The organism is Paraburkholderia caffeinitolerans (assembly GCF_902859945.1).
Classification (GTDB): domain Bacteria; phylum Pseudomonadota; class Gammaproteobacteria; order Burkholderiales; family Burkholderiaceae; genus Paraburkholderia; species Paraburkholderia caffeinitolerans.
Genome location: NZ_CADIKL010000038.1, coordinates 1 through 57,325, shown reverse-complemented (window position 1 = coordinate 57,325; position 57,325 = coordinate 1). Strand labels below are relative to the sequence as shown.

Annotated in this window: 50 protein-coding genes and 1 pseudogene (1 of these 51 cut by a window edge); 27 read left to right on the top strand and 24 right to left on the bottom strand. The window is 61.6% G+C overall.

Features of this window, described 5'->3' with window-relative positions:
- The 7 genes from HV773_RS28295 to HV773_RS28265 all read left to right on the top strand — a co-directional run.
- Nucleotides 1-161: the 3' end of a histidine phosphatase family protein gene (locus HV773_RS28295; RefSeq protein WP_175197464.1), read on the top strand. 466 nt of this gene lie to the left of the window's left edge; only the last 161 of its 627 coding nucleotides appear in the window; its start codon lies beyond the left edge, outside the window; the stop codon is at nucleotides 159-161.
- Nucleotides 162-550: 389 nt separating this feature from the next.
- Nucleotides 551-1,705 (top strand): ABC transporter ATP-binding protein, encoded by a 1,155-nt coding sequence (locus tag HV773_RS28290; RefSeq protein ID WP_175197463.1) that lies wholly within the window; start codon nucleotides 551-553, stop codon nucleotides 1,703-1,705.
- Nucleotides 1,702-2,658, top strand: a complete 957-nt coding sequence (locus HV773_RS28285) for an ABC transporter permease subunit (protein ID WP_175197462.1) — start codon at nucleotides 1,702-1,704, stop codon at nucleotides 2,656-2,658. The genes HV773_RS28290 and HV773_RS28285 overlap by 4 nt, the downstream gene beginning before the upstream one ends.
- Entirely contained in the window at nucleotides 2,655-3,563 is a 909-nt protein-coding gene (locus tag HV773_RS28280; RefSeq protein WP_175197461.1) for an ABC transporter permease subunit, read from the top strand. The genes HV773_RS28285 and HV773_RS28280 overlap by 4 nt, the downstream gene beginning before the upstream one ends.
- Nucleotides 3,564-3,617: 54 nt before the next feature.
- Nucleotides 3,618-5,210 (top strand): DUF3138 family protein, encoded by a 1,593-nt coding sequence (locus tag HV773_RS28275; RefSeq protein ID WP_175197460.1) that lies wholly within the window; start codon nucleotides 3,618-3,620, stop codon nucleotides 5,208-5,210.
- Between the two features lie 222 nt (nucleotides 5,211-5,432).
- A complete protein-coding gene (locus HV773_RS28270) occupies nucleotides 5,433-6,185 on the top strand; it encodes a helix-turn-helix domain-containing protein (protein WP_175197459.1) in 753 nt (250 codons plus the stop codon).
- A 170-nt stretch (nucleotides 6,186-6,355) separates the two neighbouring features.
- Nucleotides 6,356-7,129, top strand: a complete 774-nt coding sequence (locus HV773_RS28265; RefSeq protein WP_175197458.1) for an SDR family NAD(P)-dependent oxidoreductase — start codon at nucleotides 6,356-6,358, stop codon at nucleotides 7,127-7,129.
- A 26-nt stretch (nucleotides 7,130-7,155) separates the two neighbouring features.
- Here the strand turns inward: HV773_RS28265 and HV773_RS28260 are convergent, their stop codons facing one another.
- From HV773_RS28260 to HV773_RS28245, 4 genes are all read right to left on the bottom strand, one after another.
- Nucleotides 7,156-7,332, bottom strand: a complete 177-nt coding sequence (locus tag HV773_RS28260; RefSeq protein WP_175197457.1) for a hypothetical protein — start codon at nucleotides 7,330-7,332, stop codon at nucleotides 7,156-7,158.
- Complete coding sequence (locus tag HV773_RS28255) at nucleotides 7,325-8,299, bottom strand: alpha/beta fold hydrolase (protein WP_246282440.1); 975 nt, start codon at nucleotides 8,297-8,299, stop codon at nucleotides 7,325-7,327. The genes HV773_RS28260 and HV773_RS28255 overlap by 8 nt, the downstream gene beginning before the upstream one ends.
- Nucleotides 8,296-9,708, bottom strand: coding sequence for an NAD(P)/FAD-dependent oxidoreductase (locus HV773_RS28250; protein WP_175197456.1), 1,413 nt, complete (start codon nucleotides 9,706-9,708; stop codon nucleotides 8,296-8,298). Before HV773_RS28250 ends, HV773_RS28255 begins: the two co-directional genes overlap by 4 nt.
- A gap of 431 nt (nucleotides 9,709-10,139) precedes the next feature.
- Nucleotides 10,140-10,664: an outer membrane beta-barrel protein gene (locus tag HV773_RS28245; RefSeq protein WP_175197455.1), complete on the bottom strand. Its 525-nt coding sequence runs from the start codon at nucleotides 10,662-10,664 to the stop codon at nucleotides 10,140-10,142.
- Between the two features lie 330 nt (nucleotides 10,665-10,994).
- Between HV773_RS28245 and HV773_RS28240 the strand changes: the two genes are divergently transcribed.
- Nucleotides 10,995-11,165 (top strand): hypothetical protein, encoded by a 171-nt coding sequence (locus HV773_RS28240; protein ID WP_175197454.1) that lies wholly within the window; start codon nucleotides 10,995-10,997, stop codon nucleotides 11,163-11,165.
- A 51-nt stretch (nucleotides 11,166-11,216) separates the two neighbouring features.
- Here HV773_RS28240 and HV773_RS28235 read toward each other — a convergent pair whose 3' ends face one another.
- From HV773_RS28235 to HV773_RS28220, 4 genes are all read right to left on the bottom strand, one after another.
- A complete protein-coding gene (locus HV773_RS28235; protein ID WP_377730681.1) occupies nucleotides 11,217-12,263 on the bottom strand; it encodes a methyltransferase in 1,047 nt (348 codons plus the stop codon).
- A gap of 234 nt (nucleotides 12,264-12,497) precedes the next feature.
- The gene (phaC, locus tag HV773_RS28230) at nucleotides 12,498-14,117 is read right to left on the bottom strand and encodes a class I poly(R)-hydroxyalkanoic acid synthase (RefSeq protein ID WP_246282446.1); all 1,620 of its coding nucleotides are present in this window, start codon (nucleotides 14,115-14,117) and stop codon (nucleotides 12,498-12,500) included.
- Between the two features lie 91 nt (nucleotides 14,118-14,208).
- A complete protein-coding gene (locus HV773_RS28225; RefSeq protein ID WP_175197452.1) occupies nucleotides 14,209-14,673 on the bottom strand; it encodes a MaoC family dehydratase in 465 nt (154 codons plus the stop codon).
- Between the two features lie 162 nt (nucleotides 14,674-14,835).
- Entirely contained in the window at nucleotides 14,836-15,222 is a 387-nt protein-coding gene (locus HV773_RS28220) for a hypothetical protein (protein ID WP_175197451.1), read from the bottom strand.
- 264 nt (nucleotides 15,223-15,486) lie between these two features.
- Here HV773_RS28220 and HV773_RS28215 point away from each other — a divergent pair, with 264 nt between their 5' ends.
- Nucleotides 15,487-15,918: an H-NS family nucleoid-associated regulatory protein gene (locus tag HV773_RS28215; RefSeq protein WP_175197450.1), complete on the top strand. Its 432-nt coding sequence runs from the start codon at nucleotides 15,487-15,489 to the stop codon at nucleotides 15,916-15,918.
- Nucleotides 15,919-16,056: 138 nt separating this feature from the next.
- On the opposite strand, the gene HV773_RS28210 is transcribed toward HV773_RS28215, so the two are convergent.
- On the bottom strand, nucleotides 16,057-16,503 hold the full coding sequence (locus tag HV773_RS28210; protein ID WP_175197449.1) for a MarR family winged helix-turn-helix transcriptional regulator: 447 nt from the start codon (nucleotides 16,501-16,503) through the stop codon (nucleotides 16,057-16,059).
- Between the two features lie 205 nt (nucleotides 16,504-16,708).
- Complete coding sequence (locus tag HV773_RS28205; RefSeq protein ID WP_175197448.1) at nucleotides 16,709-17,710, bottom strand: AraC family transcriptional regulator; 1,002 nt, start codon at nucleotides 17,708-17,710, stop codon at nucleotides 16,709-16,711.
- A gap of 310 nt (nucleotides 17,711-18,020) precedes the next feature.
- Between HV773_RS28205 and HV773_RS28200 the strand changes: the two genes are divergently transcribed.
- From HV773_RS28200 to HV773_RS28180, 5 genes are all read left to right on the top strand, one after another.
- Nucleotides 18,021-19,343, top strand: a complete 1,323-nt coding sequence (locus tag HV773_RS28200) for an MFS transporter (protein ID WP_175197447.1) — start codon at nucleotides 18,021-18,023, stop codon at nucleotides 19,341-19,343.
- Nucleotides 19,344-19,443: 100 nt separating this feature from the next.
- The gene (locus HV773_RS28195; protein WP_175197446.1) at nucleotides 19,444-20,424 is read left to right on the top strand and encodes a quinone oxidoreductase family protein; all 981 of its coding nucleotides are present in this window, start codon (nucleotides 19,444-19,446) and stop codon (nucleotides 20,422-20,424) included.
- Between the two features lie 10 nt (nucleotides 20,425-20,434).
- Nucleotides 20,435-21,283: a TauD/TfdA dioxygenase family protein gene (locus HV773_RS28190; RefSeq protein ID WP_175197445.1), complete on the top strand. Its 849-nt coding sequence runs from the start codon at nucleotides 20,435-20,437 to the stop codon at nucleotides 21,281-21,283.
- A gap of 21 nt (nucleotides 21,284-21,304) precedes the next feature.
- A complete protein-coding gene (locus HV773_RS28185) occupies nucleotides 21,305-21,865 on the top strand; it encodes an RBBP9/YdeN family alpha/beta hydrolase (protein ID WP_377730676.1) in 561 nt (186 codons plus the stop codon).
- A 309-nt stretch (nucleotides 21,866-22,174) separates the two neighbouring features.
- Complete coding sequence (locus HV773_RS28180) at nucleotides 22,175-22,540, top strand: BON domain-containing protein (RefSeq protein ID WP_175197444.1); 366 nt, start codon at nucleotides 22,175-22,177, stop codon at nucleotides 22,538-22,540.
- 175 nt (nucleotides 22,541-22,715) lie between these two features.
- Here the strand turns inward: HV773_RS28180 and HV773_RS28175 are convergent, their stop codons facing one another.
- Entirely contained in the window at nucleotides 22,716-23,921 is a 1,206-nt protein-coding gene (locus tag HV773_RS28175) for a porin (RefSeq protein ID WP_175197443.1), read from the bottom strand.
- A gap of 424 nt (nucleotides 23,922-24,345) precedes the next feature.
- Nucleotides 24,346-27,045 carry a winged helix-turn-helix domain-containing protein gene (locus HV773_RS28170; protein WP_175197442.1) on the bottom strand — a complete coding sequence of 900 codons (2,700 nt, stop codon included), beginning with the start codon at nucleotides 27,043-27,045 and terminating at the stop codon, nucleotides 24,346-24,348.
- Nucleotides 27,046-27,224: 179 nt separating this feature from the next.
- Here HV773_RS28170 and HV773_RS28165 point away from each other — a divergent pair, with 179 nt between their 5' ends.
- From HV773_RS28165 to HV773_RS28155, 3 genes are read left to right on the top strand one after another with little or no spacing between them, the layout of a single operon-like run.
- Nucleotides 27,225-28,196, top strand: coding sequence for a universal stress protein (locus HV773_RS28165; protein WP_175197441.1), 972 nt, complete (start codon nucleotides 27,225-27,227; stop codon nucleotides 28,194-28,196).
- A complete protein-coding gene (locus tag HV773_RS28160) occupies nucleotides 28,197-29,420 on the top strand; it encodes a multidrug effflux MFS transporter (protein ID WP_246282438.1) in 1,224 nt (407 codons plus the stop codon).
- Between the two features lie 48 nt (nucleotides 29,421-29,468).
- On the top strand, nucleotides 29,469-29,990 hold the full coding sequence (locus HV773_RS28155; protein ID WP_175197440.1) for a BspC domain-containing protein: 522 nt from the start codon (nucleotides 29,469-29,471) through the stop codon (nucleotides 29,988-29,990).
- Nucleotides 29,991-30,069: 79 nt separating this feature from the next.
- Here HV773_RS28155 and HV773_RS28150 read toward each other — a convergent pair whose 3' ends face one another.
- The 4 genes from HV773_RS28150 to HV773_RS28135 form a co-directional block, all read right to left on the bottom strand.
- Nucleotides 30,070-31,164: a polyamine ABC transporter substrate-binding protein gene (locus tag HV773_RS28150; RefSeq protein ID WP_175197480.1), complete on the bottom strand. Its 1,095-nt coding sequence runs from the start codon at nucleotides 31,162-31,164 to the stop codon at nucleotides 30,070-30,072.
- 166 nt (nucleotides 31,165-31,330) lie between these two features.
- Nucleotides 31,331-32,521, bottom strand: a complete 1,191-nt coding sequence (locus HV773_RS28145; RefSeq protein WP_175197439.1) for a serine hydrolase domain-containing protein — start codon at nucleotides 32,519-32,521, stop codon at nucleotides 31,331-31,333.
- A gap of 100 nt (nucleotides 32,522-32,621) precedes the next feature.
- Nucleotides 32,622-34,343 (bottom strand): amidohydrolase, encoded by a 1,722-nt coding sequence (locus HV773_RS28140; RefSeq protein WP_175197438.1) that lies wholly within the window; start codon nucleotides 34,341-34,343, stop codon nucleotides 32,622-32,624.
- Nucleotides 34,344-34,502: 159 nt separating this feature from the next.
- Nucleotides 34,503-35,411, bottom strand: coding sequence for a helix-turn-helix transcriptional regulator (locus HV773_RS28135; protein ID WP_175197437.1), 909 nt, complete (start codon nucleotides 35,409-35,411; stop codon nucleotides 34,503-34,505).
- A 180-nt stretch (nucleotides 35,412-35,591) separates the two neighbouring features.
- On the opposite strand from HV773_RS28135, the gene HV773_RS28130 reads away from it, so the two are divergent.
- The 3 genes and pseudogenes from HV773_RS28130 to HV773_RS28120 all read left to right on the top strand — a co-directional run bounded on the left by HV773_RS28130 (nucleotide 35,592) and on the right by HV773_RS28120 (nucleotide 37,646).
- Entirely contained in the window at nucleotides 35,592-35,939 is a 348-nt protein-coding gene (locus tag HV773_RS28130; RefSeq protein WP_175197436.1) for a cupin domain-containing protein, read from the top strand.
- A 98-nt stretch (nucleotides 35,940-36,037) separates the two neighbouring features.
- Nucleotides 36,038-36,399, top strand: a pseudogene (locus HV773_RS28125) (NAD(P)/FAD-dependent oxidoreductase); the annotation flags it as partial.
- 32 nt (nucleotides 36,400-36,431) lie between these two features.
- Entirely contained in the window at nucleotides 36,432-37,646 is a 1,215-nt protein-coding gene (locus tag HV773_RS28120; protein ID WP_175197435.1) for an MFS transporter, read from the top strand.
- Between the two features lie 42 nt (nucleotides 37,647-37,688).
- On the opposite strand, the gene HV773_RS28115 is transcribed toward HV773_RS28120, so the two are convergent.
- Complete coding sequence (locus HV773_RS28115; protein ID WP_175197434.1) at nucleotides 37,689-41,435, bottom strand: patatin-like phospholipase family protein; 3,747 nt, start codon at nucleotides 41,433-41,435, stop codon at nucleotides 37,689-37,691.
- Nucleotides 41,432-41,635, bottom strand: coding sequence for a hypothetical protein (locus HV773_RS28110; RefSeq protein ID WP_175197433.1), 204 nt, complete (start codon nucleotides 41,633-41,635; stop codon nucleotides 41,432-41,434). Before HV773_RS28110 ends, HV773_RS28115 begins: the two co-directional genes overlap by 4 nt.
- A gap of 220 nt (nucleotides 41,636-41,855) precedes the next feature.
- On the opposite strand from HV773_RS28110, the gene HV773_RS28105 reads away from it, so the two are divergent.
- Entirely contained in the window at nucleotides 41,856-43,196 is a 1,341-nt protein-coding gene (locus HV773_RS28105) for an alkaline phosphatase family protein (protein WP_175197432.1), read from the top strand.
- A 4-nt stretch (nucleotides 43,197-43,200) separates the two neighbouring features.
- On the opposite strand, the gene HV773_RS28100 is transcribed toward HV773_RS28105, so the two are convergent.
- The 3 genes from HV773_RS28100 to HV773_RS28090 all read right to left on the bottom strand — a co-directional run bounded on the left by HV773_RS28100 (nucleotide 43,201) and on the right by HV773_RS28090 (nucleotide 45,555).
- Nucleotides 43,201-43,869, bottom strand: a complete 669-nt coding sequence (locus tag HV773_RS28100) for a hypothetical protein (protein ID WP_175197431.1) — start codon at nucleotides 43,867-43,869, stop codon at nucleotides 43,201-43,203.
- 8 nt (nucleotides 43,870-43,877) lie between these two features.
- Nucleotides 43,878-44,393 (bottom strand): glycoside hydrolase family 108 protein, encoded by a 516-nt coding sequence (locus HV773_RS28095; RefSeq protein WP_175197430.1) that lies wholly within the window; start codon nucleotides 44,391-44,393, stop codon nucleotides 43,878-43,880.
- A gap of 253 nt (nucleotides 44,394-44,646) precedes the next feature.
- On the bottom strand, nucleotides 44,647-45,555 hold the full coding sequence (locus HV773_RS28090) for a LysR family transcriptional regulator (protein WP_175197429.1): 909 nt from the start codon (nucleotides 45,553-45,555) through the stop codon (nucleotides 44,647-44,649).
- 84 nt (nucleotides 45,556-45,639) lie between these two features.
- Between HV773_RS28090 and HV773_RS28085 the strand changes: the two genes are divergently transcribed.
- Nucleotides 45,640-46,446 (top strand): NAD(P)H-dependent oxidoreductase, encoded by an 807-nt coding sequence (locus HV773_RS28085; protein WP_175197428.1) that lies wholly within the window; start codon nucleotides 45,640-45,642, stop codon nucleotides 46,444-46,446.
- 28 nt (nucleotides 46,447-46,474) lie between these two features.
- On the opposite strand, the gene HV773_RS28080 is transcribed toward HV773_RS28085, so the two are convergent.
- Nucleotides 46,475-46,906: a hypothetical protein gene (locus HV773_RS28080; RefSeq protein WP_246282436.1), complete on the bottom strand. Its 432-nt coding sequence runs from the start codon at nucleotides 46,904-46,906 to the stop codon at nucleotides 46,475-46,477.
- Between the two features lie 490 nt (nucleotides 46,907-47,396).
- Between HV773_RS28080 and HV773_RS28075 the strand changes: the two genes are divergently transcribed.
- A complete protein-coding gene (locus HV773_RS28075) occupies nucleotides 47,397-48,791 on the top strand; it encodes an MFS transporter (RefSeq protein WP_175197427.1) in 1,395 nt (464 codons plus the stop codon).
- A gap of 423 nt (nucleotides 48,792-49,214) precedes the next feature.
- Here HV773_RS28075 and HV773_RS28070 read toward each other — a convergent pair whose 3' ends face one another.
- Nucleotides 49,215-50,069: a hypothetical protein gene (locus HV773_RS28070; RefSeq protein WP_175197426.1), complete on the bottom strand. Its 855-nt coding sequence runs from the start codon at nucleotides 50,067-50,069 to the stop codon at nucleotides 49,215-49,217.
- A 432-nt stretch (nucleotides 50,070-50,501) separates the two neighbouring features.
- On the opposite strand from HV773_RS28070, the gene HV773_RS28065 reads away from it, so the two are divergent.
- Entirely contained in the window at nucleotides 50,502-50,864 is a 363-nt protein-coding gene (locus tag HV773_RS28065) for a hypothetical protein (RefSeq protein WP_175197425.1), read from the top strand.
- A gap of 488 nt (nucleotides 50,865-51,352) precedes the next feature.
- On the opposite strand, the gene HV773_RS28060 is transcribed toward HV773_RS28065, so the two are convergent.
- Entirely contained in the window at nucleotides 51,353-52,798 is a 1,446-nt protein-coding gene (locus HV773_RS28060) for an IS1182 family transposase (RefSeq protein ID WP_175197478.1), read from the bottom strand.
- 660 nt (nucleotides 52,799-53,458) lie between these two features.
- Between HV773_RS28060 and HV773_RS28055 the strand changes: the two genes are divergently transcribed.
- From HV773_RS28055 to HV773_RS28045, 3 genes are all read left to right on the top strand, one after another.
- Entirely contained in the window at nucleotides 53,459-53,803 is a 345-nt protein-coding gene (locus HV773_RS28055) for an effector-associated constant component EACC1 (protein ID WP_175197424.1), read from the top strand.
- A gap of 4 nt (nucleotides 53,804-53,807) precedes the next feature.
- Complete coding sequence (locus HV773_RS28050) at nucleotides 53,808-55,619, top strand: caspase family protein (protein WP_175197423.1); 1,812 nt, start codon at nucleotides 53,808-53,810, stop codon at nucleotides 55,617-55,619.
- Nucleotides 55,620-56,199: 580 nt separating this feature from the next.
- Complete coding sequence (locus HV773_RS28045; RefSeq protein ID WP_175197422.1) at nucleotides 56,200-56,667, top strand: protein kinase; 468 nt, start codon at nucleotides 56,200-56,202, stop codon at nucleotides 56,665-56,667.
- Nucleotides 56,668-57,325: the final 658 nt, after the last annotated feature.

Genomic DNA, 57,325 nt, shown 5'->3' with positions numbered 1-57,325 from the left:
ATGCGCATTTCCTGCGCGTGCTCGCCGGATGCTGGATCGGCAATTCGGCGGCGCTGGGCGCGCATCTCTACCTGGACACGGCCACCCTCAGCGTGCTTGGCTTCGACCGCGAGAACCGCGCGATCCGGCGCTGGAATTCGCAGCCTGAAGGGTGCGCGTAAGGTACGCAGTCGCGGTTTTTCCTCTCCTTGCCCCTGCCCCCCTCAAGGGGGGGCATACCGTCGCAAATCGAACAGTTAACGTTGTCGCCGGATTGAACCGGCGGCCGTTGCATTGATTGAACTCGACGTAAACATCACTCGTTAGTAATTCAAAGCAAATGTTCGCCGTGTGAAATTTTTCATGCTGGCCGGACGAGGCCATTCGAAAAACACAAGGAGACACGCGCGCCGGGAAGGGCGCGCACGACCGCGCCCGCGCCGGGCTTTCGCACTTTCGCACCGCGCGCGGCAATCGATTCTTCCGAACACGACGTGACGCCGGTGAGCCGCCTTGCGCGACTCGCCTGGGCGCTGTCACGCCTGCATTTTGCAATACGGGTAACAGGAACATGAAAGCCTCACCTTCAACACGCGCGGCCGGGCCTGCGCATGCCGCTGCGCCGGCGCGCTCCGGCAACGAGCGCTTCGTGCGCATCGAGAACGTCGTCAAGAAGTTTGGTGACAGCGTCGCCGTCAACGACGTGAGCCTCGACATCGCCAAGAACGAACTTTTCGCACTGCTCGGCAGTTCGGGTTGCGGCAAGTCCACGCTGCTGCGCATGCTGGCCGGCTTCGAGACGGCCACCTCGGGGCGCATCTATGTCGACGGCGAAGATCTCGCGACGCTGCCGCCGTATCGGCGGCCCGTCAACATGATGTTCCAGTCGTATGCGCTGTTCCCGCACATGAGCGTGGAGGCGAACGTGGCCTTCGGCCTCAAGCAGGAAGGCGTGCCGAAGCACGAGATCAAGGAGCGCGTGGCTGAGGCGCTCGAACTCGTGCAGATGGGCCGTTACGCGAAGCGCAAGCCGCATCAGCTTTCGGGCGGGCAGCAGCAGCGCGTCGCGCTCGCGCGCTCGCTCGTCAAGCGGCCGAAGCTGCTGTTGCTCGATGAGCCGATGTCGGCGCTCGACAAGAAGATTCGCCAGAAGACCCAGCTCGAACTCGTCAACATCATCGAGAAGGTGGACGTGACCTGCGTGATGGTCACGCACGACCAGGAAGAGGCGATGACGATGGCGAGCCGGCTCGCCGTCATGAGCGAGGGGCGCATCGTGCAGGTCGGCAGCCCCGGCGAAGTGTACGAGTACCCGAACAGCCGCTTCTCGGCGGAATTCATCGGCTCGACGAATCTGTTCGAGGGCGTCGTGGTGCAGGACGAGCCCGATCACATCTTCGTCGAGAGCGAAGCGCTCGAAAACCGGCTCTACGTGAGCCACGGCGTGACCGGGCCGCTCGGCATGCCGGTGGGCATTTCGGTGCGCCCGGAGCACGTGAGCGTTTCGCACGCGAGGCCCGCCGTGCCCTACAACTGGGCGCGCGGCGTGGTGACCGACGTGGCCTATATGGGCAGCTATTCGCTCTATCACGTGCGGCTGCCGGGCGGCAAGACGGTGGTGTCGAATTTGTCGAGCACGTATCTGATGCAGGCGGGCACGCCGGCATGGAACGATGAGGTGTATGTGTCGTGGTCGCCGGCCAGCGGCGTGGTGGTGACGCAATGAACGACATTGCTACCCGCTCCGCCGCTTCCGGCAACGCACCCGGCGCGCTTCGCCGCCTGGCTTCCAGGTTCGTGCCTTCGGGTCGCACGGCCGTGATCGGCGCGCCGTTTCTGTGGCTCGTGGTCTTCTTCGCGCTGCCGTTCGTGCTGGTGTTCAAGATCAGCTTCGCCGACCAGATGATGGGCGTGCCGCCCTACACGAACCTGATCGCGATGAAGGACGGCGTCGTGCATCTGGCGCTGCAGCTTGGTCATTACGCGTTCCTGTTTCAGGATGACCTGTACTTCTCGACGTACCTGAGCTCGCTGAAGATCGCCGCCGCTTCGACGCTGCTCTGCCTGTTGCTCGGCTATCCCATCGCCTACTACATCGCGCGCTCGAATCCCGCCACGCGCAACTTGCTGATGATGGGCGTGATGCTGCCGTTCTGGACGTCGTTCCTGATTCGCGTCTACGCATGGATCGGCATTCTCAAGGACGACGGCCTGCTCAATCACGCGCTCATGGCCATGGGTTTGATTCACACGCCGCTGCGCCTTTATCACAGCGACGCGGGCGTCTATATCGGCATGGTTTATTCGTATCTGCCCTTCATGGTGATGCCGCTCTACGCGCACCTCGTGAAGATGGATCTCACGCTGCTCGAAGCCGCTTACGACCTCGGCGCGTCGCCGTGGGTCGCGTTCACGCGCGTGACGCTGCCGCTCTCGAAGAACGGGATTATCGCGGGCAGCATGCTGGTGTTCATTCCCGCCGTGGGCGAGTACGTGATTCCCGAACTGCTCGGCGGCGCGGACACGCTCATGATTGGCCGCGTCATGTGGGACGAGTTCTTCAACGACATGGACTGGCCGATGGCCTCGGCGGTCACCGTCGCGATGGTCGTGCTGTTGCTCGTGCCGATGGCAGTCTTTCAGTACTACCAGGTCAAGGAAATGGAGGGCAGCAAGTGATCAAGCCCAATCGCACGCTTTCCACAGGCGTTCTCTCGCTGGGATTCCTGTTTCTCTATATCCCGATCATCAGCCTCGTGGTGTACTCGTTCAACGAGTCCAAACTCGTGACCGTGTGGGCGGGTTTCTCGTTCAAATGGTACACGGCGGTCTTCAACGACGCCGAACTGCTGCACGCCGCGTGGCTCTCACTGAAGATCGCGCTGATGACGGCATTCGCCTCCGTGGCGATCGGCACGTGGGCCGGCTACGTGCTCGCGCGCATGGGCCGCTTTCGCGGCTTCACGTTCTTCACGGCCATGATCAACGCGCCGCTCGTGATTCCCGAAGTCATCATGGGGATTTCGATGCTGCTGCTATTCGTGGCGATGGAGCAGGTGTTCGGCTGGCCGCGCGGCCGCGGTCTCGTGACGATCTGGATCGGCCACGTGATGCTATGTGTGTCCTACGTGGCGATCATCGTGCAGTCGCGCGTGAAGGAACTCAACAAGTCGCTCGAAGAAGCCGCACTCGATCTGGGCGCCACGCCGTTCAAGGTGTTCTTCGTGATCACGCTGCCGCTCATCGCCCAGGCGCTCGTCTCGGGCTGGCTGCTGTCGTTCACGGTGTCGATCGACGACCTGATTCTCTCGGCGTTTCTCTCCGGGCCCGGCTCGACCACCTTGCCGCTCGTCGTCTACTCGCGCGTGCGCCTGGGCCTCAATCCCGAGATGAACGCGCTGGCGACGATCTTCATCTGCCTCGTCACCACCGGTGTGGTGGGCGTGAACTTCTGGCTCCAGGCGCGCGAACGCCGGCGTCTTGCCGACATTCAGCAAGCCTTCGCCTCGGCGGACATGGCCGGTGCCGCCTCGAAAGGCGCGGGGAACATCGCGCAAAAGGCGCTCGACACCGCCAGTGTCTGAAGCATTCCATTGAAAACATCCGCTTCACATTAGAACCATTAAGGAGAACAAAGGATGAGAAAGAAGCTTGTCTGCCTCATGGTGGCCAGCGCGCTGCCGGGTATCGCCATGGCGGACACCACGAGCGACCAGATCAAGGCGTTGCAGGCGCAGCTTCATGCGCTGCAAAGCGAGGTGAAGGCATTGCGCGAGCAGCAGGGCGGGGCAAAGCCAACGGCCAAGGGCACAGCGGCGACTGCAACGACAGCGGCGGTAGCCACCGCTCCGGCGGAGGTGGACGTGAGTTCGCCCGACTACGGCAAGGCACAGGCCCATCTGACCAACGACGAAGTCGATCAGATGAAACAGCAACTCAGCAATCAGCAACTGAAGGTTGACTCGCTCACCGAAGCGGCCACCACGGGCCCGATCGCGGGCCTTTCGGTGTCCGGCTATCTCGACCCGTCCTATATCTACAATCGAGGCCTTGGGACGTCTTCGTTCCTGTTCGCGAACCACGAGAACACTTACCAGTATTTCAATAGTTCGTTCGGCGACGTGTATCTCGACATCAAGAAGACCTTCGGCGTGGGCCCGCTGGCACCTTCGGCGGAAATCTCGCTGATGCCCAACCGCGGCAACGGCATCACGCAGTTGATGAACGAGCACGGCAGCAGCACCTCGAACATCGTGAACACGGCATTCTTCACGGTGCCGCTTTCGATGACGACGTCCGTTTCCGCTGGCTTGATGTCGAGCTTCGGCGGCTACGATCTGCAGTTGTCGAACCAGATGTTGACGCTCACGCACGGGCTGCTTTACGACTTCTCCGATCCTGGCAGCTACGTTGGCGTCGCGATGAACTACATGGGCGAGGGCAGCAAGTGGGCCTGGAAGTTCATGCTCGGCAACGAGCAGTTCCGTACCTCCGGCGCACAGATGCAGACCGGCACCAATGCGCTGGGCGATCCGATCACCACGAGCAACCGCGTGCCGACCTTCACGGCGCGTGTGGACTATCTCTGGTCGAGCGCGCTCGACATCGGCGGTTCGTTCAACGTCGGCCGGCAGACGCTGGTGCAGGGCATGGACGCGAGCGGCAACACCTTGCCTGGCGTCTACGGTGTGGGCGGCCAGGCGTCCAGCCCGTTCGGCACGTTCTTCTTCGGAGAAGCGGACCTCAGCTATACGACCGCGGATATCCAGTACAACGCGGAAGTCGATTACGGCCAGCAGCAGCACGCCGCGTATAACGGCGGGCAGGCGCAATGGTATGGTCTTTCGCTGCTCGCGAACCGCAAGTTCCGCTTGCCTTACGTTGGCCGCATGGGCGTGACCGCGCGCTACGACGTGCTCGCCAACCAGAAGAACGGCGGCGGGGCGAGCAGCATCGTGCTCAACGGCAACGGCATGGATCCGTATAACGGCTTCGGCATTGGCGCGAGCTGTCTCGCGGCTTCGAAGGCGAACGGCGGCTATGGCTTCGAATGCAAGGGCGCGGTGCGTCAGGACGTGGCGCTCGATCTGCTGTTCTATCCGACGCAGCAACTCACGGTCAAGGTCGAGTATCGCCACGACTGGTCGACGCAGGATACCTTCCTGCGTAGTGATGGCTCGTATAGCAAGTCTAACGACCTGTTCGGTACGCAGCTTATCTACTCGTTCTGATTCACGGGGCTGCTGCCCGCCCGGGGATCCGGCGGGCAGTGGCGCGATTCATCATTCTTGCCGGGCCTGGTGCCCGGCATTTTTCATTTCTGGGCGGGCTTTTTGTTGCTCTTCGCACGGGAGCACGTGGGAGAATTGCCGGACCCGTTCGCAGGGCCGATCCATCGTTATCCGGCACGGCTTTGCGATTACCCGACTGTGTCACAGGAAGGACGCCCGAGAATGCATCCGAACAACCCCGACGGAGCCACCGATCGAGCGCTACTGCTCGCGGAGCTCAAGAGCGTATTGAAGGACCGCAACATCCGCTATTGCGATATCGCCGAGCGGCTCAAGGTGAGCGAGACGACCGTCAAGCGCAATTTGACCGGGCAAGGCCTGAGCGTCGAGATGCTCGAGTCGGTATGTTCTATCGCGGGCATCCGGCTCATCGAGCTCGCCGAGTTGGCCGCACGCCGAAGCGATACGAAGGCTCGCGCGGTGAGCATCGAGCAGGAACAGGGACTGGCCGATGCTCCTTTTACCGCATTCATCTTCCTGCTGCTGCGCTATGACTGGACACCACAGGAGATTCAACAGGAGTTCGACCTCGACGAGCCAGGCCTCATCCTTCATTTGCGGCGACTCGAAAAACTCCGCTTGCTCGATTTGTTTCCTGGCAATCGTGTGCGCGTCCTGACGGTACGGCATCCGGAATGGATTCCGGGCGGTCCCTTGCGACGCGCCGTGGACGACACGATGCGCCGGCATTTTGAAACGATGGATTTTCACGACCCGCAATCGGTCTGGGAACTCGAAACCGTCAAGCTGTCACGCGGATCGATAGACCAGTTGCGCCAAATGATTGCGTCGCTTTCGCATCGGATGCGGGAACTCGCGACCGACGACCGCTCCCTGCCCGCCGGGCAGACGGCTTGGTACAGCATGCTTTGCACTGCGCGCCCGACAGATCCACGGATCTTCTGGACCCGGTGAGACGGGCGCGTGGCGCCCCCCGAATACGTCGTACCGCAACGTGCCACCGAAAAGGATCACTTGGCGATACTTTTTGATCGCCATGCGCAGAACGTTCCGCGCCGATTCCCTTGTTGATACCTTGACCTCGACGACAACCCGTCGATATTCCGAGGACTGGAGGGACAAGGATGAACAAGAACGGATTTCCGAATGGCGCCGCCCTGATTTTTGGTGGAAGCGGTGGTCTTGGACAAGGTGTGGCCGTTGAATTCGCCCGTGCGGGCGTACCGGTCGCCGTTGGCTATCGCAGCAAGGCCGACGTGGCAGAACGAGTCGCGGGTCAGATTCGCGATACGGGCGTCAAGGCCAGCACCCACCAGGCCGACGTGACTGATGCCGCCCAGGTCAAGGCGGTGCTTGACGCGGCCGTGGAGGCGCATGGCCGGGTGCACACCGTGGTCTGGGCTGCAGGCCCTTTCGTGAACCAGCGATTCATCAGCGAGATGACGCCTGAGGACTGGCGTCGTGCCATCGAAGTCGAGGTCATCGGGTTCTTCAATGCGGTCAAGTCAGCCCTGCCGCACTTTCGTGACTCCGGCGGCGGCTCCTTCGTCACGCTCGGCTCGGGCGGCCATCATCGCTGGCCCGATCGCGATGGCTTGTCTGTCGCGCCGAAAGCGGCCAATGAATCGCTGGTCAAGGGTATCGCTCGCGAGGAAGGCCGCTACAACGTCCGCGCGAACTCGATTTTGGTCGGCGTGATCGAGGCCGGCATGTTCCCGCAACTTCTGGCACAGGGCCAATTCGACCAGAAGTGGATCGATGAGACGATGCGCATGCTCGCGCTCAAGCGCTGGGGCAAGCCCGAGGACATCGGCCGCGCGGCAGTGTTTCTCGCGTCCGATAACGCGGCCTACGTCACTGGGCAGCAACTGAGCGTAACCGGCGGATACGACCTGTAGGGCGCCGTTGAAGCCTTCAATGGCACCTACAGAACCTTCATTGAACCGGTGTTCTCGGTCACGAAGCGACGATCGTAACTACTAACCTTAGTCGCTTCGGCGGCAGGCTGCAGAGCAACATAGCGACAAAGAAAGCCTGTCTCGCAAGCATCGGCAGGTATGCCGTCGCTTTGCAAGTTTTCATCATTGCGCAGGTCACCCATCGAGTTCGCTCAGGAAGGAGAGTAGCAACCGGTTCACTTCCCCAGCGCGCTCGCGCTGTAGCCAATGGCCCGCACCTTCGAGCACGTGAGCACCGCGCAACCCCGGCAGCACTTGCGGCAACCCAGCGACGCGCTGCTGCATGCCTGGAAACCTGAGCACATCGTCGCGCGCGCCGCCGATGAAGAGTGATGGCTGACGAATCGGACAACCATACCAGGGGGCGAGCAGTTCCGCGCTCCCGCGGATCGCGCGGTACCAATTCAATCCACCCCGGAAGCCAGTGCGTCGGAACTCCCCGACGACATAATCGAGGTCGTCCTGAAGCAGCCAGGCCGGCAATACGTCGGGGTCGACGGTGGTATCGAGGAGACCGGCGCCCGGCGCGAGGATGCCGGCGACCATGCGGCCCGGGCCGTCGCCCGACATGCTGAACGTCAAGCGGCGCAGGGTCGCTGCGACATCGGCCTGAAGCTCCTCCTCAGCCACACCCTCATGCTGGAAGTACTGCATGTAGAAGGTCGTCACGCCCTGCCGCTCGAGTGCTGTCAGCAAGTCGGTCTTCGCGGGTGGGACATAGGGTACGCTCAGGCCGACGACGGCACGGAACACATCGGGCCGCAGCAGCGCACTGTTCCAGGCTGCGGGCGCTCCCCAGTCGTGGCCGACGATCACAGCCGTTCCCGCGCCGAGTACCCGGACCAGTTCCACCATGTCGCCAGCGTGGTGCAGCATCGTGTACTGCGCTGGGTCGGCAGGTGCGTCGGTGCCGCCGTAGCCGCGCATGTCCGGCGCTGCAGCGCGGTAGCCCGCGTCCGCGACCGCAGCCATCTGTGCACGCCAGGATATCCACGACTCCGGAAATCCGTGGCAAAACACCACGAGCGGCCCATCGCCCTGCAGCGCGACACGCATGCGGATGGCGCCGACCTGCAGCGTCTCGAGCTGCACCTCGCGGGGGGCGCTCACGCTGCCTCCGCTGTTGCCAGCAATTGCGGAATGCGCTGCGCCGCGTCCATAGCCTTGGCGCCGACGGCCTTGAGAAGGTCCTGCACGGCAGCGTCCATCGCCACGCCTTTGAGCACCACCACCTGCCCGTTGAGCCGGCACTGCCTGAGCCAGGCGCTCAGGTCGGGATTCTGCTGCCAGTGGGCTGCATTGGTGAGCGTCGGCAGCCACATGCGCAGGTAGTCGATCGGCAGTTCGGGCGAGGGCACGGGCGTGCACATTGCGTTCTGTTCCTGCAGATTCGCCAGGTGCGCTTCAACCCAGGCGATCACGCTGCCCGAAAAGACCGGCTGACACCAGCGCACCATCAGGAGGTTGATCGCTTCATCCTGGAACACCGGCACGTCTGGCACCGGTTGAATCGCGCTGGCCGTGCAGTCGATATACAGCGTGTCGGGATCGGCGGTGAGTTCACCCTTCTCCAGTACGATGCGCGACGGCTCGATTGCGCGCACGCGGCCCAGCCGCGCGATCTCACCGACCTTGCGCAATTGGGCCATCTCGCCGCGCGAAACGAGTGCGCAGCGGTAGGTCGTAGGTTCGATCGCAGGGTCGATCCGCATCAGCGCGCCGCCCGCTTCGAGTCGCCGGAACAGGTCGGGGACATCACGTGCGTCGCGGATCGCATCGAATTGCACCACGCCGTTCTCGAGATAGCGCCGCCAGCCATTCGGGCCGGGCTGCATGTTGGCACGGTCCATCACCCAGGCGTCACGCGGCATGATCCAGCGGATACGTTCGTGCGGGACACCGTTCTCGATCAGCCAGATGCACGCATCCATGCCAGTCTTGCCGGAGCCGACGACGGTATAGCACGAGTAAGGCCGCGTAACCTTCGGCAGCTCGTTGCAGGGAATGCATCGCACACCCTCGGCCACGCTGTATTTGGGCGGGTGAGTGGAGGGCACCTCTGTCTTCGCATGCGTGGCATTCACCCATTTGCGCCGCGCGCGCACCTCGTGCTCGGCGCCGGTCAGCAGCGAGCGGAAGCGGTGCGTGCGGCCGTCACTCGCGAAGTGATCGCATTTCGGAAACCACTGCACGCGGCCAGAAGGAATGAAGCGCTGTTTCATCACCTGCTCGAAATGCGCGAGCACCTCGGCTCCCGAGGCGAGACCCAGCATGCCTTCATTGAAGCCTGTCGCTTCATGCGACCAGTCGCTCAGTTCGCGCGACGCCACGCCATACCAGGCGGACGGTTGATGCAGCCGCACATACGGATAGGAGTCGTTCCAATGGCCGCCGGGACGGTGGTGGCGATCCACCATCACGACTTGCGCATCGGGCGACTCGGTGAGCAACGTGTCGACGAATGCCATGGCGGTGGCGCCCGTTCCTGTCACGAAGTAGTCGGACTCGATCGATGCCATGTCACCCTCCTTAATGGGAGACTTTGAAGCCGTGTCGTAACGAACCCGGTGCGTTACACGGTCACCGCGTTTCTACGGTGATCGATTGGATCGAGCATCAGCGGTGCAGGGGCGAGCACGCAGTCGGCCGGCGCTGACTGTAGATGGCTTCGAGCGGAGCATTGGGCGACGAAGTTTTCGCGAGCGGGCGAGGTCATGGGGGAATTGTGCCTCTGCCAGGCGCGGCGACAACCCGCGACGCCAGGCGGTATTCGGAACAATATCCCACACGACGATATGTGAAGTGCGAGAAGCGACAAGCTATTCTTGAAAAGAAGTGTAGGCGAGCGCACACAACGAATGGCTGTATGCAAACAGATCGCGCATCGCCACGGCTGACGCGCGTCCTCGAGTGCAACGTGTGGCCGGAAGTTCAGCGCACCGCGTGCACGTCACCTGAAGTAGATGTTCAGGCCGGCGGAGATGAAACAATCTCCGAGATTCGGTGCGCCCCCCGTGCTTCCATGCCATTGATAGCGGGCATCCATTCGAAAATCGATGTACTTATTCAGACTGGTGGTGAAGCCAACCCCCCCTCTGAGCAGCAGATCCTGATTCCTGCCGTCATTTGGAAGCGGCCCCTCATGCACGCCGCCGATGCCCAGCGTGACGTAAGGGGAAAAGGATTTATTGCGCTTCAGGAAATACAGCGCGTCGAGTACGATGCTGGCCTGGTTATCTTCCGCCCCAAAGTCAACGTATTGCCCCGCCAGTTCAATATTCCAGTTCTCGTTCAATACCTTGCCCAATGCCGCTCCTCCCGCGACGCCTGTAGACTTGGCCCGGTTGCTATCGTTTATGGTGAAGCTGAACGTAGGTGCGATATACCAGTCATTGTCGATGGCATCCTTCGCAAAAGCGGGGTACGCAGTTGCGACCGACACGAAAGTCGCAATGGCTAGGTGCATGATTTTCAAAACCTGTTCTCCGGAAGATTGCGTGCTGCGTAATGGTCTCGGCCGTCCGCCATGCCTGAACGTTGCGGTAACAACCTCATTCGCCATCGGCCACGCATCATCGTCCGTTGATTGCTCTTTCGAGTCTGTTGGCTGAACCACTTACATATATGGCTTTCCGAAGCCTTGGCTGGACCACGGCAGCGCGAGACGCCATCCCCGCAATTCGAAGGTAGATGGGGCGTTGTCCACGCCCCAAAGGCACGTTGCGACTGACGCCTGCGGATACGTTAGGCAGACTCGTCGTGATGCCATCGATGCATGATTATTTGTTGGCGTGGTCTGAACTGAATGTCGAAGTCAACTTCTCAGGCCGAATCGTTGATTGGGTCGACGAAGGGTTTTACCGAGCCATCCGTGTTGGTGGCGCAGGGCGGAACCGTTATTGCGCAGATTGTTCGCTCTGATCTTCAGGCTGAAGAGGAGCTTATCGACGCGCTGAACGCCGACGAAAAGGGTTAGTGGCGAGCGCGAGTAACAATGCTGCGCTTTTCGTGACGTGTGCGCCTGATGTCACGACCGAATGCCGATCACCATCGACTCCGCGCCGGCGAGTGGTTCGACACGTACCTGCGTGAAGCCGGCTTCCTTCATCCATTCACAACACTGCGCGCCGGTATAGTCAAAGCCACCAGGTGTTTCGATCAGCATGTTCAGACTCATCAGAAGGCCCAATGCATTCTGCCTGCGTTCATCGTCGATTACTGCGTCGTAGACGATCAGGCATCCGCCGGGAGTCAGCGCCGCGTAACACTTCGCGATGAGGTTGCGTTTCTGCTCGAGGTCCCAGTCGTGGAGGATATGCCCCATCACGAGCACGTCTGCCGTCGGACAGGGATCCCTGAAAAAGTCGCCCGCGTAGAAACGCAGCCGCTCCTTCAGTCCGTTCGATGCCACGTACTCGTCGAATACCGGGCCCACGACCGGCAGGTCGAAACCGCCGCCTGTCAGGTGCGGATGAGCGAGTGCGATCTGCACAGGCAGCGTGCCTTGTGCGGTGCCGATGTCGATGAACGTGCGGTACTCGTGCCATGGAAACTTCTGCGCCATCGCTCTTGCAGCGCCCAGGCTGACTCCACTCATCGCCTTGAGAAAGCCGCGTAGAGACTGCTCGTCGCGATAGATCGCGTCGAACGGGTTGCCGCCTTGCTTTGCCTCGTTTTGCGGTTGCCCAGTGCGAAGCGCCTCGGTCAGCGAACCCCAGAAAGGGTAAAGCCGCGAGTTGGCCATTTCGAGCAAACCGCCTACATAGCTGGACTTCGATTTGTCCAGAAACAGCGCGGCCTCCGGCGTGTTCCGATAGATTCCGTCTTCACGTTCCAACACGGCCAACGCGACGAGCGCATCGAAAAAATCCAGGGCGCCCCTCGGATGGAGCCCAAGTGCGTCGGCCAGGTGTACCGCATCCAGAGGACCGCTTGCGAGGTTCGTGAACACCTCGAGTTCGACCGCGGAAAGCAAGGTCTTGGACGCCCAGAAGCCCATGCCCAACGCGAGCAGCCGCTCGGGGGTCGGCTCGCTCCGCTGCGAGTTGTCAGGGGTAGACGATTTCGGGTCCATACGTGGGGTGTCTGCCATCATTGCTCCCGAAACAGACTCGCGATGTAGCGATAGATGGCATGGTAGGCGTGGAGATTTCATTCAAATGTGCGCTAGCGCACAGAACGAATTGAGGGGCGGCGCAATTGCAGCGGAGGACACGCAGTACTCGCAACGCTTCCTGGCGTGCGCTATCAACAGACAACAAACGATTCGACCTCGATCGAATTCCTCCGCGCGCTCGCGCCACCTTGCTCAGTCTGCTCGCACCTTGACGTAGCGGCCCGGTGCCGGCTCGAACGGCTCGTGCGTGCGATTCCCAAGTCGCGCGCGAGCTTTGACCCGGCCGCCTGCGTGACTCGCCAGCCAAACGGCCCAATGATTCCACCAGCTGCCTGGCATTTCCTCTGCAGAGGCCAGCCAGCCTTCCGCGTCGCTGTCGAGATCGCCTTCGGCCCAATAACTGCGCTTGTTCTTCGTTGCCGGATTGATGACACCGGCAATGTGACCGCTAGCCCCGAGGACGAAGTTCACGTCGCCGCCAAGCAGTTGGGTGCTGCTCCATGCCGATTGCCACGGCACGATGTGATCGTCTTGCGTGGCCAGCACGTAGGCGGGCGTATCGATGCGGCCCAGATCGACCGGCACGCCGCACATGCTCAGCTTGCCGGGCATGCGCAAATTGTTCTCGAGATACATATTGCGCAGGTACCACGTGTACATCGGTCCCGGCAGGTTGGTGCTGTCGGCGTTCCAGTAAAGAAGGTCGAACGCCGACGGCGTCTTGCCTTTCAGATAATTGTTGACGACATAAGGCCAGATGAGGTCGTTGGCGCGCAGCATCTGAAACGTAAAGCCGAGCTCGCGGCCGGGGTAGATGCCGCTGCGCCCAATCGTCAGCTCTCGCTGTGAAACGATTTGCTCGTTGATGAAAACACCGAGATCGCCGGGATCGGTGAAGTCGAGCATCGTCGTGAGCAGCGTCATGCTTGCAACCTTGTCTTCGTTGCGCGCACGCGTCACCGCCAGCGCCGACGAGAGGAGCGTGCCGCCCACGCACCAGCCGACGGTGTTGACCTTGTCTGCGCCCGTAATCGCCAGCGTGACATCGATCGCCTGCATGACGCCGGATTCCAGATAATCGTCCCAGGTCGTGCTTGCCAGATCGGCGCTGGGATTACGCCATGAAATGATGAATACAGTCTGTCCCTGCTCGACGGCAAAGCGCACAAACGAGTTCTCGGGCTGCAGATCGAGAATATAGAACTTGTTGATGCAGGGCGGCACGATCAGCAATGGCCGCTTCGCGACTTGCGCGGTGAGCGGTGCGTACTGGATCAACTGAAAGAGATCGTTCTCGAATACGACGGCACCTTCCGATACGGCCACGTTGCGGCCCACTTCGAAAGCGGTCTCATCGGTTATGGAAATGGACTTGCGAGCGAAGTCCTCTTGCAGGTTGGCGATGCCACCCCAAAGACTTTCGCAGTTGGATTCGAGCGCCGTCCGCAGGGCTTCCGGGTTCGTGACGCCATAGTTTGCCGGGCTGGCAGCATCGATGAACTGGCGCGTGAAGAAGCGCAGCTTTTGCTTTTCCTTGTCGTCGAGGGATACTGACTCGACATACTGTTCGAGGAGGCGGGCGTTGATCAGGTAGTTCTGCTTGAGAAAACTGTACCAGGCATTGCTCGACCAATCGTCCGCCTGAAACCGGCGGTCGTGCCGCTCAGGGCTGATCGCAGGCGGCGTGTCCATGCCAACGGAATGGGTTAGCGTGGCGGCCCACAGCGTCAACTGTTGTTGCAAGTACTGCGTGCTCGCGTCGAGTTGCGGGCTCGGGAGAGCATCTTCAACAAATGCGACGCCGGAGAACATCTTCAGGAAGTCCAGCATTGTGTTGGACCACGCCTGAACGGCGCCCTCCGACACATTGGGTTGAGTAGTCATGTGCGCTCTCGTTGGGTATTTATCGCGTCACCACGCTCAACTCGGCGCTACTGCGCTTCCCGAGCGATGTTGGCATGACGACGGCTTCGCCGTCGATGACCACTTTTCCTGCCACCGTACACACGGTATCCAGAACAACGCGGCATTTGCCCGGAATCAGTTCGCGGACCGTCACTGTTGCCCGTACCGTATCGCCGGGCTTGACGGGCGCCTTGAAGCGCAGGTTCTGTCCAAGATAGATCGTGCCCGGTCCCGGCAGCCGGCCAGCGATCGCTGCTGAGATCACGCTTGCACTCAACATTCCGTGTGCTATGCGACCCCCGAACTGCGTGCCTCGCGCAAATTCTTCGTCGATATGGACGGCATTGTTGTCCCCCGTTGCACCAGCAAACATGACGATGTCTGCTTCAGTGATCGTTTTTGCGAAGCTTGCCACCATACCGGGTTTCAAGTCTTCGAAGTCGTAGCCAGAAAGCTCATTCATAAGGGTTCCTTAAGCAAAAGATGGGTATTCATCGTTGCTACGCACAATACGCGAATCCTGCGTCATATTTTTATGATTGGACGCCAGAGTTTTGGTATTCCATGACACCTGGTGTTAACACCAGTATGTGCGTGAACCCTGTATCACGCCGCAAGGGCGGGCCTACGCAACGGCCTCGCGCGGCTGCGATGGGCGCGGTGTGGAGCTCATGTGCGAATGCCGATACCCAGGTGCGCGGTCAGGCGCAGCCGGAAAGGCTCCTCCATGGGTTTCGCTTTTGAAATAGTCACGACTTTCCTCGATTTCTCGATAGTCGATTTCACCGTCGAACATGAGGTATTCATGAATGCGCAGGCCCGCGCTCAGAATCACCTCGATATTGCGGTCCGTCGCTGGGAATACGGCTTGTGGCTTGCCGTGCTGGCTGATCTGCAAGAACTGGTTCCCGAGCCTGTCCTTGAAAAAAAGTATTTGCGTTGGCGCGAGGATATGCACGCGAGTAGGGGAACCCACCAGATCGAGATACGTGTCACTTGTGTTTTCAAACATTACTGCCTCCAATGCCGTTAGTCCCTACCGGGTCGAAACCGGCTTCTGTGTGCCGGCAACCTGTCGCTGCCAGTTACATGACAAATCAACTATAGTTGCATTGTAAGTAAAATTTTGGCGACATCCTGCCGCCAACGAATGCTTAATTTCCAGGGATCGGACGCAGATCATAGACAAACCTCCTAATTTCAGGACCAGCCCCGCCTATAATGGTCAGGCGAAAGAATAAGGAGTTGGACTATGCCGCGCACGTATGATGAGATCGTGTTCGATATCCAGAAACTGCAGGAGGAGGCGCAGGGAGCGCTGGAGCGCGAGCGCGCCGAGGCAATTGCGAGAATCCGCGCGGAGATGGCCAAGTTTGGCATCACGCTTGAAGAATTGAGCGCAAGCGCGGTAGTCGAGAAGCCCGTCGGTCGCCGCAAGCCCGCCACTACGCCCAGGAAGGCCGGTGCAGCGGCCCCGAAGGCGACGGCCTCGACCGCGGCAGCGGAGGTGGCATCCGCGAGCGCAAGCGCGGACAAAGGCAAACTGGCTATCGATATCCTCGAGAAAGCAGGCATCGACTTTCGTAGCAAGAAACCCGAGAGGAATGCGCAGCGCGGCCCCGCTGGGATTGCGGAAAAGGGCGCGAAGCAGCCAGCGAAGAAGGCCGCAACCCGGTCAGCGCAGGCAAAAAAAAGCCGCCACCTTTGAATATGGCGGATGTGTTTCAGGGGATGTTCTGGCGGACAGGACGCCAGGGTGATTGACGGCAGCCAGAGCGGCGGCAGCGCGCGGCGAACGCCGTGCGACCGTTAGCGGCCGGGCGCTCGCCAGGACGCGGCGGTCTTTTCAGGACGCGTCCCACCCGTTGACGGAGAGCGCCTTGTCCAACAGGTAGCGCAATGCCTGGAGTTCTTCTTCTTCCATGCCCTTATAGAGCTCCTTGTCCCGTTTCTCCATCGCCGGACCGACTTTCCTGAAAATCTTCCGGCCGCCAGCCGACAGCCCGATCAGCACGCTTCTCCCGTCGGCATCGTTGCTCGTCTTCGTCAATATTTGCTGGGCGATCAGGCTTTCCACGGTACGACTCGCCTGGCCCTTGTCGAGATTGCCACGGCGGGAAATATCCCTGATGGTTTGCGGGCCGAATGTCCCAACGACGCTGAGCACGGTTGCCTCGGGGTAGCTCAAGCCAAGCTTGTCGCGCGCGAGCTCGCTGCTCTTCCTGTCAGCGATCTTGCTTAATGCCTTCAGCCGGTACGTCAGGGATTGATCGGGCGCCTCGGTGATTGCCATGACTACTCTCTGTTTGTGGACTTGACATTCAATCTGGCGATATTTTACACGGACCCCATCCTGGCCGTTACGTTGCATGGCCAGGTGCGGGCGATCGATCTATGGGGTGCGAATGATTGATGCATCAAGCATGGGGTTGAATCATCAACCATGATGAAGGCCGTTGCCGAACGGTTGTCATGCAGCCAACGCCATTGTCACGCCGTCATTTCAGGTGGCTATTGCGCCAGTCGCGTGGCGTCATGCCAAAGCGTGCGCTGAACCAGTTTGTGAATGAGCCCTGCTGCGAATAGCCAAGCAGGACGGAGACCCGCCCGATCGGATAGCGCGGGTTATTCATGTAGCGCACAGCCAGCTCGGAGCGCACTTCCTCGATGAGGCGCGTGAAGCTCGTATTGGCGAGTCCAAGCTGGCGCTGCATGGTGCGAACGCTCAGATGCAGATGCGTGGCCACCCGCTCTGCAGTGGCCTGCTCGAGCGGCAGCAGCAGGTAGATCGCCTTGCGCACTTCGAGCGCGGCAGAGTCGACGCCCGCCACATTGAGCGTATCGGCGAGGCTCTCCGCATAGCGCACCAGCTCGGGGTCGGCGGCGGGGTTCGGGTAGTCGAGGTCGGCGGCGGCGCATACGAGGCCGTTGAAGTCGCTGCCGAACTCCAGCGGGCAGCCGAAGAAGCGGCGGTGAAACGTGAGGTCGGCCGGCCCCTGATGAACGAAATGAACGGAACGGGGTTTCCAGCGATCGCCGAGCAGGCCGCTGGCGTGGCGCGCGAGCGCGCCCACCGCGAGCTCGATCGCCTGATTCGTCGGAATGCCCGGATCGACGACCAGTTCCTCGCGGATGGTCACCGTTTCACCCGCGTCCTCGACATATATCGCGAGGGCTTCGTTCAGCAGATGGCGGTATTCGGCCGCGGCGAGCAGCACTTCGCGCAGCGTGCGCTTGTGCGCGAGCAGAACGTTGATGAGGCCGGTGCCGAACTTCTGCCGCGTTTCGGCCATTCGCAGCCCAAAAGTCGGGCACGATGCCTTTTCGGCCGTGAGCTCCAGCACCCGGCAGGCGGCGGTAGCGGAAATGCGCCCGTCCGGATTCGCGAGCGCCGCGGCGTCGATCCCGACCTCCTGAGCCAGTTCGACCGGGTTCAACCCAGCCCGCCGCGCGACGTCGAAATAGCCGCTCATTGCGCCCGCGCGCAGCATCGTTTCCATGATTGTGTCTCCTCCACGCATCTGGCTTGCCGCGCGTCGTCATTCGTCAGCGGCCGCGTTTTCGCACGGATTGGTGTTAACGCCTGGTGGCACGAAGCACTAAAACGATGGCGTCCAATCATAAAAGTGTATCGCGAGATCGGCGTATCTTGCCACCTCAACGGATCGGTCATGTTCCGGGCGATTCATGCGACCAACCGCGGCGCGAAACGCCGGGACCCCCATTATCGATAATCGGCCGCCAGTGTTCCGGCGGCCAGCATGTCACACAACAGCGCCCGATCACGAGCGCGACGTAAGGAGACCAAAGATGCTTACCACGCATGCCGAGCCCACTGTGGGCGATTTTTCGGCGAAACAAACGGACGTGCGCAAGTATGCGTGGGTCGTGTTCGCCTTGACCGTCGGGTTGCTGCTTTCCGACTACATGTCGCGGCAGGTGTTGAATGCCGTGTTTCCGCTGCTCAAGGCCACATGGCATCTCTCGGACACCCGGCTCGGCTCGCTGAGCAGTGTGGTCGCGCTGATGGTGGGCGTGCTCACCTTTCCGCTTTCAGTGCTCGCTGACCGCTGGGGCCGCGTGAAGAGCATCGCCCTGATGGCGGCGATGTGGAGCCTCGCGACGCTCGGCTGCGCGCTCTCGACCAACTATGGCGAGATGCTCCTCGCACGCGCCTTTGTCGGTATCGGTGAAGCCGCCTATGGCAGCGTCGGGATCGCTGTAGTCCTGAGCATTTTCCCGGCGCGGCTGCGCTCCACGATCACCGGCGCCTTCATGGCGGGCGGCGCGTTCGGCTCGGTGTTGGGCATGGCGCTCGGTGGCGCGGTTGCGGCGCATCTGGGCTGGCGCGCGTCGTTTGGCGCGATGGCGATTATGGGGATTGTGCTGGTCGTTCTCTATCGTATCGTTGTTACCGAAAAGCGGCTCGCGCCGCTGCAGCCGGAAGGCGTGGGCAGGCAAGCGCAGGACATCGGTATGCGCACGAGCTTGCGCGCGCTGATGAAGGGGCTGTTTTCCACGCGTTCGGTCGTGTGTGCCTATGTGGGCAGCGGCGTGCATCTGCTGGTTCCGGCCGCCATCTGGAGCTGGATGCCGAGCTTCCTGAACCGCTACTACGGCATGGCCACCGGCAAGGCTGCCGTGACTGCCGCGGTATTCGTTCTAGTGACGGGCGTGGGCATGGTGGTGTGCGGGAACCTGGCGGATCGCTTCAGCAAGCATGCCGTCGAACGGAAATGGAGCATCGCGGTTGCGTACTGCCTGATCTGCTTCGTACTGCTCGGAATTGGCTTGCGCATGCCTGCTGGTCCGGCACAACTCGTCATGATCGGCGCCGGCATGTTCTTCTGCGCCGGCGCGGCCGGCCCCTCGGGCGCGATGGTGGCGAACCTCACGCCGTCGTCGATCCACGCCTCGGCGTTTGCCACGCTGACGCTCGCCAATAACCTGCTGGGGCTCGCACCCGCTGCCGTGCTGACCGGCATCGTGGCCGATCGCATCGGCTTGCTCGGTGCGCTGCAGCTCGTGCCATTCGCTCCGCTGGTCGCGGCAGTCGTATTCCTGATCGGACGGCGCCATTACGCCGTCGATCTCGATCGCGTGAACACTTTGCGCGAAGAGGCCGCGCGCTAGATGAAAGCAATCATCGGGCAATAGCGCCTCAAGGGCGGGACGAGCCGTCCCGCCACATATGAAAAGTTTTGCAGTTTGAGTCAAGGATAGGAGAGTAGAGATGGCGAAAGCAGTGCGCTTCCATGAAACCGGCAGTCCCGAAGTCTTGCGCTACGAGAGCGTTGAAGTGGGCGAGCCCGGCCCCGGACAGGTCCGCCTGCGCCACGAGGCAGTGGGGTTGAATTTCGCCGACACCTACTTCCGCAGCGGTCTGTATCCCGTGCCGCTGCCTGCGGGCATGGGTGTCGAGGCAGCCGGCGTGGTCGAGGCCGTGGGCCCCGAGGTGACCAACGTCGCCGTTGGCGACCGCGTGACCTACACGGGCTTCATCAACACGCTCGGCGCCTACAGCACCGAGCGCCTGATCCCCGCCGCGCCGCTCATCAAGCTGCCGGACGCCATCTCCTGCGAAACGGCTGCCGGCATGACGATGCGCGGCCTCACCTCGTCTTACCTGATGCGCCGCATTCATGACTTCAAGGCCGGCGACACGATTCTGCTGCACGCGGCCGCAGGCGGCGTGGGCCTGATCGTATCGCAATGGGCGAAGCTGCTGGGTCTTACGGTGATCGGCACGGTATCGAACGAGGCCAAGGGCGAGGTGGCGCGCGCGCATGGCTGCGATCACATCGTCTACTACAGCCGCGAAGATGTGGCCAAGCGCGTGCGCGAGCTGACCAGTGGCGCAGGCGTGAACGTGGTGTTCGACAGTGTCGGCAAGGACACCTTCGACGCGTCGCTCGATTCGCTCAAGCGCCGCGGCTTGATGGTGTGCGTCGGTACGGCGTCGGGGCCGATCCCGCCGTTCAATCCGCAGATCCTGGCGATGAAGGGGTCGCTTTACCTCACGCGCCCGGCATTGGCGGACTATATCGCCGACCCCGCGGAGAAGGACGCGCTCGCCGCTGAACTGTTCGGGCATGTCGCTGCGGGCCGCATCAAAATCGAACTGAACCAGCGTTACGCGCTGGAAGACGCGGTGCAGGCCCACCGCGATCTTGAATCGCGCAAGACGACGGGCTCGTCGGTCTTCGTCATCTGAGGAGTGCAACATGCGAATCGAACAACTGACCTGCGCAATCGGCGCCGAGCTGACTGGCGTGAATCTCGCCGATGCCATTCAGGACAATGACCTGTTCGCCGAGATTCGCGCGGCGCTGCTCAAGCACCGCGTGCTGTTCCTGCGCAACCAGAACATCTCGCGTGCAGAGCATGTGGCGTTTGCGCGCCGCTTCGGAGAACTCGAGGATCACCCTGTAGCCGGCAGCGACCCGGAGCATGCTGGCCTTGTGCGCATCTACAAGACCCCGGACCAGCCCAACGACCGGTACGAAAACGCGTGGCATGCGGATGCCACCTGGCGCGAGGCACCGCAGTTCGGTGCGGTTTTGCGCTGCGTGGAGTGCCCGCCCGTAGGCGGCGACACGATGTGGGCGAACATGGTGCTGGCCTACGAGAAGCTGCCTGAGCACGTGAAGGCGCAGATCGCGGACCTGCGCGCCCGCCACAGCATCGAGGCGAGCTTCGGCGCGGCGATGCCGATCGAAAAGCGTCTCGCGCTCAAGGCGCAGTTCCCGGACGCGGAACACCCGGTCGTGCGCACGCATCCGGAGACCGGCGAGAAAGTGCTGTTCGTGAGCGCTTTCGCGACGCACTTCACGAACTATCACACGCCGGAGCGCGTGCGCTTCGGGCAGGACGCCAACCCCGGCGCCGGCGATTTGCTGCGCTATCTCGTGAGCCAGGCCTATATCCCCGAGTACCAGGTGCGCTGGCGCTGGAAGCCCAACAGCATCGCGATCTGGGACAACCGCAGCACGCAGCACTATGCCGTGATGGACTACCCGCCGTGCCACCGCAAGATGGAGCGCGCCGGAATCATGGGTGACAAGCCGTACTGATTGGGCAGGATGCCATAACAAATGATGTCACATACCACGCCGACCATCCTGATGGTCCCGGGGGTGCGCGACCACGTGGCGGACCACTGGCAAACGTTGCTGGAAGCGCGGTTGCCCAAGGCGGCTTCGGTGCCGCCGCTCGAACACGACAAGCTCAGTTGCGCGGCGCGCGTGGCCGCACTCGACGCCGCGCTCGCGAAAATCGACGGTCCCGTCATCCTCGTCGCGCACAGCGCTGGCGTAATGATCGCGGTGCAATGGGCGCAGCGGCACAGCCGCAAGATTCACGGCGCGCTGCTCGCCGCGCCGGCCGATCTCGAAACGCCGCTGCCGGCTGGCTATCCGGCCTTTGATGCGCTCGCCCAGAGCGGCTGGCATCCGATTCCGCGCAAGCCGCTGCCGTTCCCGAGCATCGTCGGCGCGAGCCGCAATGATCCGCTTGCGCGCTTCGAGCGCGTGGAGGCCATGGCGAAGGACTGGGGCAGCCGACTCGTCGACCTGGGCGAAGTCGGTCACCTGAATCCCGCCGCGGGCTTCGGTGAATGGCCCATGGCAGAGTCGTTGATCAATGAACTTGTCTGACCAAATTATTGATATTGCAACTGTATAATTGATTTGTCATCCTATTTCTTTTAAGCCACCGCGGCAGTATTTCTCATAAGCGTGAGTGCCGCGGCGCGCTTTGCCACTCAAAAAAATACCGATCTGGGAAAGACGCCTGGGACAGGGACGAGCAGTTCCTGCCCCAGGCGAATTGCTTTTTTGCGCCGGAGTAAAGGAAAGGAGATTCGACATGGCCAAAGTAGTGCGCTTGCATGAATCTCCCCGTCGGCGTGATGACCAGCAGGATTACCGCGTTTCACCCAGCAGCAATAACCACAGGAGTATGTAATGAACACGACTACGAAGACCCTCAGCCTGGCGCTCTGCACACTGCTCGCCGCAGTGGCCCTGAACGCGTCGGCCCAACCCGCAGCCAGCGCGCCTGGCGCTACGGCGGCGGCGTCCAGCACAGCGGCGCCCGTTGCTCAGAGCAACACCAAGCTGCGCCGCGCGGTGTACACCGCGATTACGAAACACAAGGAGATCCACGGCGGCAGCATTGGTGTCACCGCCAAGAATGGGGCGGTGACGCTGAATGGCTCGGTTACGGATGCCGCACAGGTCGAGCAAGTCGCTGAGATCGCCAAGGGCGTTCCAGGCGTGACCTCGGTGACGAACAAGCTGACGGTCCAGAAGCCCCTGGGCGGTATGTAAGCATGAAAGGCACGCCGGAGGCTGTAGCCTGCCGGCGGCCACACAGATCGGCGACGGAGGCGGGGCGGGTTCGATGTCTCGTTGATGCGCGCTGCAAGATCGTGGGCGGCGCAGAAACGACAGAGCAGAAACGACAAAGCCGCCTTTCGGCGGCTTCGGGTTGGCTGGATACGTCTTAGAAGGTATGGCGCAGGCCGATGTTGAAGGCCGTGGTGTTTTTGCCCGGGGCTACAGGCGTCCCATAAATGAGTTCCTGGTTCATCTGGCCGCGGTTGGACACGTAGCCAGCCTGCGCATAAACCAGCGTGCGCTTCGACACGCCGTAGTCAGCGCCGATTGCGTAGGCGGTCGACTGGTTCGAGTTGTTCTTGTTGTCCTTCAGGTAGTAGACACCCGAGGTGAAGTTGAGCGCCGGGGAAAAGCGGTAGCCAAGACCGCCCGTCCACATGTCGAAATCACCGGAGACCACAAATGCCTTCGGTACCCCATTCGAGTTGGCCGGATTGCGCCCGTTGCTGAACGAGCCGGAGACCGAGATACCGTGCCACGTGTATTTCGCGCCAAAGTAGACGAAGCGGTTGTTGTTCAGGCCGGTCGCCGGGATGCCGGTCGTGGCAGTCGCAGGGTTACCGGCGGCGGCATATGAGTACGGGTTGGCGTCGTGTCCGTTGTAGTAGACGGCATCGGCGTTCAGACCATAGCCCGAATACTTGAGCACGGCCGACTCGCGCGTGCCGCCCTGGGCCTGCCCCGCCACGCCGCCGGGAGCAAACTCGAGTGCAGCGGACACACCGTAAAACGACGGCGAATTGTAGACGATCGCATTGTCGTCATACAGCGCGCCAATCTGGCCGTTCGTGTTGCTTCCGGTCCAGCCCGACATCGTGTTCATGGTCAGCCAGGCGGTCAGCACGCTGCCGAAGTACTGCGCATTGCGCACGTCCGTTTCGGCCATCGCGTAGGCCATCGGAGCGAACTGGCGGCCGAAGTCGACCTTGCCGAACGGGCCCGACACACCGACGGTTGTGACCTGGGTGAACATTGATGTTCCAGTTGGCGTATCCGACTTCCCCGACTGGCCGTTGGAACTGTTAAACGCTCCCTGGAGCTTGAAGTTGGCTGCGTATCCGCCGCCAAGGTCTTCCGAGCCCTTCATGCCGAAGATGCTCGAGTAAATGCCGCCGTCCTTGAGCTGAACCACATGACCTGCGTTGCCGTTGATTTTGGTGTTCGGCAGGAAGGGTGCTGCCGCGTATGACGCCGACGTGCTCTGGTAGAGCAAACCCGAGTCCACGACACCGTAAAGCGTCACCGACGATTGCGCGTGTGCTGCGCCTGCAAATGCGAAAAGCGCTGCGGCGCACGTAATTCTCAATTTCATGTGGTCTCCTGCGTAACCATGTTCGATCCCCGATCGACAGCATTCTAAAAAGATGACATTGCAACTGATTGAGGAGAATACGCGTGAGCGCAAAAATCCTTCCCCCCATCAGTGGGTGGGCGGGTTTTCCGTAATTTCGTGACGTGGTATACGCCGGAAAGCCTTGTGGGGAACGCTTCAGGAGCTATTCAGCGCGCGCTTACTCGGGGCTGGACGCCGGGTGACGCTCTATTCGCGTTGCATCCTGGTGACAAAATCATGGGGGGTATGCTCGATTCGTTATGACGTTGATAAGTCATCTATCGAGCGGTTGATAGTTCAACGTTTGAAAATGACGTACTTCAACGTGGAACGTTAAATCTTATCCGTCACCATAGGGAAAACGCGGAGATGCGTTACGGCGCCGACGGGTTCATTGGACCCTTCAGGCGATTTCCTGAATCAAACCCATCAGTTGCGCACGGCGAACGATCTGCTTGCGCGACGTTGCGTCGAGCTTGACGAAGAGATTCTTGAGATGCCACTTAACGGTTTCCTGGCCAACACCCATGGCAAGTGCAATCTCCTTGTTCGTGAGATGGCGGCTTACCAGTTCGAGCACGGTGCGCTCCTTGGGCGTAAGCGCGGTACTGGGCATGACGCGCGGGCCGTCTGTCGTTTCGGCATCCTGCGGCGCGGCGGGGGGCGCGGGCTTGATTGAGTGGACGCGCACGGGCGGCGCCTCGCTGTCGGCCGCGCGCTCACGCAGCCAGTCGACGAGCGCGGGATGCAGGTCGAGTGCGGCGAGATTCATCCCGTAAGTTGCCGCCAGATCTTTCGCTTCCCGCAGCAGCGCGGCGCCGTCTTCCCCGCAGCGGTCCCGCGCGAACGCCCGCAAGGCCATGAGCTCGGCGCCAACGGCACCGAGCTTCATCGAATCGGTCCATCGCTGCGCAAGTGCCAGTGCCTCGTCTGCACCTCGCCAGTCCTGAGCGGCGAATGCGACAAACGCCCGCGCGATCTGCTGGTGCATGAGCAGCGCGCCGCGCGTTAGCGGTGCATCCTCGGTGACGTGTCCGGCGACTAGATCGTCCAGCCGGTTGGCAAGCGTGTGACAGCTCGCCGAACGGAAACGCCCGCTGTGCAGCCTGATCTGCTCGGCCAGACTGACCACGCATAGCCTCGGCATATGGCGGGCGGCGCCGATAGCATTGAGCGTCTCGAGCAAATCGAAGGCCCGGTGCTCCGCGCCGCAAGCTGCCGCGACCCGGGCAACCGTACGGTAGGCGAAGATCACCACATCGGGGGTACCGCTGCGCTCGATGACGTCCAGCCGGTTTGCAAGCAGCGCCGCCGTTTCGTCGAAGTCGCCCTGGTTGTAGCGCGTTGCAGCGAGCAGGGCCGCGAGCATGCAGGAAAACGGGTGGCGGCGACCGAGATCGTCGTCCGCCTGTACGAGCGCCGGGCGCAACGTGCGTTCCGCCAGCAGTACCTGCCCCTCGAGCAGGTAGCTGAAGCCTGTAAAGCACGTGCGCCAGCGAACCACGTAACGGTTGGCCGCGCTGGCATCCCCGCGCGGCGCATGTCGTCCGTACTGACGCGCCGCCGCGTATTCACCGGTCATGATGGCGCGCACCGACAGCCGGTTGGCCTGCACCTGTTGCAGCCATGGGTCGCTAACGGGCGGGGTGTTGCCCCAGCGTTCGAGCAGGTGCGCCGCACGGTCCGGCTCATCCGCGAAGTAGGCCGCCGCACTCAGAATGAGGTCGATCTCAAAGCGCATTGCGTCATCCGGCTCGGTGCTGCGCAGGATCGCCTGCGCCTGCTCCTCGGCCTGTTGCTGCCGGTCGCTGAGCGCAAGCGCCCATGCCATGGCGAGCCGCAGCCGCGGATGGCGCTCCAGCACAGGCTCAGGCAGCCATTCGAGCCACTCGAGCACGGCCACGACATGGCCCTGCGTGACTGCCTCATGCAACGACCGCTGGGCAAGCACATACGCGGTGTCCTCTTGCCCGCACGCGAGCGCGTGGCGCGCGGCCGCTTCGGCCATGCCGTTGTCGGCCAGCCACTGCATCGCGCGGCGGTGCAAATCTTCCTGGGCGGACTGTGGCAGCGCGCCCAGACGCGCGCGCAGCGCCTCGCGCGCCATCGCGTGCATCCGGAACCATTGGCCACGCCCCTGCGCGCCGACAACAAAGAGCGGCGTCTCCCGCGAAAGCCGCAGGAGCCGCTTGCCCGCGTCCTGATCCCCGGTGAGGGCCGCGCAAAGATCCTCGTGCTGAAGCTCGACAATGGAGACGCGCACGAGGAACTCCGTGTCCTCAGTGCTTAGCCTCTCCAGCAGCGCAGTGACGAACTGTTCGCGAATGCCGGCGGTGCTGCTGGCAAAGGCGTCGATGCTCGCTACGGGGTCCTCGGAGTCGGCAATGGTGGCAAGGGCGAGTTGCAGGCCTAGCGGCCAGCCTTCCGCGATGTCATGCAATCGTGCGCTCGCTTCCGCATCGACAACGGCGTCGAGCCTGTTGCCGATCAGCGCAATGGTTTCGTCCAGCCGAAAGCGAAGCGCGACGGCATCCACCGTGACGCATCGTGCAGCGGCGCTCAGGCGTCTGATGACCTTGTCGAAGCCGGCGCGCGCGGCAATCACCACACGCAGGTTGGGCGGCAGGTTTTCGAGCAGATAGACAAGCGCGTCCTGGCTCGCCTGCGGCAGCTTTTCGGCTTCGTCGAGCATCAGCACGGTATCGAGCGCAGTGCGGGCCACTTCCGCCAGCCATACCGTGATCGCCTCCAGTGGCGAGTCCGCAATCGCGCCGCCCTCGAGCAGGCGCTTGCCGAACGTCACCTTGCCGGACCCCGTGCGCACGGCAAGTGTGAGGCCGCCGAGCAGGCGCGAAGGATCGTCGTGCCCGTCGAGCGAGAGCCACGCAACTGCGCTGCCGTGCCTCAGGTATTCCTGTCGCCACTGGATCAGGAGCGACGTCTTCCCGAACCCCGGCGGCGCCTGCACAACGGTCACGGCGCGATTGCGGAACTGCTCGCTGTCCGACCTCAGACGGGTACGGGCAAGCATGTCCCGCGGTGCGCGCGGCGGAATGATCTTGAGCGTCGCTTCCGGACTCGTGGCTGATAGTTGCTTTGTCATCGGATTGGGGGCCAAGAACTGCGTCGCGAACGTGCCAATGCAAACGGGGTCAGGCAGGGTTGAATTGATTATAGCGAACCCGTGCCGCTTCCAAACCCACCTTCCCCCCTTTCAATGGGGGGAGATTTACAGAGCGGATATCCCTACCATTGCGTCCTGTCCAGTAACGGCAGAATCTCATGTTTCGACATCTCGGGTTATTGATTGAGCCGAGTGATCATTGCTCGGATGCGGCTATTCAGGCGCTCGAATTTGCCTTTGAAAATAGTGCCCGAATCAGCCTCTGGTACGCACAAACGTTGCCGGAAGATCCCCATGCCCAGGCGCAGTGCGCGTTCGCGGCGCGCGAAGTGCTCGCGCGTACGGAGGCTGCTGCCATGGCAATGGGGATTCCGTGCAGGGTCACGGCGCTTTTCTCAACGCAACCGGCACACGAAGTGCTGAACGCGGTGCGCCTGTCCGGGTGCGACACGATTGTGACGGTACGGGGTCCGGCCGAGACGGCGGTACCCGGGTCGAAGGCATTCGATCTGCGTGCGCTCGCCACTGTTCCCGTACTGACGTTTGGTATCGGGGCCACGCCGCCCCGGATTCCGGCCCTTGACGTGCTGCGCACCGAGTACCGGCGGCACGCAGCCTTGTTGCGTCAGTGGCTTTGCGTGCTGAGCGATCAGGACGCGTCAAATGCGCAATCGCTGCGCGCACATTGCGCGGGCCTGCGTGAAACCGTCGAGCATATCCGCAGCACCGTGCATCCCTTGCAGCGCCGCAAGGAACTTACCCTCTATGGCAGACTGCGGCGACGCGTCGAGAGCGTGCGCGCCGAAATTGACGAAGTCCTTCTGCTGGGTCGACGCGAACACGAGCTGCTCGGCGAGCTTGAGTTGCTGGTGGCGCGGCCCGAGGGTGGCGTCGAGGCGGCGGAGGTGCTGTCCGTGCTCGATCGTTACGCCCAGCGCGTCTGGACCATTCGCGGACGGGAAGAGGGGATCATCCTGGCAGCGGCACGTCGCCACCTGACGGCGGCCGACTGGGAGCGGCTTCATGCGGAGTTCATCCATGCGTGCCGCACAGGCGACGCCGAGAAGAGGGCGGACCGGACCGGACTGGACGGTGCACGCCCCGAGACCGGCACGAACAGGAGTTTGTAAATGGCGACCATGCACACGAAGGCAGAGGTTGAACCGCAACGGCTCCACACCCCGACGATCGTCGTGCTCGTGGCTGGACTGTCGATGCTCGGGCAATTCGCGATTGCCACATACCTGCCGGCCTTTTCCATCATGGCGCAGGCGCTGCACGCTACTCCGGCGCAGATCCAGCAGTCGTTGTCAGCCTACCTGCTGCCTTTCGCGCTGATGGTGCCGTGGCACGGGGCGATCTCTGATGCGATCGGCCGCCGCCGGATGATTCTCGCCGGCAATGTGCTGTTCACTGTTGGATCGCTGATGTGCGCGGCTGCGCCGGGCATCGGGCTGCTCTACGCCGGTCGTGCCGTGCAGGGCATGAGTGCCGGGGCCGGCGTCATCATTGGTCGGGCGATGGTGCGCGACGTCTTCGACGGAACCGACGCGCAGAAAATCATGGCGCTGGTCGCGATGATCTTCGCGCTCGCACCCGCGCTCGCGCCTGTCTGTGGCGGCTGGCTGCTGCTGTGGACGGGTTGGCGCAGCATTTTCCTCTTCCTCGCGTTCCTGTCGGCATTGCTGGTCGTGATCTGTTGGTTTTTCGTCCCGGAGACCCTGCCGCCAGCGCGCCGGCATCCGCTGCATCCCGTCGCGCTTGCGCGCGCCTATGGCGCGTTGTTCACGATGCCGCGCTTTGTTGCGCTGGCGCTCGCCAACGCGGCGGTCAATCTCGGGATCTACCTTTACGTCCTGGCCGCGCCGAGCTTCGTCGTGAAGCATCTTGGTCTTGGAGAGCAGTCGTTCGGCTATCTTTTCATCCCGATCGTGGTGGGTTTGATCGCCGGCGCCGCAGTCGCGCACCGTACCGCCGGGCATGGCAGTGCCGCGCGCAATGTGCTGCTTGGCCATCTCGTGATGGTCGTGGCCGGCGTGGTCAACATCGGCGTCAACGCGATGCATGCTTCACCAATGCCATGGGCGCTGGTAGCGCTACCGGTTTTCAGTCTGGGCATGATGATGACCCAGCCCTTCCTTCAGGTTCTGGCGCTGGATTGCTTTCCCGAGCGACGCGGCCTGGCGTCAAGCTGCTACATCACGGTCCAGCAGTTTGGCAACTTCCTGTCCTCGGCCCTGCTGGTTCCCATGCTGCTCGGCAGCACCCTCTACATGGCGCTCGGCATGGCGGTATTGCAGTGTATTGGCCTGGCGACGTTCTGCATTGCGATGCGCCATCGGGAACTCGACTGAACCTCCTGCGAGGTCGCCTGCATCATGATTATCGTTAGAGTCGTTTCGATGTTTCGCACCCGTCCGGTACCGAAGCGGTTACTGAGCCTGGCCGGCCGTTCGGTGGTTGCCAGTGCGTGCTTTTCGCTCGCAGCGCCCGCATTTGCCGACCAGCTCGATCAACACAACCAGCTCGTCAGTCAGTTCATCGAGACCATGCATGCCGATCCACTCGTTGCGGACTGCGCTGCCCACGGCATTTTCGTCGCCAGTACCTCGAGTGCGATCGACCACGTCGAGTTTCGTCAGGGTTCCTTCGAGAGCGGGCACGCGTCGGTCACGCCGCGCAATGCTTCGTTTGGCGAGCGCAAGCAGCACGTGGTGGTCGACACCATCGTGACAGTCGAGGCTCAAGGCATCCGCGTGAGCGGTGGCGAACCGCTAGATCTCCGGTTCCGCTGCGGCTATGTTGCCGGAAGGTTGCTCGCGTTCAGCTGGAATGACCCTGTGTCAGCGGCGTCGCCGCATCACAGAGCGGTGTTCGGCAAGCGGCACTTGCCGGGCCTGCCCGTAGCCATGGCTCAAAACTAGCCGCTTACCCATAAAACGGGGGGACGAAAAACTCGCCCCCCTTGAGACCGGCGGCTACGCCGCCGTCACAAATTCACCCTCACTCGGTCTTGAGCTTCGCCCAGAGACGGTTCTGCAAACGCGTCAGCTCGGCCGTCATGGGCGTGCTCACGAACAGCTTGCGGTAGACCTCCGGCGGCGGGAACACGGCCGGATCGGCCAGCACCTCGGGCCGCACCATGGCCTTCGCGCCCAGCACCGTGGACGGGAAGGACGTGTAGTTCGTCAGCGCCGCGGCTTCCTTCGCCGAGATTACGAAGTTGATGAACTTCAGCGCCGCCTCGGGATGGGGCGCATCCTTCGGAACCGCCATCATGTCGAACCAGATCGACGTGCCGACGTCGGGAATCAGGTACTTGATGTGATACGGCTTCTTCGCGTCCAGCGCGGCCACGCGGGCCGAGTTCACGTCGCCTGACCAGCCGAGCGCGATACAGATGTCGCCGCCCGCCAAGTCGTTGATATAGCTGGTGCTGTTGAACTGCGTGATGTACGGCCGAATGCCCTTGAGCACCTGATAGGCGGCTTCGTAATCGGCGGGGCTATTGGTGTTGGGGTCTTTCTTCAGATAAACGAGCGCCGCGCCGAACGCATCGACCGGCGAATCGAGCACGGAAATGCCGCAGCTCTTGAGCTTTTGCGCGTTCTTCGGATCGAACAGCAGCGACCAGCTATTGAGCGGGGCGTCGTTGCCGAGCGCGGCCTTGACCTTCTCGACGTTGATGCCGATGCCGTCCGTGCCCCACGACCAAGGTATGCCGTACTGGTTGCCGTGGTCTTCCTGCGCGACGATCTTCATGATGTCGGGATCGAGGCCGGCGAGGTTCGGGAGCTTCGAATGGTCGATCTTCTGGAAGATGCCGGCCTGCACCTGGCGAGCCCAGTACATGTCGGACGGCACCACCACGTCATAGCCCGAGTTGCCCGAGAGCAGCTTGGCCTGCAGTGTGTCGTTCGAATCGAACTCCTGATAAACGACCTTGATGCCGGTTGCCTTCTCGAAGTTGGCAACGGTGTCCTTGCCGATCGAGTTGCCCCAGTTGTAGACGTTGACCACCTGCTCGTCGGCGCGTGCCGAGGGCATGGTTTGCCATGCGGCACCCGCGAGCGCGAGCGTCGCGCAAATCGCCTTCATCTTGCCAGTCAATCTGTTTGCCACTTGTCGTTCCTCCATTGTTGAATTGTGCCGTCCTCACAGGGACGTGTCGTGTCGATTGCGCTAATTTAGTTGGGGGGATGCAGCGGGTCTGCCCCCCCGGCGGCACGGCATCGAGCGATTGGGCTCGATGTGCTCGATGTACTCAATCGGCCAGATGCCGGACGATGGCCCGGTATGCGGCCAGCACGATGTCGTCCATCGGCTCGTCCACGGGCAGGTGCTGGGACGAGAGCTTGACGATGACCACGGCCGCGCGCGGATCGACGTAGATCCACTGGCCGTGAATGCCGATCGCGATGAACGGCGAGCCCGCCGCGCCGGTGAGATACCACTTGCTGCGGTAGCAGCCGCCCGGCAGGAAGTCGGCCCATGTGGAGCGCGCCCAAGCCTCGCGGCTGCCGTTGTTCATGATGTCGTCGATCCACCAGCCCGGCACGATCTGTTTGCCGTTCGCCACGCCACGGCATCGCACCATCTCCGCGCAACGCGCGAGGTCGCTGAGCGTCGCGCACAGCCCGGCCGCCGCGCGCGGCGCGCCAAGACGGTCGAGCGTGATGCAGGCCTCATGCTGCGCGCCGAGCGGCACCCAGAGGTGCTGCGAGAGCAGCGCGTCGAGCGGCTGCGCCGCCGCGCGTTCGATCACCCAGCCGAGCACGTCGGTGGTCGGCGAGTTGTAGTGGAAGACCTCGCCGTGCGCGCGCTCGCCGGGGCGCAGTTCCGTGAGGAAGCGGCGCAGGTCCACCGGGTCGTCGGGCAGCGGCGGGTTCCAGCCCATCGCGCGGCGGTAGCGCAGGAAGTTGCCGCGCGTGTCGAGATAGTCTTCGGCGAACGTCACGCTCGCGCTCATGTCGAGCAGATGGCGCACCGTCGCGCCATGATCGTAGGCACTGCCGCGCAGCTCGGGCAGATAGTCGACCACGGGGGCGTCGACATCGAGCACGCCCTGGTCGGCGAGCACGCCGCACAGCAGCCCGACGAGCGACTTGGTGATTGAGAAGATCAGGTGCTGGCTCTCGGGCGTGAGGCCGTTGTTGTACCACTGCGTCACGATCTGGCCGCGCTTCATGACGAGGAAACCGTCGGCGTTGGACTTCGCGAGCATCTGGTCGATGCTCCAGGTTTCCCCGGCGGGCGTGGTGAAGCTCAGGGTGCCGAGGTCATTGCAGCGCTGCGGCAGCGGCGTGGCCGCGCGCGGGTCGTGTGCGATCGCGGCGGTGGGCAGCAGGCGGCGCACGTTGCGGAACGACCACTGGCTGTACGGCTCGAGACGCCAGTTGGCCAGCGTGACCTGGTGTTCGGAGGAGGCCGGCGCGCCGGTCATGATGCGTGACATTTTCGGTGTTCCTTGTTTCGGTATCCTGATTGTGTGCCTGAGAGAAAGCTTTGCGGCAGGGGCGGCGGCAAGCGGGTATCGCCTGCCACCGCCCCTGGGTTCAGACCGCTGCTTCGAGGCCGAAGGCCGCGCGCATCGAGCCGGCGGCATGCGTAACGCCGCCGTTCATCATCGTGAGCGCGATATCGATCTTGCCGATCTGATACTTGTTCACTTCGAAGAGGTTGTTTTCGAGGACGATGAGGTCGGCGCGCTTGCCGACGGTGACCGAACCCACCTCGTGCTCGAGCCCGAGCTGCCAGGCGCCATTGATCGTATAGGCGGCGATGAGCTGGGGAATGCTCAGGCGCTCGTTGATGTCGGGCAGCGCCGGAGCATCGGGTTCGCCCGCGAGCTGGCGCGTGTGGCCGGACTCGATATGCTCGACGGGGCGATGCTGGCAGCGGCACTGGCAGGCGAGGCCGTCCATCCCGGTCGACACCGTCACGCCCTGCTCGATGAAGGTGCGGAACTTGTACATATTGCTCCAGCGCTCCGTGCCGTAGTGTTCGCGCAGCAGTTCGGTGTACAGATCGACCACGCCCCATTGAAGCTGCGTGTTGGCCATCACGCCCAGTTCGCGAAAGCGCGGAATATCCGAGGGATGCGTGAGGAACGCATGCGTGATGACATGGCGGCGGTCGCGCTGCGGGTTGGTGTGGTTCACGCGCTCGAAGCCGTCAAGCGCCGCGCGCACGGCCGCGTCGCCCACGCAATGCACCATCACGTTGAAGCCCGCCTTGTCGGCTTCCAGCAGATGCTGCTCGAATTCGCTGACGGGCATGGTGGGCGCGCCGCAGGTGTCCGCGCGGTCGGCGTAGGGTTCGAGCAGCCACGCCGTGTGGTTGGCCTCGGTGCCGTCGAGAAACAGCTTGAGCGCGCGCGCCTTGACGAGCGGCGAGTCATAGCGCTGGTTGAATTCGCGCAACATCTCCACGGGCTTTTCGACTTCGCCCACCACGGCCACGCTGCCCACTACGCGCAGCTTGAGGTCATCGCGCCGCTCCATGTCCTGGAGCGTTTCGTAGAGCAGCGACTGGTCGCCGCTCGGGTCCATGAAGCCCGCATCGAACACGGTCGTGATGCCGGCGGCCGCAAGCTTGTCCTGCCATACCGCGAAGGAGCGCAGGTACAGGTCCATGCCTTTGGGCAGATAGCCGGCGTCGCTGATGCGCTTGAGCAGCAGCGAGTAGGCCGCGCCGTCCACGATCACGCCGGTCGGTTCGCCCGTGACAGGGTCTTTCTCGAACCAGCTCGCGCCAGGCTGAACCGGCGGCGTGGAGGCGTCGATGCCAGCGATCTCCAGCGCCTTCGAATTGGCCCACGCCGTGTGGAAGTCGGTGGAGAGCAGGCACACCGGGCGGTCGGGGCACACGGCGTCGAGCGTTTCCTTGCAGAGCATCTCGGGCGGGATGGTCGCCTGAATCCAGCCCATTCCCGTGATGGCCTTTTCTTCGGGGTGCGTATCAACGTACTCGCGCAGCGCGCCGATCACCGCTTGCGGATCTTCATAGTTCACGAAAGCCTGAAACGCCGATGCGGTCGTTTCGAAGTGCCAGTGCGATTCGACGAAGCCGGGCAGCATCAGCCGGCCGGCCGCATCAATGACGCGTGTGTTTTCGCCGACCCAGGCCTGGGCGGCCCGTTCGTCGCCGACGAAGACGATGCGCTCGCGGCGCACCGCAACGGCCTGCGCCCAGGGTTTATGGGGATCGACGGTATAGACTTTCGCGTTCGTGAACAGCACGTCCGCTGCGGTATTGCCTGTTTCCTGCGTGCTCATCGTTGCCTCGTGGTGCGCAATTGTGACTGATCGCGGGTCACTATAGTGAGCGCCCGGGGGCGGGTCTGCCCCCCCTTGCAGGGGGCAAAGGGGCTTTGTGCTGGCGCGCGGCGAACGGCGCGGCGTTCAGGTCGCGTTCGGGGTGCGTTGGGGTCGTGTTCAGACCGCGGTCGGAGGCGGGGCCGGATCGGTCTGGACCGTGCCGGTTTGCGGAGCGGACGACGCAGCGGAAGCCGGCATGGCCGCTTCGAGCGCCCATTTGGCCAGATCGCGCTTGGTCCGCACGCCGAGCTTGGCGAACGCCCGCTGGATATAGGACTCGGCGGAAGACTGCCGTACGCCCAGGATGGCCGCCGTCTCGGGCACGGTCCGGCCCACGATCAAATGCTTGCAGCTTTCGTATTCGCGCTTGGAGAGCGTGATGCCTTCGTGCGCGACGCGGGCGTCGAACAGCGCGAGCGGATCCGTGCTGGTCGCGGTATTGGCAACCTTTCTGGCGGCCGACATCGACGAATGCAGTTCGAGCAGCGGAAACAGAAAGTCGCCCAGGTGGCGCAGTTGGCTCAGCTCACTCAGCGAGAACGGGGGCAAATGCTTGCGGCGCACGATGGCGAGCGAGTATTGCGCGTGGCTCGCGTCTTTCGTGAGCACGCATTCGTGGGCGATCTGGCGTTCGTCGAAAATGCGCTTGCGAAATTCGCCAGCGGGGATGTTGCTCATGTCGCGCACCACGAGGTGCGTGCCGGTTGTGCCACGTATCGCGGCGAACAGCGGATCGGCGGCCTGAAAGCGCTCATAGTAAAGCCCCATGACGTGATCGAGCCTGGCCTGCTCGTCGTCCACCGCGCCGCTGCCGAGCCATTCGCAGCTATAGCCGAGCGGCGCGCCGGCGCCAAAGCGCGAGCGCTCCACGTGCACGACGTCGAGCGGAATGATTCCGTTCATGAACGACGTGAGCCGATGAACGAAATGCGGCGTACCGATCGACTCGATAATGTCGCCGAGCGCCTTGATGGGCACATCGATGTGCTGGCTTTGATGGTTGAAAGGGTCGACGTTGAGCAGCATGGTGCACCTGATCGGGTACGTGTTCTACGCGTATGCACAGCTAAAAAGCATAACAGAAGCGCCCTTGGGTTCAAGCGCACCCCCGGTAAACTCGCGCTGCCCCCCCAAAGCCGGGGCATACCGGGATCATCGAACTCTTTAACGTTGCGATTTTCCTTTCAATCGTTTCATGAGATTCAGATGAGCAAGCTGATCAAGGACATCGTATTGCTGGGCGCAGGCGCAGGCGAATTCACCAAACTCGAATTCGGCATGGACGAAATGGACTGGCGCGGCGCGGCGGGCGAGAGCCGCCAATACATTGCCGGCTGGTGGGAAGGCAAGGTGGGCGCGGTCGACTTTCCGGAAACCGCCGCCGACGAGGCCGTCTGGCTGACCGGGGGGCGTATCGCGCTGACCGACGTCGAGGGCAATCGCAAGGAGTTCGAGTCGGGCCAGGGCTATCTGCTGCCGGCCGGCTTCGCGGGCCGCTGGGAGACGCTCGAGGACGCGCAGAAGTTCTACGTCGTGCTCGAGAAGGCGCAATGAACGAGGCGGTGGAGAAGGGGGCGCATGGCTCGTCCGCGGGCCCTGGCGGCGCGCGGGCCAGCTTGAGCGTTGGGGACGCGCTCGCGCGCACCAAGCTCGGCGGGCTCGTGAGCTATCACTTCGACGGCGACTCGAATCCGCCGCAGGACGAGAAGCGCGAAACCTACCATCGGCTCGCGCAGGCGTTTTACAAAACTTTCCCGTAGCTGAGCGACGTGCGGTTTTCGCACGCGTGGGGTGGCCCGATCGATTATTGCTCGCGCGGCTCCGTGTTCGCCAAGCGCGATCTCGGCGGCAAGGGCGTGTTCGTGGCGGGCTATACGGGCTTTGGCGTGGCGGCGAGCCGCTGCGCCGGATTGGCGCAAAGATCACCTTCCATGCATTCGACGGCGCCGATGCCGAAGGCGGCTGGAAGCGCGCATGGATCAACGGCCTCAAGACAATGGGCTTTCCGATGTGAGCATGCATGCCATGTCTGGAGGAGACGAATAGATGTTGAAGCAGTCAAAACGACGATCGGAGCAACGATCGGAACAAACCAGCGGCAAGCATCGCGAAAGCATGCTGTTCATTCTGTCGATCGTCGCGATCGGCATATTGGGCCCCACTGAATTTCTCGGCATGCCGGCGGTGGTCGGCACGGTCGAGCAGCATTGGGGGTTTGGCGAAGCGGCCATTGGCATGTCGTCGTTCGCCGAGGTGCTGGGTGAATCGATTGGGACCTTGCTGGTCGCCTTCGTGCTGGGGCGGCAGCCCGTGCGCCTCGTGCTTGCCGGTGTCGCGCTGCTGGCCGCCGGTGCGAACTTTGCCACGCTTGGCGCGCATGGCCTGATCGCCTATTCGATGCTGCAATTCATGGGCGGCATTGGCTCAGGCGGGCTCAATGGCATTGCGCTGCGCTACCTGTCGTACACGCGAACGCCCGAGCGCCATCTCAGCGCGATGCTGCTGGGGCAGGTCGCCTGGAGCATGCTATTGGTCGGATGCGTGTTTCCGGCCTTGAGCGCCACGTGGGGTGCAGCGGGCATATTCGGTTTCATCGCGGCGATGTTTGCCACGTTTCCGCTTGTTGCATTGCTTTTTCGCCCCGGCGAAACGCTCGCGCGGCCCGTTGCGCTCAGCATCGGCAGCTTCGACAAGGCGGGCTCGATGCTCGTGCTCGCCGCGCAACTGGCGCTTTATGGCGGCGTGGGCGTGGTCTGGACTTTTCTCGAGCAGATCGGGCGCGATGCCGGTCTTGGCGCGGGCGCGATATCGACCGTGCTCACGATCGCCAACGTGGCAAGTCTGGCCGTCTGCATCCTGATGCCGCGACTCGGTGCGGGCGCCGGACTCAGGCGCTGGGCGCTCGTGAATCTGGCCGGCTGCGTGCTGGCGGTCGGCTTGCTCGCGCGCCCGGCCTCGACACTCACGTTCTCGCTTGGCGCGGTGCTGTTCATTGCGTGCTGGACCGGCGCAGCGCTGCTGATCTATTCGACGATTCCCCAATACGATCTCGGCGGCAAATGCGCGGTGCTGCTGCCGGGCTGCGTGGCGCTCGGATACGGCGTGGGCTCGATCGCCGGTGGCGCACTGCTTGAGAGCATGGGCACCGCCATGGCGCTCTGGGGTGCGATTGGCTTGTGCAGCGTTTCGTTTGCGTGCTACGCATGGCTGCGGCCAGCGGTGTTCGCGAATCCGGCGTTCGGCGATCCGCAACTCGAGTGACCCGCCACGCGCACTAGTCCCTGCACGGTGCGCGAGACCCCATCAAGGTGTGGGCGACGGAGCGATCCAGACTTCGATCGTGTGCGGGATAGCCTGCAAGTTCGCGGACAACGGCTCGACGGTCCATTCCGATGTGCCGACTTCCGGTCCGAGCGCCTTCGCGCACGCCTTCGACGCACGATCGTGGAAGCGCACCGTGGTGTGAGTCACCGGCATCGGGCCGGCGCGGCCATTGCGCCGCGCGGTGTCGAGCACGTCCTCGATCGCCGGCACGCTGGCGCCGATTGCGCGCCACTTGTCGCGATAGCCATTCGCCGTCCCGCGCTGCGAACTGCCATAGATCTGGATATACACCGTGACGTTCCGGCAGATGTCCGCCGCAATGGCGGCGGCCTGCGAGGCCGGGGTCGTGGCGGCGGTGGCGCTCGCAGGGGGCGGCGGCGGATGCAGCGCGGATGCCGATGCAGGCGCGCTGGCTGGTGGAACAAAACCAGCGAGCGGGGGCGGTGCGGGCTCCACTTCCGGTTGTTGCGCGACGGTTGTCGACGGCTTGGATGCTTGGAGCCTCTTGTCGTGATTCAGTCCGTGGCACCCTTGGGCGAGCGATTCGATTTCTTCGCCCGCGCGTCCCAGCGCGCTTGGTTTTTCGGCGAGCGGGCCGTTCAAGAACTCGAAATCGGCTTCCGCCGCGAGTGTTGCGTAACGCGCGGGATCGCACGGGTGCCTCGATGGGTACTGCGCGTTCGCGCCATAGTCGTACGGACCATAGCGGACAGGCAGCGTTGCGAGCGTCAGCGTGTCGGCGGGCTTCATAATGCATTGCGGCAAGGTCGTGCCGAGAGCGGGGGTGGCGGCTTCGACTAGAAGTCGGCAGGCCGCGGTGCGCTTTGCGGCAGCAAGATTCGTACAACCTTGGAGCGTGTCGCGCGTGATACGGGCCGCCAGTGGTGACGCTTTGAACCACTCGGCTTCGCCGGAAGGACACAACGTGTCGGCGGTTCGCACCAGCGCCGCCGCGACCTTGCCAAAGGCTTGGGCCTCCGAGTCGGGAATCGGTGTACCAGGGTTGACCGACGGCAAGCCGGCCCATAGATCGGCGAGATCCTTGAGCGCATTGTGCTCGTCGCTTTCTTGCCGCGCGGCGGCGGTGCGCGCGCTCTCGATTGCCTGCCATGCGGCAACGCCTGTGGTGGTCACCGCGCCGATGCCCAGTGTGGTCCCGACTGCCGTGGCGGCAATACGCGAGGGCAGGCGGCCGGACAGTTTGCCATTCGCGGCGCCGCCGTTAGTCTGCGACGACGCATCAAAAGGCGAGCAGTCGTCGTTCTCGAAGTGCTCGTCAGCGTGTTCCAGCAGATAGTCGATGAAACCGTAATCCAGATCGCTGCCCAGAAACTGGCCCAGCATGAAATAGCTTTCGAACTGCGCTTCGGAAAAAAATTGATCCGCCGTGGTTTGCTGCGGAAAATCCACATTCTGCGCCTTGAAATTGACGAGATCCACGGGCAGTCCGGCGCAGAGATTGGGTTTCACGACGATCAAAATGCCGGGTTCCGAATCTTCGTCGTAGCGAATCTTGGCGAGCGCAAGACAGGCAGAGCTGTTCGGCGAACTGATTTCGTTTAGTGATCCGAATGATATCAATTTCTGCAAGCACGAATGAGACGTGCCGGACACCGGCATATCGCTGCGCAGGCGCTGAAAATTGATGCGTATGCCGAGGTCGATACGCGCCTTGCGCACGAGATTCTCGAGGTCGCCGAAACGGAATTTCGGGTCGGCGCCGCAATCGGCGAGCACGATGACCTGGGCTCGCTCCGCGAGTAGCGCATAGGCGCCGGTGTTCTCGAAGTGGCCGCCATCGGTCAGAAACCAGTTGTCGCCCTCAGTGCCCGCGAACGAGCCGAAGGTCTCGTTGAGCAAGCCGCGCGTTTTGGCCAGCAAGCGCGATGCACGGCGCATCGGCGCACCGTGGGGCAAATTCTCGCGCTCCTTGCGGGTCCACCAGTAGCCGAGTCGCACGCCCGCGAACGTGGCCAGCGCCGCCATGCCGCCGCGCGTCACGCTGCCCATGCCGGGCGACAGCGCGGCCCCGGAGATGGCTGTCCAGGCGCCGATGCTCAGGCTGCCGGGCTCGGCAAGCGCGGTCCACTCGCCGAGCGAAACCCGCATATGACCGCCCGAGGCGACGGTCAAAGGCAGGCCGCAGCGGTCCTGATTGAACAGCCGGCCGCGTGGGTCGACGGTCTGGTTCACGCACACCGTAAGCAGATGCACGGGGCCGCCCTCGCGTTGGGGCTGGTAGCGTGTCAGCGGGCTATCGTCGCCGAAACAGATCTCTCTGACCGAGATGGTGGATTTGCCCGCAGGCCATGTTGACGGCACGCTTTCGAGCGCCCCGAGCGCCGCACGCTCGCCGAAGCGCCGATGGTTCGCCGCGCCGAGATAGCTGCGCGTGAGCCGCGATTTATAAAACGCGTGCAAGGACGACAGATTGAGAAAAGTGAAATTCGCCCCGGTGACCAGCATATATCCGGCTACGGGCACGAGCAGCAGCAACAGATCGGTTCTGGCTTGATCGTACTGCGGCCAGATTTTGGTGAAGAGTTCGCCCATTGCCAGCTTATAGACGAGCGCCACCCACCATGCGCAGAGCAATAGCGCGAGCACATAGCCGAGCAAGCGTGCAATCGCAATGGGCAACGGGCTCGATATCCTGGGCGCAAGTGCCGCCGCGAGCGGCATGAGCACGCGCAGGAGCGCCGCCGCAATGGCGAGAAACGCCGCGGGCTTCACGATACTGCCTAGCTCGAAGGCGAAGTACCACGCCAGTCGATCGACGACGCCAGCGATGCCCACCGCAGCGAACACAATGAGACACCCGGTGAGTTTTCGCGTGAGCCGGTGGCGTGCCCGGGTGGCGCGCAGCGAATAGTCGTTCGGCGATTCGTCATGGCGCGGCGGCAGCGTCGCGCGGGCGACGATCGCGGCGACGAGCCAGATGCCGATCAAGCCGTAACAGACGTACCAGACTGCGTATCGGAACGTCGCGCCGTCGTTATCGGTGGACTGCGAATCGAAGTTCTGGAACATCGCGACGAGCGCCACGCCCGCTAGCGCAGTGAGCAACCAGCCCAGCGCGAACCTGCGAGTCCGGCTAGCCCACGCGAGCGCCCAGTAAGCACCGGCGTAAATCGCGCCGGCCAGCGCGAAGAACGGCAAGAGGACCCAGATTGCCGGAATCCATTTGGACCACCAGCGTAAATACGTGAACACAGTGTCGGAAGCGTAGCCGAGGCGCTCGAGGCTCCACCACACGCCAAGGTCAACCAGTCCCAGCGCGATGCCGAGCAGTACGGCAGCCATGCCCAGTTCGAAATGCACGGCGGTCAGATTGCGCAGATACGTGGCGAACGCGAACGCCTGATCGCGCGCGCCACGAGGAATCAGATAGCGGCCGTTGGCGCGCAACCACCAGATGAACCAGGCCGAGTCGCACCCGCCGACCGCCTTGTTGATGTTGCGCGCATCGTTGCCCGAGCTTGCACGCTGAAACAGATTGCCCAGCATCGAACCGATATAGCCGCCGCCCGACACCGTCGACATCAGATCGAAACGCAGCAGCACATTGTTGCAGGCGAGCGCGCGCACCAGCCCGAAGCAGAACGTCGCGCTGCGAATGCCGCCGCCAGACAACGCGAGCCCCCATTTGCGCGAGGCGTCTGCTGGCATTCGATCGTCTTCGAGTTTCTTGCGGCGGTTTATGACCTGTTCGTCGATGACGTTCACAGCTGGTTTCCTGTCGCGGTCTTGCTCATTGGCAGGGTTTCAACAACTTTTAGCTGGTCTTGGATCGAGTCTAGCCAGCTATTTAGTTTTTGGAGCGTCTCGTCATTTTTATAGTTGCTTTCTGAATCGGCTGGAGTCTTGCCGACCAGGGATGCTTTGCGCTGATCGATGTATAGATAAGCAACTTTGTTCCGAAACATGCGGTGTATAACGCCATCATTTTGGTATTCAAAATGAATGGCCTGTTTCAGAAATGGCTATGCAAATCGTCGCGCTCAGCCGCTTCTATCTGAAACCTCACTCTTTGACCGAACCGTTCGAAAGCGCACATAATTGGCGAACTGTGTGGGGTACACAAACCGTTCATCGCTCCCATCGCGTCGCGAGATGGGCGTCAACGCCGAGTCTGAAGGAAGTCCTATGCCAGAGATCGAACACGTATTCGTCTTGATGCTGGAGAACCGCTCGTACGACAGCATCTTTGGCCTTTCCAACTTTTCCGGCACGCTGCCGGGCGGTGGAGCCACTACGGCCAATGGGTTGCCGGCAGAGCCCATTGTCAACTACGGGCGAACCGGAACCGCATACACATTAGGACACGGCTCGCCCTATGCGCTGGGCTTCGATCCCGGCCATGAATTCACCGATGCGTGTGTTCAGTTATGCGGGCTTCAGGTCGCCAGCGGGACCACCGTGCTTAACGACTCGCTTGTTCTTCCGCCTGGCAAATATCCGCCGTTGGCGTCGGCCACAGCTAACACGGGCTTTGCCGCAACGTACGAAGACCACGCCGATACGGTCGCCGACGCCTTCAGCGTGTTCACGCCTGATCAACTGCCGGTACTGAACTTCCTGGCGAGTCAGTTCTGCGTGTGCGACAACTGGTTTTCTTCCATGCCCGGACCCACGTGGCCCAACCGCTTCTTTGCAGTTGCGGGCACGTCGTCCGGGCTCGATCATTCGCCAAGCGCGGGACAGGTCTTTCAGGCCGTATTCACGAATACGCCCATATTCAACTTTCCGGCAGGCACCATATTTTCTGCACTGCAGCCAGCGGATTGGCTCGTCGTGCAGGGCGATGTTGCACAGACCCGTGGGATTGCCGGCATGCACAATTCGCTGAATCGATTTGTTTCGATGGACGCGTTTCTGACGCAAATCGCGGCAGGGCAGGTGACGGAGAAGTTCGTCTTTATCGAGCCGACTTACGATGCCACGAATGATTTCCGCAACGGGAATTCGATGCACCCGGCGTGCGATGTTTGCAAAGGCGAAGCGCTGGTCAAGCAGGTCTACGACGCCATTAGCGGTTCAGCGCTTTGGCCCAATAGCGTGCTGCTGATTGTTTTCGACGAGCACGGCGGATTTTTCGATCACGTGACGCCTCCCTCAGCAGTGGCTCCGGGCTCGACCGACAATCCTGCGCTGAACACGCACCAGTTTGCATTCACCCAGCTTGGGGTACGGGTGCCCGCGATCGTTGTCTCGCCTTTCGTGCAGGCCGGCACGATAGACCACACGCTGTACGACCACACTTCGATACTGAAGACCACGGACGCACTGCTTGGGCTTGGCGGTGCATTGAACTTTACGGCGCGCGTGAAGGCCGCCAATGATTTCACCCAGGTCCTGAGTCTCGCGGCGCCTCGTACGAGCATCCCGCCATGCCCGCAACCGCTTGCGCCCGACCCATCGCGACCAACGAGCGAGGGCACACCGCGAGCAAAGGATCCTTTCTTGCCGCTGTATGCCCATCACTAGGACTTTAGCGGGTCGTCATCCTGGAGCGCGGCGGTCCTGAGGTTGACTGCTGCGGTTGCGGTTGTTGCTGCCGTGCGCTAAGGGCTGCCGTTAGCGCCTGGGTCTTTTGCGCCGAGCCCGCGCTGGATCCAAAGTAGAAGCCGATGATATTGGCCCAGCCGGTTCCAACGATACCCAGCATCGTGAATAACAGCTCTCGGTACTGTGTGGTCGCTTTGTCTCCATAGACCATCAGGAGGACCACTAGCAAGAAGAAGCACGCGCTAACCACATAAGCCAATATCGAATTGGTGAGGTCATGCGTGGCGATCTGACGTGCGCGCGCACCTTCGGTGTCGCCATATTTCAATTGCTGGGTGTGCTCATCGTCCGAGATGACGGCCAAGGCGACCTCGGGAGAAAGTTGAGCGAGCCCGCTGCCGCTTTCTCGCAAGCGTAGCTGACAAGATTCTTCCGCAGCCAGAATGGCGTTTTGCGTCGCAGGATCGTCATTCTTTGAAGCCGTGAGTATGTCGTTGGGACTCGCCTGCACGTCCTGCAGCAGGCAACGTCCGAGAGCCGCGACCACAATGCCCGCGGAGGGGCCGCCGAGCGCTTGCGCGAGGCTCGGGGAAACCGCGCGGACGGCGTTGGCGATTTGTTCCAGGTCGTTGCTGGTGGGAGTATCGGCCATGATCGGTCTCAAAGCATGTTGAGAAGTGATGTAGCGCGACTGACCCATCCGCGCAGAAAGATGAGTTGCGAGCGGTCTTTTGCGACGATATCGGCAATGGCGCCAAACCGCAGGGCGAGAATCCCACGCGCGAGTTTCGGCATATCGGTGCAAGCGGACAAGGCACCCAGCGTGTCGGTGCCCATTGCGCCGTCGACCTTGATATTCAGCGCCTGCTGCAACCAGCGGGTCGAACGCGATGTGCCGAACAGCACGCCAGAATCCACCACAGCGAGTTTGACCGAGCCGTCGGTGATGGGCTCGAACCCGGGTTGGGCGATGTAATCACGCTTGTAGATGGCGATTGCATCGTTGCGCGACATGTTGCTGACCTGCTCGGCGCTCGCGGGGCCTTTGAGCCCGAGGAAGCGGCCATAATCGGCTGCGGTGATGCCGAAGTTGGTCGGGCCGCCATGATCCGCCGGGTTGTTAGTGAAGCCGCCTTCGAATCGCAGCACGTAGTCGATAATGTCGTCGTCAGTCATCGCCACGCTCCTTTTTCCGAACTGGGGGCACGGGCATCCAATTTGGACCGCACTGCGCCGATATCCATGAATTCTAGAAAACAGAAATGCCGTGGAAGGCGATGAAATTTAAAAAATGTGCGTTGGCGTACGTAAGAGACGTGAAGGGAATTGCGGTTGCAGCGGTGTTATGCCAATTGAATTGATTGCGATGCTGGGAGGGCTGCAAACATTGTTCGGAGACCAATCGAATTTCGATTGTCGTGGCTTGCGCTCAGATCGAAGCCGCGAATTGCTCGCGCAGCCACTGATGCGCGGGGTCGCGATGCACGCGCTCGTGCCACAGCATGCAAACTTCATAGCCCGGCACTTCGATGGGCGTTTCCACGATTTTCAGCGCGGCGTTGTCGCGCACGAGCCGCCAGGGCAATAGCGCCACGAGATCGGTTTGCGCGAGCGCCGACATCACGAACAGAAAATGCGGCACGGAGAGCACAACGCGGCGCGCGAGCTCCACGCTCGCGAGCGCTTCGTCCGTCACGCCGCGAAAGCCGCCGCCATCGGGCGAAACGATCACGTGCTCCAACTCGCAAAACTGCTTCAGGGTGGGGCGGCGCTTGAGTCGCGGATGTCCCGCACGCCCCGCGAGCACGTAGCGCTCTTTGAAAAGCACGCGCTGGCGCAGGCCTTCAGGCGCGTCGCTGGTGATATGGAAAGCGAGGTCGATCTCGCCTTGCTCCGACGCTTTGGCAATGCGCGGCGGCACGAGCCCGACAATCGCCAGGCGCGTATGCGGCGCCGCTGTGCGCAAGGCGCGCAGCGCGGGCAGGACGAGGGTGGATTCGGTGTAGTCGGTGGCCGCCACGTGCCAGGTGTGATGCGCGGTGGCCGGATCGAACGGGGTCGAGGGCGCCACTGCGCGCTCCAGCGCTTCGAGCGCATCGCGCAGCGGCTCGCGCAGCGCCAGCGCGCGAGCCGTGGGCTGCATGCCGCGCGGGCCCGGCAGCAGCAGCGGGTCGCCGAGGAGTTCGCGCAGCTTCGCCAGGTGGACGCTTACGGCCGGCTGAGAGAAGTTCAGGCGCTCGGCTGTGCGCGTGACGTTGAGCTCCGCGAGCAGCACGTCGAGCGTAACCAGCAGATTGAGATCGAGACGACGCAGATTATTCACGGTAATACCTGTCATTGCCGATATTCATTTCAAATATAGCAGACGGGCTCCTATGCTGAGAGTCGTTCACTTGATCGATTCAACCACGGGAGTTTCAGCATGAACGTACTGATCGTCTACGCACATCCCGAGCCGCGCTCGCTCAACGGCGCGCTCAAGGATTTCGCAATCGAGCGCCTCACCCAGGCAGGCCACGCGGTGCAGGTCTCGGACCTCTATGCGATGGACTGGAAAGCCGTGCTCGACGCGCGGGATGCGCCCGCTCGCGATCACGCTGCGCCGTTCAATCCGTCACTCGATTCGAAGCATGCTTTCGCGAGCGGCACGCAAAGCGCCGACATCGCGGGCGAGCAGGAAAAACTGCTCTGGGCCGATGCGGTCATCCTGCAGTTTCCGCTCTGGTGGTTCTCGATGCCCGCGATCCTCAAGGGCTGGATCGAACGCGTCTACGCTTATGGCTTCGCGTACGGCGTGGGAGAGCATTCCGACCGGCGCTGGGGCAACCGCTATGGCGAAGGCACGCTCGCGGGCAAGCGCGCGATGCTGCTCGTGACTGCCGGCGGCTGGGAATCGCATTACAGCCAGCGCGGCGTCAATGGGCCGATCGACGACATCCTCTTCCCGATCCATCACGGCGTGCTGTATTACCCGGGCTTCGATGTCTTGCCGCCGTTCGTCGTCTATCGCACGGGGCGCATGGACGAAGCGCGATTCGCGGCCACGCGCGAAGCATTGGGAGAGCGGCTCGACACGTTTTGGAGCACCGCGCCCATTGCGTTTCGTCCACAGAACGCGGGGGCGTACGAAATCCCGGCGCTCACGCTGCGCGATGAGATCGCGCCAGGGAGCAGCGGTTTTGCGGCGCACATCGAGCAGGCGGTAGCGGCCGAGGCGCTATCGGACTGAGGTGAGGTGATTGTCGATGGACGGGGTCTCAGTGCCCCGGGCCATTTTCATGCACGCAACTGAGCACGAGCGTATCGCCAGGCGATGCGGTTGCGCCAAGCGCAGCGTCATGAACTTCGTGGCTGCCGCACCGCCATCTTGCGCGATAGTCGACGCGGCAGGCCCCGGAGGACGTTGCGATTCGCGGCGATGGTAGTGCCTGGTTGGCTCGAGACGGCGGCGAACTCATCGCCCGCGCATCAAGCACATAGCCGCAGGTCCGCAAACCATCGCAGCGCCGCGCGAGATCGCGCGTGGCGTTGCCGTGCGGCGCGCCGCAGTTGGCTCCCCATGTGCCGGAAACGATGGCGATTACCGGCGCGGCGGCGGGTTTCAGCGTGTTCGCCGCAACGCTTTCCGACCACACGGCGAAAGCGACGAAGACCAGCGTGCCCAGCAGGATCCAGCCAGCGGGTCTCATGATGCGCCTCCTTCCTGGCCGGATGAATGCTTGTTCCCGGCCCATGTAGAGCACTTCGCTTCAGTTAATGATAGGTCGCCTGGCGACGCGCGCGCCCGTCTCTGGTGCGCGGCTACGCTGCAGTGCACCAACAGCTTTCATCGATCGCACAGGGTTGGTGGGCGCGCGGAGCAACGCCCGCCGCCGCACGTGCATCTACCGGCCGGTTCATCGTTGGCATGCGTATTGCTTGATACGCCGCGAGGCCAACGACGGCCTCCGTGATTTCAGTTCGGCCCGCAAATGCGGACGATTGCAGGCGACGGCTACGAGCAAGGCGGGGCAATGGCGTCCCGAGGCGGCATCCCATGAAGCGCAACAGCTTCATGCGGACGCGCTTCGGGACGCTTTTTTTATGCCTTGTGCCGCCGAGAAATGAAATATCGGATTGCGAAGTAAATGGAATCGGGCGCCGCCGGCGCGCACAGACGCATTACCTGGAGAGAGCCTCGTGAAAGATCTTTTGAGTTCGCTGAAGAGTGGCAATTGGCGCGCGCTGGTGGCGTGCTTCCTGTATTTCGACACGGGATTTACGGTGTGGGTGATGTTTGGCCCGCTTGCTCCGTTCATTCAGAAGGACGTTGCGATGACGCCGGCCGAGCTCGGCTTGCTCGTCGCGGTGCCGGTGCTCGGCGCGGCCATTCTGCGCGTGACGCTGGGCAACCTCTACCAGGCCTGCGATGGCCGCAAGGTCGCGTTGATGGGCATCGCGCTCTCGGCCATTCCCGCACTCGTGCTGCTGCTGATGCCGGGCGCGCCGTCCTATACGCTGCTGCTCGTGCTTGGTGTGCTGCTGGGCGTGGGCGGCGCGAGCTTCGCGGTGGCGCTGCCGATGGCGGGCAGCAACTATCCGCCGAAGGTGCAAGGCCTTGTGCTTGGGCTTGCCGCCGCCGGCAACATCGGCGCGGTGCTCGACGGCTTTCTGTTCCCGGCGCTCGCCAATAGCCATGGCTGGATGCGCGCCACGGGCGCGGCGCTGCCGCTGCTCGGTCTAGCCGCGATGGCCGTGTGCTTCTGGGCCCGCGACCTTGGCGAGAAGTCGGGCAGCGCGCGCGAGGCGCTGCGCGCATTCTGCATCGCGCTCGCGGGCCTGATCGCGCTCGTGCTTGCCGTGCATGCGGGCGTGTTCGGCGCCGGCAAGACCGGCGTGCTGATGCTGCCGGTGATGGGCGCGCTGCTCGCGATCGCCGTGCTGCCGCGACACTATCGTGGCGTGCTCGCCGAAGGCGACACGTGGGTCATCATGCTCGTGTACAGCATCACGTTCGGTGGTTTCGTGGGCATGTCGTCGTACGTGACGACGCTGCTGGTGTCGCTCTACCAGGTGCCCAAACTCGAAGCCGGCGTGATCATGTCGCTGCTCGCGCTCACCGGCGCGATGGTGCGCCCGGTCGGCGGGCTGATCGCCGACCGCATCTCGGGCGTGCGCGCGCTCGTGCTGCTGCTCGCTGCTATTTCTCTGTGCGACTTCGCGTTCGCCGCCTGGATGCCGCCGCTCGGCGCGGGCATCGCGCTGCTCGCGCTCACCTATGTGTGCTTCGGCCTCGGCAACGGCGCGACGTTCCAGCTCGTGCCGCGCCGCTGGCAGGGTCGCACGGGTCTGATGTCGGGCATCGTGGGCGCGGCGGGCGGCATCGGCGGGTTCTATCTGCCCGTGATCATGGGCATGGCGAGGGAAAGCACGGGCAGCTATCAGATGGGCTTTGCGACCTTCGGCGTGCTCGCGGCGCTGGCGTTTGTGCTGGTGGTCGTGCACCGCGCGCGTTGGCTCGAATGGGCGCTGGCGCAGGAGGGGGGCGTGGCGCAGACGGCTGTGCAAGCCGTGGAGGCAAGGGTCGGGAATTGAGCGGGGGCGTTGCCGCTTTGATTGGGGCGCTTCGGGAGTGGGCGGAGCGTCCTTCGCGGGTGATGCCGATAAATTTTGCTGCGTCGGGGAGGGGGCGGTGTTGAGCGCGCGTTGTTCGGTGGGCGTATTCCAACCCGTTGCGGCCGATCAGGTGATCGCAGCTCCGGCGTCCAGTTCCGACGTGCAGCGGCCACTCGCTGGGATATCGTCGCCGACAGGTAGTCGGCCATTGCCGACGTTCACGTCTCGCCTTGGGTAAGTCGGCTTTAGGCTGCTCTTCTGCCGTTCGCATCGCCGCGACTGCGAATGTCAGCTGCACTGCCGTCGGATGCGTACTCACGACCCGAAGCAGCCAGATGGACTTCATCAAAACAGCCGTTCGAGCGATTCTGGGATGAGCAGAAACAAACTAGTCGGACCCCGTCAGTCCCAGTGATGAAGCACGAGAGTCTTGGGTTGGGCGAACCGGAAGCTCTTAGTCTTACCATCCCCAGCAAACCGCGAGACATATCGACCAAAGGATGCGGGTGCGGTTTTGGACCATCCATGCCGAATAGAACCGTACAAGCCTGACTCCAATGGATCGGCGTTGCCATCCGCCGAGTGTACGTGAAGTGTTACACGGGAGAACGGATGCTCTTCGCCGAAGGTGTAGGTAGGGAGCCGAGCCGCTGAAACGACCGCTTTGGAAAACATTGTGAATTGGGTACTTACCGGCGGCCCCATGATTTGAGTTGCAACGTCATTCAAGAATCTCGCCAAATCGCGAGAGCAACTCAGCAAAAAAACGATAATCTCCCAAACCAGCGTAGTAATGGAAAAAACATCCTGTTTTTTATGGAAAGTGCTGCTCGGGCATACTGCTCCCGCCTCCACCCCCTCAATGAAATACCCGTGCAAACAGCCAGGCGACGCGCCATGAGCAAACTCCATCGAGAATAATCTAATCCGAGCCTGCTGGTGTTTTATTGCGTTCGCGGCCGCAGAGACGAGGCGCTTGTGTCTCTTAATCTCAGTCAGAAACTTTCTGTAGGCGACGTGTTTATCCCTCAGCGCGCGATTTTTGAAGAAGCCACTCGCTGTCGAGTCGACATCATCAACATGCTCGGCGGCTGCATACAAAGCAAGCTCGATGTAATCGATGACCTCTTGCATCACTTCATCGCTTTTCTCTATCCCGTCAAGAGTCTTGAATGCCTTGAAATAGGTTTCGAGGCGTTGGCAAAGCCGAATAAGCTTCTCACACACTCGCGTGATGGAGATGTTGTAGATGCCCATCGGCATTCGCAGATTTTGTGCGTTATGGAAACAGCCTGTGTCTGCCGTAAGAGCCAGCGGTACGCATGCATCGAGACTAGACTGGGCCGTAGACGCGATGTCCACTGGCAGGTCTTGGCCGGTAGCGTCAGTTCGTAGTCGTTTGGCGTAGCCCCGACCGACGACTCACCCTTTCGTTTTTCTTTCGTCGCGCGACTCATCGATCGGTTATACCGCGTAACAGCTGTAATCGAACCCGAAACATTCTTCTTCACGACTCCCGCTAGACTGCCCAAGCCGTTCCGGCCTTTTTCCTTGGAGCGCCTGGTGTTTTTGCCATCTGATCCGCGTATCACATTGCGCTCAGTTTTTCAGCCTTTGTACTCAGAGATAAGCCGGCCCCGCGTTGCAAGACGAATGCGAACCGCACGGACCTGTTGGGGGAGACGAAAAATGAAAGCACGTCCGACAGAGCGAAGTGCCCGTCCGCTCATGCACGCTATTGCCTTGTGTGCAGCCATTATGTTGATCGGCACGACGGCTTTCGCGCAGGCGAGTTCGCCCGTTACTAGTAGCGTGTTCGTCAACCATTCGTTCGATACGGGCAATAGCGCGATTAACGAAAACTTTCAGTTCATCGCGCATCCACCAATGCGTCCGGTGGCAGCGAGCGCGCCGACTGTGGCACGCAGTCCGCACAGGGGGCGTCGCGGACAAACGGGAACAACAGGCATCGGCGCAAACGATACAGCAACGGCGGTTCCGCTTCCGCAGATGCCGGCGGACGGAGCAACCAACGCCCCAATTTCGCAATAGCGACTTCTCGTCAGATCAATCCACGCACTGTGCTCCGCGATCGGTAGGGGTTCGTCCGCTCAGCCGCCGCTCAACCCGAAACATCAAAAGTCAGTTGCGGATCAAGTACGACTCACTTTTTTGGAAAGCTGGCACTTTGTCGCGGAGTCGAATGCCACGGGCGATCGGACGTTGCTCCGGCTGCTATGTCCGCACCACTGTGTCGGGCGATTCTTCCGACCGTACGCTGGCGAGTGATGAACACTTTCACACCTGCGACGCAGGCACCCGTGGGTTCGATCATTGTGTCCCATTCGTGCCGGGATGCGTAGGGCAGAACCCGACCCAGGCTGTGTGGAAACCCGATGGAGCTGCAATGCGACGTATGTCCGCTGACGCCAGCGGCGCGTTTGGCTGCCTTTTCGGCCATCACGGCGACCACGAGAGGGAGAGCCTCTCCGAGGCGTTCTGACCAGTTTAAGGGCTTTGTTTCAGAACCTACGGGGTGCTCATGCACCCACCAGCCGCATTGCCTTCATCGTCTTGCTGAAGCCCAGGATTTTCAGCACTCGAGTGAGATTGTAGGCGAGTACGTTCAAACTCATTTCGGTACCTACGTTGGGCAACCTGCGCATCAGGAAGTGCGTGTAGCCCATCCAATGCTTGAACGTCCCGAAGACATGTTCGACGGTTCGCCTGCGCACTGTCATCGCATCAGGCGTCTTGTCCAGTCGACGTTGAACTGCGTCCAGCACCGACTCATGCTCCCAGCGACTTATCCGTCGTTGGCCGCTGGGCGTGCACTGTGACTTTATTTTGCATTGCGGACAGGCGCTGCTCCAGTATCGGTGCAGCTGCATCCCGTGTTCCTCGCTGGTGTAACGGTAAATTGCCCGCTCCCCAGCTGGACATTGGTATTCGTCGTCCCGCGCAATGTAGATGAAGTCTGCCTTGTCGAATCGGCCGTGGTGTTTCGCTCCCGACGTTGTCGGCTTCGGCAGCATGACTGCAATCCCCGCATCGGCGCACTGCTTGATTTGAGGCCCACTGTAGTAGCCACGATCGGCGACTGCCCGCAGTCTGCTTTTTCCCATTGCGTCGCGCGCAGCTTTTGCCATGGGGCTAAGCTGCGCCCGGTCACTGCCAGAGTTTGTGACCTCGTGAGCCACGATGAGGTGGTGTTTGGCGTCAACGGCCACCTGCACGTTGTAGCCCACCATGCCCGAGCCTTTGCCGCTCGTCGCCATGGAGCGCGCGTCGGGATCCGTCATCGAGAGTTGGCCATCAGGCTGTGTCTTGAGTTGCTGCTTGATCCGATCGAGGTTTCGCATCTGCTCGCGCAAACGCGCAATCTTGTCTTGCAATCGGGTCGTCTTCGCTTCCAGCTCAGCGGGTTGCGTACGATCGGCAGTCTCCAGCGCGTTCAAATACCGCTGGATGCTCTCCTCGATCTGCTTCTGGCGCTTTTCGACCTTACCTTCTGTGAAGTTACGATCGCGAGTGTTGACGGCCTTGAACTTGCTGCCGTCGATGGCAACAAGCGCCTGCGAGAACAGCTTCAGTTCACGGCATAAGACGACGAAGCGCCGGCATACGTTGCGGATGCCGGTACCGTTGTCACGACGGAAGTCAGCTATGGTCTTGAAATCCGGCGCCAAACGGCCCGTGAGCCACATCAATTCAACGTTGCGCTGGCATTCACGTTCCAGGCGCCGGCTCGACTGGACCCGGTTCAGGTAGCCGTAGATATAGATCTTCAGCAGCACGCCCGGATGATAGGACGGGCGACCTGTAGTCGACGGCAGCGCGCCATCGAAGCCCAGGAATGCCAGGTCAAGCTCTTCAACGAACGCCTCGATAATCCTGACTGGATTGTCCTCGGCAACGAAGTCATCCAGGCACTCTGGAAGCAGCGTCACCTGCTTGCGATCTTCACCTTCTATGAATCGCTTCATCCGGTCACCCATGCTGAATGAGTTAATCCAGTCTAGGCGATCAGCGTGTTTTCACACAAGCTCGACCCAATGCGGTCAATCGACAGAGTGACATCGCTTGGCAGCTTCTCGGCGCGCAGCGGCCGTTCAGACAGAACTCACGAAAAGCCGACTGCAGATGTAGAGGAGGCGAGCGCATAGCCAATCGTGCGCAATCTCGCACGTTTCAACTCCTTTGGCTGCCCTACGTGTCAACCACCGCTTTGTGAGGGGGGCGACCGCTCAAGGGCGCCCGTTGCACCACAGCTTGCCAAGGTGAAGCCGGTCGCCCTCGTCGTCCAGTGTCAGCGTGGCATGATCGCTAAGGCACCATTGGCCGTATCCAGGCAAAGATCAGCGCCCGCCGTTCAATGTACCCGTCCGCATGATCGACATGTCACTTATGTCGATAAGATCGGGCAGCGAGAAGATACAGAAGCCGAACCTGAGGGCAATCGAGCCCATACTGTTCGGTGGCGTACATTTAATCTTGACTAATCTACTCTTGAATCTTGACCGCGAGCGTATTCTCGTATTGTGTTTCCTATGAGCTATTCTCTCAATTCAAGAATCGTTTAGTTAATCCTGTCCGCTCTGATGGCTCCAGGTCAGATAGTCTGAATGTCTTAGTGGAGGTATTACATGTCAGCGAATGAGTATTGTTTCAGCGTTGCAGCCGAAAGCGAAAGGGACGCCGACGTCCACGCACGCGCGCTGGCAGATAGCCTTCGTGAAATAACTGGCGTAATGCAGGCGGAGCGTGAGAAGCAGAATAAAAACACAATGGATTTAGGCGTTATCATCAATATACTTGCGACATCCGGGGCAACTGTCGCTCTCGCGAAAGGCGTTGCAGATTGGCTACGATCTCATCGTGCATGTAAGTTGACGATTGAGCGTGATGTAACGGCAAACAGTATAAAGGCTACCGTAGAAAACATCGATCCAGATTCGGCTAAACGAATCATTGAAATGATTAAGAGTTGATTTCATGTCTAGTCTTCTTGATCCCGAGTCAACCATAGCGGTTATTATCGGTGCTAGCGACTGGACAAAGGCAGGCCTTGGCAGGGCAAAGTCATTTCATAGATCTGCCGCATATTTTAATCAGTATTTACTCCGTAGTCGTCCGGATGGGTTTGGTCTTCGCCCTGAGCTTGTACTGAGCCTATTCGATGATATTGCGCCGCCAAGCGCACAACTTGCTCGCGTACGAGACTTCGTAAAAGAGATCGTGCAAGATCGACGGGATACAGAATGCCCTGTAACAGACCTACTCATCTACTACGTCGGTCATGGTACTTGCGATGATGGAAATACGTTGCATTTACTGGTGCGTGCCAGTGAGCTTGGCATCGAGGCGGAATCCAGTATATCCACTCGAGATCTAGCAAAAATTCTTAAAGTCGCCGCTCCACAGCAGCGAAGAATTGGTATTTTCGACTGCTGTTTTTCGGAAGCGGCAGTTGACGCTTTTGCTGCAATGGGTGATTTGGATGAAGCGGTGACGAAAATTGGAGCGGGCAATTTGGTCGCCGACTCGCCCCATCCCGAACGAGGTACGTTACTTCTTTGCTCGAGCCCACGAGGTTCTTCGTCTATTGGGCCTCCAAACGCCGAAAGGACGCTTTTTACCGGCGCGTTATTACAATTACTTCTGCACGGATCAGAGACGCGCAGTCAATTAATGTTGTCGTTTGCGGATATCAAGGAAGATGTTTTCGAAATAATGCTACGCCAGCATGACGGTCCCGCGATTCCCCGCCCCGCCCTACACCAACCGCATCAGCAAAATGGCGATCTTACGAGACTTCCTGTTTTTCCGAATGTTATAGAAATTAGGAGGCACGAGGCTGAGGACAAGCGCGTTGAAGAGGAGAGTCATGTCGCGGAAGCAAAGCGTATTGAGGAGAACGCGCGGCATGCTGCCGAAGCCAAGCGACTCGAGGAGGACGCGCGCCGTGCTGCCGAAGCCAAGCGACTCGAGGAGGACGCGCGCCGTGCTGCCGAAGCCAAGCGACTCGAGGAGGACGCACGCCGCATTGCCGAAACCAAGCGACTCGAGGAGGACGCACGCCGCGTTGCCGAAGCCAAGCGCTTCGCGGAGGACGCACGCCGAGTTGCCGAGGCCAAGCAACTTGAGGAAGACGCACGCCGCGTTGCCGAAGCCAAGCAACTCGAGGGGGGCGCATGCGGTGCTGCTGAAGTGAAGGAACTCGAGGAAAAGCGACCAGGCCAAGCGCGCCGCGTTGAGACGGAAACGCAACTTGGCGACAAGCGCCTCGCAGCAGAAGGCGGAAAGAGGCGAATCGTTCTCATACTGGCCGCAGTGGGCGCCTGTGTAGTTGCCGTCGTCACCGGATATGAAATGCACTCCGAAGACGGTATTTTGTCGTCACAGATTGGGCAAGTGGACAACGCTTCACAGGTCAGCCCAACTGCAGATAGCACACCATCCACAGATGGCACACCATCCACAGATGGCACACCATCCACAGATGGCACACCATCCACAGATGGCACACCATCCACAGATGGCACACCATCCACAGATAGCACACCATCCACAGATGCTAATGTTGTACCAACGAGGCCCCATACAGCAGAAGACGTCTACGATAGCCCAAGCCAAAGTCGCGCTCCGGCCACGGGTGCTAACGGAGTCCCAACGAGGCCCCATACAGCGAAAGACGTCTACGATAACCCAAGCCAAAGTCGCGCTCCGGCCACAGATGCTAACGGAGTCCCAACGAGGCCCCATACAGCAGAAGATATATACGATAAGACGGCAAGCGGGACTTGACGCACTCGGAAGCCCCAAATCGGTTCCTTGTGACTCTCGGGATCCACAAGGAACCGATCAGGCGACGACCGAAACTATCTCGCACAAGTGAAATGGCCGCCTGCCGGTTCAAAGCCGACGTTAGACTGTTCTAGCAAGCAGCGCCACGAATGGCGGCTCCTGGCCGACTCCGGTCTCACGCCGTCGGCAGTAGCCGACCCTCACCGGACCTTGCCCGGCTTCACCTCTACGGCCGCTTTGAGATGTTTAACGACCGTCCACACATCCGAGTCGGCTGACGACCGAGGCCTTGGCGCGGCACTGCGATCAGCGTGGTCTCCCTGCTCGCATCCGGACGCCCCTCAGCCTTCGAGACTCCTGACGTATTGGACCAAAGTCCAATTGACTGGCCGGAAGTTCAGGTGTCGTATTGCATCGGGACGGCTCACGCGCCCAGAATTAAGTGAAAGTTTCAAGACTTTGATCAGTTCTCCTAGAGTCGCTCACTGTTGCGGAGCCCTGGCGGACGAGCTACGCACATAGCCTCGGGCCAGATAGTGCAGCGAAAGCCCAAGCCTTCATTTTCCAAATGAGGTGAATCATGAAAATCTGCCTGTCGAGGTCGTTCGGGGTTGCTGTCGTGCTCGGTATTGCAGTCCATGGAGGCGCATACGCGAAGACCGAAGCGTGCCATCCTGCATCGGAGAAGCAGATTGCTTCACTATTCGATCGCTGGAACGATTCGCTGAAGACTGGCGACCCGGCGAAGGTCGTGGAGAACTATGTGCCGCGTTCAATCCTGCTGCCGACCATATCGAACAAGCCACGTTTGACCGTCGAGGAGAAGGAAGACTATTTCAAACAATTCCTGGAGCAAAAACCCGTCGGCTCGATCGACTTCCGCTTTGTCTTGATCGAATGCAACACAGCGATAGACGCGGGGCTGTACTCGTTCAAGTTCGCAGACGGCACAGTGGTCAAGGCGCGCTATACGTTTACCTACGGGTGGAATGGACATAACTGGCTGATCACCAGCCATCATTCGTCGAAGATGCCTGAAGGGAATTGAACAAGAATTGCGGCCTGAAAAACGAAAACCCAGCTCAGCGGCGGGCCCACTCCATCGTCGGCGGACATGGAGGAAAGCAAATCCAGCATAGACCGTGTTGGGAAATGCGCTTGGTTCGCCGCATGAGCCTGTATGGCCAATTCGGCTACCAGTTCTCCATCAATAATTCGGAGAGTGGAAGCCGCAAGTGAGTCTGGGGCGATATAGGAATCCGCTACGCCTGGTTATGAAATAGACGCTGCACTTCGTTTCGTCGCGTAGCGGCGCTCGTACCCGAGAAAGACTGATCGTGAATATCACTTTGAGGCAAAGCTGCGGACGTTCAAACCCACAGGTAGAACGTCGCTTGCTGGCCGACTGTACGCGTTCAACTCCCTCCACCAGAAGCCGCCGTTGGAAAACATTCACGCTTCGTTAGCGGCAGCTTTGTGGCGTCATAGCTCAGCGGTCCACCGGCCATGAAAAGACTTTCGGCATGCCGTTCCGAATGACCGGAATTTGGTCGACAGTTGCCATCGGCAATACGTGGTCCCAACGTTCAGCGCGCTGGTAATCCCCCCACTTTTAACGCGGTTCAGAAGTAGAGGCTATGCGGCGGCCATCAGCCGCTGTTTCGGCGTTACCCCGCCAAGGCCCATGTTGGGGCGCTCGTGATTGT

Excerpts from the sequence above, each read along its gene's own strand:
- HV773_RS28250 (WP_175197456.1), bottom strand. The coding sequence starts at position 9,708 with ATGGCATCGATCGAGTCCGACTACTTCGTGACAGGAACGGGCGCCACC.
- HV773_RS28155 (WP_175197440.1), top strand. The coding sequence starts at position 29,469 with ATGTTTCGCACCCGTCCGGTACCGAAGCGGTTACTGAGCCTGGCCGGC.
- HV773_RS28135 (WP_175197437.1), bottom strand. The coding sequence starts at position 35,411 with ATGCTGCTCAACGTCGACCCTTTCAACCATCAAAGCCAGCACATCGAT.
- HV773_RS28105 (WP_175197432.1), top strand. The coding sequence starts at position 41,856 with ATGCCAGAGATCGAACACGTATTCGTCTTGATGCTGGAGAACCGCTCG.
- HV773_RS28145 (WP_175197439.1), bottom strand. The coding sequence starts at position 32,521 with ATGTCACGCATCATGACCGGCGCGCCGGCCTCCTCCGAACACCAGGTC.
- HV773_RS28260 (WP_175197457.1), bottom strand. The coding sequence starts at position 7,332 with ATGGGTGACCTGCGCAATGATGAAAACTTGCAAAGCGACGGCATACCT.
- HV773_RS28045 (WP_175197422.1), top strand. The coding sequence starts at position 56,200 with ATGAAAATCTGCCTGTCGAGGTCGTTCGGGGTTGCTGTCGTGCTCGGT.
- HV773_RS28235 (WP_377730681.1), bottom strand. The coding sequence starts at position 12,263 with ATGGACCCGAAATCGTCTACCCCTGACAACTCGCAGCGGAGCGAGCCG.
- HV773_RS28265 (WP_175197458.1), top strand. The coding sequence starts at position 6,356 with ATGAACAAGAACGGATTTCCGAATGGCGCCGCCCTGATTTTTGGTGGA.
- HV773_RS28055 (WP_175197424.1), top strand. The coding sequence starts at position 53,459 with ATGTCAGCGAATGAGTATTGTTTCAGCGTTGCAGCCGAAAGCGAAAGG.
- HV773_RS28090 (WP_175197429.1), bottom strand. The coding sequence starts at position 45,555 with ATGACAGGTATTACCGTGAATAATCTGCGTCGTCTCGATCTCAATCTG.
- HV773_RS28070 (WP_175197426.1), bottom strand. The coding sequence starts at position 50,069 with ATGGGCATCTACAACATCTCCATCACGCGAGTGTGTGAGAAGCTTATT.
- HV773_RS28205 (WP_175197448.1), bottom strand. The coding sequence starts at position 17,710 with ATGGAAACGATGCTGCGCGCGGGCGCAATGAGCGGCTATTTCGACGTC.
- HV773_RS28050 (WP_175197423.1), top strand. The coding sequence starts at position 53,808 with ATGTCTAGTCTTCTTGATCCCGAGTCAACCATAGCGGTTATTATCGGT.
- HV773_RS28060 (WP_175197478.1), bottom strand. The coding sequence starts at position 52,798 with ATGAAGCGATTCATAGAAGGTGAAGATCGCAAGCAGGTGACGCTGCTT.
- HV773_RS28095 (WP_175197430.1), bottom strand. The coding sequence starts at position 44,393 with ATGACTGACGACGACATTATCGACTACGTGCTGCGATTCGAAGGCGGC.
- HV773_RS28225 (WP_175197452.1), bottom strand. The coding sequence starts at position 14,673 with ATGAATGAGCTTTCTGGCTACGACTTCGAAGACTTGAAACCCGGTATG.
- HV773_RS28110 (WP_175197433.1), bottom strand. The coding sequence starts at position 41,635 with ATGTTTCGGAACAAAGTTGCTTATCTATACATCGATCAGCGCAAAGCA.
- HV773_RS28120 (WP_175197435.1), top strand. The coding sequence starts at position 36,432 with ATGTTGAAGCAGTCAAAACGACGATCGGAGCAACGATCGGAACAAACC.
- HV773_RS28160 (WP_246282438.1), top strand. The coding sequence starts at position 28,197 with ATGGCGACCATGCACACGAAGGCAGAGGTTGAACCGCAACGGCTCCAC.
- HV773_RS28080 (WP_246282436.1), bottom strand. The coding sequence starts at position 46,906 with ATGAGACCCGCTGGCTGGATCCTGCTGGGCACGCTGGTCTTCGTCGCT.
- HV773_RS28180 (WP_175197444.1), top strand. The coding sequence starts at position 22,175 with ATGAACACGACTACGAAGACCCTCAGCCTGGCGCTCTGCACACTGCTC.
- HV773_RS28100 (WP_175197431.1), bottom strand. The coding sequence starts at position 43,869 with ATGGCCGATACTCCCACCAGCAACGACCTGGAACAAATCGCCAACGCC.
- HV773_RS28065 (WP_175197425.1), top strand. The coding sequence starts at position 50,502 with ATGAAAGCACGTCCGACAGAGCGAAGTGCCCGTCCGCTCATGCACGCT.
- HV773_RS28200 (WP_175197447.1), top strand. The coding sequence starts at position 18,021 with ATGCTTACCACGCATGCCGAGCCCACTGTGGGCGATTTTTCGGCGAAA.
- HV773_RS28195 (WP_175197446.1), top strand. The coding sequence starts at position 19,444 with ATGGCGAAAGCAGTGCGCTTCCATGAAACCGGCAGTCCCGAAGTCTTG.
- HV773_RS28285 (WP_175197462.1), top strand. The coding sequence starts at position 1,702 with ATGAACGACATTGCTACCCGCTCCGCCGCTTCCGGCAACGCACCCGGC.
- HV773_RS28085 (WP_175197428.1), top strand. The coding sequence starts at position 45,640 with ATGAACGTACTGATCGTCTACGCACATCCCGAGCCGCGCTCGCTCAAC.
- HV773_RS28240 (WP_175197454.1), top strand. The coding sequence starts at position 10,995 with ATGTCGAAGTCAACTTCTCAGGCCGAATCGTTGATTGGGTCGACGAAG.
- HV773_RS28140 (WP_175197438.1), bottom strand. The coding sequence starts at position 34,343 with ATGAGCACGCAGGAAACAGGCAATACCGCAGCGGACGTGCTGTTCACG.
- HV773_RS28170 (WP_175197442.1), bottom strand. The coding sequence starts at position 27,045 with ATGACAAAGCAACTATCAGCCACGAGTCCGGAAGCGACGCTCAAGATC.
- HV773_RS28165 (WP_175197441.1), top strand. The coding sequence starts at position 27,225 with ATGTTTCGACATCTCGGGTTATTGATTGAGCCGAGTGATCATTGCTCG.
- HV773_RS28210 (WP_175197449.1), bottom strand. The coding sequence starts at position 16,503 with ATGGCAATCACCGAGGCGCCCGATCAATCCCTGACGTACCGGCTGAAG.
- HV773_RS28220 (WP_175197451.1), bottom strand. The coding sequence starts at position 15,222 with ATGTTTGAAAACACAAGTGACACGTATCTCGATCTGGTGGGTTCCCCT.
- HV773_RS28290 (WP_175197463.1), top strand. The coding sequence starts at position 551 with ATGAAAGCCTCACCTTCAACACGCGCGGCCGGGCCTGCGCATGCCGCT.
- HV773_RS28270 (WP_175197459.1), top strand. The coding sequence starts at position 5,433 with ATGCATCCGAACAACCCCGACGGAGCCACCGATCGAGCGCTACTGCTC.
- HV773_RS28185 (WP_377730676.1), top strand. The coding sequence starts at position 21,305 with ATGATGTCACATACCACGCCGACCATCCTGATGGTCCCGGGGGTGCGC.
- HV773_RS28130 (WP_175197436.1), top strand. The coding sequence starts at position 35,592 with ATGAGCAAGCTGATCAAGGACATCGTATTGCTGGGCGCAGGCGCAGGC.
- phaC (WP_246282446.1), bottom strand. The coding sequence starts at position 14,117 with ATGTTCTCCGGCGTCGCATTTGTTGAAGATGCTCTCCCGAGCCCGCAA.
- HV773_RS28275 (WP_175197460.1), top strand. The coding sequence starts at position 3,618 with ATGAGAAAGAAGCTTGTCTGCCTCATGGTGGCCAGCGCGCTGCCGGGT.
- HV773_RS28175 (WP_175197443.1), bottom strand. The coding sequence starts at position 23,921 with ATGAAATTGAGAATTACGTGCGCCGCAGCGCTTTTCGCATTTGCAGGC.
- HV773_RS28190 (WP_175197445.1), top strand. The coding sequence starts at position 20,435 with ATGCGAATCGAACAACTGACCTGCGCAATCGGCGCCGAGCTGACTGGC.
- HV773_RS28150 (WP_175197480.1), bottom strand. The coding sequence starts at position 31,164 with ATGAAGGCGATTTGCGCGACGCTCGCGCTCGCGGGTGCCGCATGGCAA.